General features: G+C 43.0%; 47 protein-coding genes and 7 pseudogenes (1 of these 54 cut by a window edge). 42 read left to right on the top strand and 12 right to left on the bottom strand.

Features of this window, described 5'->3' with window-relative positions; genetic code table 11:
• From NSQ19_RS13235 to NSQ19_RS15795, 4 genes and pseudogenes are all read right to left on the bottom strand, one after another.
• On the bottom strand, positions 1 to 40 hold the 5' portion of the coding sequence (locus NSQ19_RS13235) for a hypothetical protein (protein ID WP_237348592.1). It extends 173 nt beyond the left edge of the window; 40 of the gene's 213 nt are visible here — the first part of the coding sequence; it begins with the start codon at positions 38 to 40; its stop codon lies off the left edge, out of view.
• A gap of 74 nt (positions 41 to 114) precedes the next feature.
• Positions 115 to 729, bottom strand: a complete 615-nt coding sequence (locus tag NSQ19_RS13230; RefSeq protein WP_340702999.1) for an AEC family transporter — start codon at positions 727 to 729, stop codon at positions 115 to 117.
• Between the two features lie 401 nt (positions 730 to 1,130).
• Positions 1,131 to 1,412, bottom strand: coding sequence for a hypothetical protein (locus NSQ19_RS13225; RefSeq protein ID WP_340702997.1), 282 nt, complete (start codon positions 1,410 to 1,412; stop codon positions 1,131 to 1,133).
• A 233-nt stretch (positions 1,413 to 1,645) separates the two neighbouring features.
• Positions 1,646 to 1,797 (bottom strand): annotated as a pseudogene (locus NSQ19_RS15795) (IS1380 family transposase); the annotation flags it as partial.
• 188 nt (positions 1,798 to 1,985) lie between these two features.
• On the opposite strand from NSQ19_RS15795, the gene NSQ19_RS13220 reads away from it, so the two are divergent.
• The 18 genes from NSQ19_RS13220 to NSQ19_RS13140 all read left to right on the top strand — a co-directional run bounded on the left by NSQ19_RS13220 (position 1,986) and on the right by NSQ19_RS13140 (position 23,091).
• Positions 1,986 to 2,366 (top strand): YidH family protein, encoded by a 381-nt coding sequence (locus NSQ19_RS13220; RefSeq protein ID WP_017553073.1) that lies wholly within the window; start codon positions 1,986 to 1,988, stop codon positions 2,364 to 2,366.
• A 279-nt stretch (positions 2,367 to 2,645) separates the two neighbouring features.
• Positions 2,646 to 3,308, top strand: a complete 663-nt coding sequence (locus NSQ19_RS13215) for a TerC family protein (protein WP_340702996.1) — start codon at positions 2,646 to 2,648, stop codon at positions 3,306 to 3,308.
• Between the two features lie 872 nt (positions 3,309 to 4,180).
• Complete coding sequence (locus NSQ19_RS13210; protein ID WP_340702995.1) at positions 4,181 to 5,575, top strand: C40 family peptidase; 1,395 nt, start codon at positions 4,181 to 4,183, stop codon at positions 5,573 to 5,575.
• A gap of 312 nt (positions 5,576 to 5,887) precedes the next feature.
• Positions 5,888 to 6,031, top strand: coding sequence for a transposase (locus NSQ19_RS15790; protein WP_327076880.1), 144 nt, complete (start codon positions 5,888 to 5,890; stop codon positions 6,029 to 6,031).
• A 157-nt stretch (positions 6,032 to 6,188) separates the two neighbouring features.
• Positions 6,189 to 6,647 (top strand): MarR family winged helix-turn-helix transcriptional regulator, encoded by a 459-nt coding sequence (locus NSQ19_RS13205; protein WP_013860517.1) that lies wholly within the window; start codon positions 6,189 to 6,191, stop codon positions 6,645 to 6,647.
• Positions 6,648 to 6,689: 42 nt separating this feature from the next.
• Positions 6,690 to 8,444, top strand: coding sequence for an ABC transporter ATP-binding protein (locus tag NSQ19_RS13200; protein ID WP_061566255.1), 1,755 nt, complete (start codon positions 6,690 to 6,692; stop codon positions 8,442 to 8,444).
• Complete coding sequence (locus NSQ19_RS13195; protein WP_340702994.1) at positions 8,419 to 10,281, top strand: ABC transporter ATP-binding protein; 1,863 nt, start codon at positions 8,419 to 8,421, stop codon at positions 10,279 to 10,281. The genes NSQ19_RS13200 and NSQ19_RS13195 overlap by 26 nt, the downstream gene beginning before the upstream one ends.
• Before the next feature lie 562 nt (positions 10,282 to 10,843).
• A complete protein-coding gene (gene ltrA / locus NSQ19_RS13190) occupies positions 10,844 to 12,253 on the top strand; it encodes a group II intron reverse transcriptase/maturase (RefSeq protein ID WP_340702993.1) in 1,410 nt (469 codons plus the stop codon).
• A 422-nt stretch (positions 12,254 to 12,675) separates the two neighbouring features.
• Complete coding sequence (locus NSQ19_RS13185; RefSeq protein WP_328013876.1) at positions 12,676 to 13,578, top strand: Rpn family recombination-promoting nuclease/putative transposase; 903 nt, start codon at positions 12,676 to 12,678, stop codon at positions 13,576 to 13,578.
• A complete protein-coding gene (locus NSQ19_RS13180; protein WP_340702992.1) occupies positions 13,575 to 13,796 on the top strand; it encodes a hypothetical protein in 222 nt (73 codons plus the stop codon). Before NSQ19_RS13185 ends, NSQ19_RS13180 begins: the two co-directional genes overlap by 4 nt.
• A 310-nt stretch (positions 13,797 to 14,106) precedes the next feature.
• Positions 14,107 to 15,084: a LacI family DNA-binding transcriptional regulator gene (locus NSQ19_RS13175; protein ID WP_340702991.1), complete on the top strand. Its 978-nt coding sequence runs from the start codon at positions 14,107 to 14,109 to the stop codon at positions 15,082 to 15,084.
• 1 nt (position 15,085) lies between these two features.
• Positions 15,086 to 15,967 (top strand): ribokinase, encoded by an 882-nt coding sequence (gene rbsK / locus NSQ19_RS13170; RefSeq protein ID WP_340702990.1) that lies wholly within the window; start codon positions 15,086 to 15,088, stop codon positions 15,965 to 15,967.
• The gene (rbsD, locus tag NSQ19_RS13165) at positions 15,967 to 16,359 is read left to right on the top strand and encodes a D-ribose pyranase (protein WP_041819467.1); all 393 of its coding nucleotides are present in this window, start codon (positions 15,967 to 15,969) and stop codon (positions 16,357 to 16,359) included. Before rbsK ends, rbsD begins: the two co-directional genes overlap by 1 nt.
• A 57-nt stretch (positions 16,360 to 16,416) precedes the next feature.
• On the top strand, positions 16,417 to 17,916 hold the full coding sequence (locus tag NSQ19_RS13160; protein ID WP_340702989.1) for a sugar ABC transporter ATP-binding protein: 1,500 nt from the start codon (positions 16,417 to 16,419) through the stop codon (positions 17,914 to 17,916).
• A complete protein-coding gene (locus NSQ19_RS13155; protein ID WP_013860508.1) occupies positions 17,900 to 18,844 on the top strand; it encodes an ABC transporter permease subunit in 945 nt (314 codons plus the stop codon). Before NSQ19_RS13160 ends, NSQ19_RS13155 begins: the two co-directional genes overlap by 17 nt.
• Before the next feature lie 15 nt (positions 18,845 to 18,859).
• The gene (gene rbsB, locus NSQ19_RS13150; protein WP_013860507.1) at positions 18,860 to 19,780 is read left to right on the top strand and encodes a ribose ABC transporter substrate-binding protein RbsB; all 921 of its coding nucleotides are present in this window, start codon (positions 18,860 to 18,862) and stop codon (positions 19,778 to 19,780) included.
• Positions 19,781 to 20,637: 857 nt separating this feature from the next.
• Complete coding sequence (locus tag NSQ19_RS13145; protein ID WP_265114750.1) at positions 20,638 to 21,933, top strand: GntP family permease; 1,296 nt, start codon at positions 20,638 to 20,640, stop codon at positions 21,931 to 21,933.
• A gap of 12 nt (positions 21,934 to 21,945) precedes the next feature.
• On the top strand, positions 21,946 to 23,091 hold the full coding sequence (locus NSQ19_RS13140) for a glycerate kinase family protein (protein WP_258922244.1): 1,146 nt from the start codon (positions 21,946 to 21,948) through the stop codon (positions 23,089 to 23,091).
• A 245-nt stretch (positions 23,092 to 23,336) separates the two neighbouring features.
• Here NSQ19_RS13140 and NSQ19_RS13135 read toward each other — a convergent pair whose 3' ends face one another.
• Positions 23,337 to 24,314, bottom strand: a complete 978-nt coding sequence (locus tag NSQ19_RS13135; protein WP_340702988.1) for a CdaR family transcriptional regulator — start codon at positions 24,312 to 24,314, stop codon at positions 23,337 to 23,339.
• Positions 24,315 to 24,820: 506 nt separating this feature from the next.
• Here NSQ19_RS13135 and NSQ19_RS13130 point away from each other — a divergent pair.
• From NSQ19_RS13130 to NSQ19_RS13110, 5 genes and pseudogenes are all read left to right on the top strand, one after another.
• A complete protein-coding gene (locus NSQ19_RS13130; RefSeq protein ID WP_340702987.1) occupies positions 24,821 to 25,870 on the top strand; it encodes a 2,3-butanediol dehydrogenase in 1,050 nt (349 codons plus the stop codon).
• Between the two features lie 137 nt (positions 25,871 to 26,007).
• Positions 26,008 to 27,087, top strand: coding sequence for a PRK06851 family protein (locus tag NSQ19_RS13125; protein WP_340702986.1), 1,080 nt, complete (start codon positions 26,008 to 26,010; stop codon positions 27,085 to 27,087).
• Between the two features lie 723 nt (positions 27,088 to 27,810).
• Complete coding sequence (locus NSQ19_RS13120) at positions 27,811 to 29,682, top strand: anaerobic ribonucleoside triphosphate reductase (protein ID WP_237348560.1); 1,872 nt, start codon at positions 27,811 to 27,813, stop codon at positions 29,680 to 29,682.
• On the top strand, positions 29,679 to 30,155 hold the full coding sequence (nrdG, locus tag NSQ19_RS13115; protein ID WP_328004743.1) for an anaerobic ribonucleoside-triphosphate reductase activating protein: 477 nt from the start codon (positions 29,679 to 29,681) through the stop codon (positions 30,153 to 30,155). The genes NSQ19_RS13120 and nrdG overlap by 4 nt, the downstream gene beginning before the upstream one ends.
• Positions 30,156 to 30,238: 83 nt before the next feature.
• Positions 30,239 to 30,399, top strand: a pseudogene (locus NSQ19_RS13110) (SDR family oxidoreductase); the annotation flags it as partial.
• Positions 30,400 to 30,794: 395 nt separating this feature from the next.
• Here the strand turns inward: NSQ19_RS13110 and NSQ19_RS13105 are convergent.
• On the bottom strand, positions 30,795 to 31,700 hold the full coding sequence (locus NSQ19_RS13105; RefSeq protein WP_340702985.1) for a LysR substrate-binding domain-containing protein: 906 nt from the start codon (positions 31,698 to 31,700) through the stop codon (positions 30,795 to 30,797).
• Between the two features lie 46 nt (positions 31,701 to 31,746).
• Here NSQ19_RS13105 and NSQ19_RS13100 point away from each other — a divergent pair, with 46 nt between their 5' ends.
• The 5 genes from NSQ19_RS13100 to NSQ19_RS13080 all read left to right on the top strand — a co-directional run bounded on the left by NSQ19_RS13100 (position 31,747) and on the right by NSQ19_RS13080 (position 37,893).
• A complete protein-coding gene (locus NSQ19_RS13100) occupies positions 31,747 to 33,162 on the top strand; it encodes an ISLre2 family transposase (protein WP_340702407.1) in 1,416 nt (471 codons plus the stop codon).
• Between the two features lie 583 nt (positions 33,163 to 33,745).
• Positions 33,746 to 34,114, top strand: coding sequence for an ArsR/SmtB family transcription factor (locus NSQ19_RS13095; RefSeq protein ID WP_013860499.1), 369 nt, complete (start codon positions 33,746 to 33,748; stop codon positions 34,112 to 34,114).
• Entirely contained in the window at positions 34,107 to 36,242 is a 2,136-nt protein-coding gene (locus tag NSQ19_RS13090) for a heavy metal translocating P-type ATPase (RefSeq protein WP_340702984.1), read from the top strand. Before NSQ19_RS13095 ends, NSQ19_RS13090 begins: the two co-directional genes overlap by 8 nt.
• 188 nt (positions 36,243 to 36,430) lie before the next feature.
• Positions 36,431 to 37,006 carry a tyrosine-type recombinase/integrase gene (locus NSQ19_RS13085; RefSeq protein ID WP_013860497.1) on the top strand — a complete coding sequence of 192 codons (576 nt, stop codon included), beginning with the start codon at positions 36,431 to 36,433 and terminating at the stop codon, positions 37,004 to 37,006.
• A gap of 275 nt (positions 37,007 to 37,281) precedes the next feature.
• Positions 37,282 to 37,893: a YqcI/YcgG family protein gene (locus NSQ19_RS13080; RefSeq protein ID WP_340702983.1), complete on the top strand. Its 612-nt coding sequence runs from the start codon at positions 37,282 to 37,284 to the stop codon at positions 37,891 to 37,893.
• Here the strand turns inward: NSQ19_RS13080 and NSQ19_RS13075 are convergent.
• Positions 37,868 to 38,911: pseudogene (locus tag NSQ19_RS13075) on the bottom strand (IS1380-like element ISBco2 family transposase); the annotation flags it as partial. The gene NSQ19_RS13080 and the pseudogene NSQ19_RS13075 sit on opposite strands and share 26 nt — an antisense overlap.
• A 109-nt stretch (positions 38,912 to 39,020) precedes the next feature.
• Here NSQ19_RS13075 and NSQ19_RS13070 point away from each other — a divergent pair.
• Both NSQ19_RS13070 and NSQ19_RS13065 read left to right on the top strand, forming a co-directional pair.
• A pseudogene (locus NSQ19_RS13070) lies at positions 39,021 to 39,851 on the top strand (family 4 glycosyl hydrolase); the annotation flags it as partial.
• Positions 39,852 to 40,402: 551 nt separating this feature from the next.
• Positions 40,403 to 40,891, top strand: a complete 489-nt coding sequence (locus NSQ19_RS13065; protein WP_340702982.1) for a PTS sugar transporter subunit IIA — start codon at positions 40,403 to 40,405, stop codon at positions 40,889 to 40,891.
• 169 nt (positions 40,892 to 41,060) lie between these two features.
• Here the strand turns inward: NSQ19_RS13065 and NSQ19_RS13060 are convergent, their stop codons facing one another.
• The gene (locus NSQ19_RS13060) at positions 41,061 to 41,534 is read right to left on the bottom strand and encodes a glutathione peroxidase (RefSeq protein ID WP_029142626.1); all 474 of its coding nucleotides are present in this window, start codon (positions 41,532 to 41,534) and stop codon (positions 41,061 to 41,063) included.
• Positions 41,535 to 41,907: 373 nt separating this feature from the next.
• Here NSQ19_RS13060 and NSQ19_RS13055 point away from each other — a divergent pair, with 373 nt between their 5' ends.
• The 12 genes and pseudogenes from NSQ19_RS13055 (at position 41,908) to NSQ19_RS13000 (ending at position 55,257) form a co-directional block, all read left to right on the top strand.
• Entirely contained in the window at positions 41,908 to 42,552 is a 645-nt protein-coding gene (locus NSQ19_RS13055) for a LysE family transporter (protein WP_014097083.1), read from the top strand.
• Positions 42,553 to 42,704: 152 nt separating this feature from the next.
• Positions 42,705 to 42,902 carry a hypothetical protein gene (locus NSQ19_RS13050; protein ID WP_013860490.1) on the top strand — a complete coding sequence of 66 codons (198 nt, stop codon included), beginning with the start codon at positions 42,705 to 42,707 and terminating at the stop codon, positions 42,900 to 42,902.
• A 315-nt stretch (positions 42,903 to 43,217) separates the two neighbouring features.
• Positions 43,218 to 43,808, top strand: coding sequence for an N-6 DNA methylase (locus NSQ19_RS13045; protein ID WP_340702981.1), 591 nt, complete (start codon positions 43,218 to 43,220; stop codon positions 43,806 to 43,808).
• Positions 43,808 to 44,292 (top strand): annotated as a pseudogene (locus NSQ19_RS13040) (hypothetical protein). Before NSQ19_RS13045 ends, NSQ19_RS13040 begins: the two are co-directional and overlap by 1 nt.
• A 308-nt stretch (positions 44,293 to 44,600) precedes the next feature.
• Entirely contained in the window at positions 44,601 to 45,905 is a 1,305-nt protein-coding gene (locus NSQ19_RS13035) for an IS1380 family transposase (protein WP_340702980.1), read from the top strand.
• 181 nt (positions 45,906 to 46,086) lie between these two features.
• Positions 46,087 to 47,121, top strand: a pseudogene (locus tag NSQ19_RS13030) (transposase).
• A 222-nt stretch (positions 47,122 to 47,343) separates the two neighbouring features.
• Positions 47,344 to 48,333, top strand: a complete 990-nt coding sequence (locus tag NSQ19_RS13025; protein WP_340702979.1) for a S66 family peptidase — start codon at positions 47,344 to 47,346, stop codon at positions 48,331 to 48,333.
• A 243-nt stretch (positions 48,334 to 48,576) separates the two neighbouring features.
• A pseudogene (locus tag NSQ19_RS13020) lies at positions 48,577 to 50,078 on the top strand (IS5 family transposase).
• A 91-nt stretch (positions 50,079 to 50,169) separates the two neighbouring features.
• On the top strand, positions 50,170 to 51,879 hold the full coding sequence (locus tag NSQ19_RS13015; RefSeq protein WP_340702978.1) for an MrcB family domain-containing protein: 1,710 nt from the start codon (positions 50,170 to 50,172) through the stop codon (positions 51,877 to 51,879).
• The gene (locus NSQ19_RS13010) at positions 51,851 to 54,298 is read left to right on the top strand and encodes a restriction endonuclease-like protein (protein ID WP_340702977.1); all 2,448 of its coding nucleotides are present in this window, start codon (positions 51,851 to 51,853) and stop codon (positions 54,296 to 54,298) included. Before NSQ19_RS13015 ends, NSQ19_RS13010 begins: the two co-directional genes overlap by 29 nt.
• A gap of 303 nt (positions 54,299 to 54,601) precedes the next feature.
• Positions 54,602 to 54,862 carry an AbrB family transcriptional regulator gene (locus NSQ19_RS13005; RefSeq protein WP_340702976.1) on the top strand — a complete coding sequence of 87 codons (261 nt, stop codon included), beginning with the start codon at positions 54,602 to 54,604 and terminating at the stop codon, positions 54,860 to 54,862.
• Positions 54,862 to 55,257 carry a type II toxin-antitoxin system death-on-curing family toxin gene (locus tag NSQ19_RS13000; protein WP_340702975.1) on the top strand — a complete coding sequence of 132 codons (396 nt, stop codon included), beginning with the start codon at positions 54,862 to 54,864 and terminating at the stop codon, positions 55,255 to 55,257. Before NSQ19_RS13005 ends, NSQ19_RS13000 begins: the two co-directional genes overlap by 1 nt.
• On the opposite strand, the gene NSQ19_RS12995 is transcribed toward NSQ19_RS13000, so the two are convergent.
• The 4 genes from NSQ19_RS12995 to NSQ19_RS12980 form a co-directional block, all read right to left on the bottom strand.
• The gene (locus NSQ19_RS12995; RefSeq protein WP_340702974.1) at positions 55,216 to 55,518 is read right to left on the bottom strand and encodes an immunity protein YezG family protein; all 303 of its coding nucleotides are present in this window, start codon (positions 55,516 to 55,518) and stop codon (positions 55,216 to 55,218) included. The genes NSQ19_RS13000 and NSQ19_RS12995 overlap by 42 nt on opposite strands.
• Positions 55,519 to 55,973: 455 nt before the next feature.
• A complete protein-coding gene (locus NSQ19_RS12990) occupies positions 55,974 to 56,336 on the bottom strand; it encodes a hypothetical protein (protein WP_061575367.1) in 363 nt (120 codons plus the stop codon).
• Between the two features lie 16 nt (positions 56,337 to 56,352).
• Positions 56,353 to 57,177: a hypothetical protein gene (locus NSQ19_RS12985; protein ID WP_340702973.1), complete on the bottom strand. Its 825-nt coding sequence runs from the start codon at positions 57,175 to 57,177 to the stop codon at positions 56,353 to 56,355.
• Positions 57,152 to 57,547 (bottom strand): hypothetical protein, encoded by a 396-nt coding sequence (locus NSQ19_RS12980; protein WP_340702972.1) that lies wholly within the window; start codon positions 57,545 to 57,547, stop codon positions 57,152 to 57,154. The genes NSQ19_RS12985 and NSQ19_RS12980 overlap by 26 nt, the downstream gene beginning before the upstream one ends.
• Positions 57,548 to 57,671 lie beyond the last annotated feature (124 nt).

Here is a 57,671-nt window from a genome sequence, read left to right as displayed (position 1 = left end):
CAAGCGGCAGCGGCAGCAGGAAATAAAAGAAATGCTGCAAACAGGATGGCCATTCCGTAACGGATGATAACGGCTTTTAAGATGCCCGCAACCTGGCTTTTTTCAAGCCGGAGTTCAAAACCGATCCCGATCATCAGCATGGCCAGAAAGCCGTTTGCCTGTCCGATGATTCCGGTAAATGCGGTCACGCCTGCCGGCAATGTAATATGCAAAAGCGACAGCGCAAGCATGATCAGATAGGTATCCATCGGGATGGATGAAAACATTTTTTAGGTAAGATGCCGCATTTGTTCTTTCGTTGTTGGCAACGGCGGAAGCAATCGAATATGTGCCGCCCGTGCATAAAACCGAATTGCCGGCATCGAACAGGCAAGTTGCCACTACGCCAACGGGCCCCAGGAAATTTTGTACATAGGGGAGTGTAAAACAGCCAATATTATAACCGGAATAATTGATCATGTTAAAGGCTTTTTCCGTATGGGTACGGCGCCAGGAAACGATATAGCCGGTTGCAATCATCACCAGATTGCAAATGACGCCGATTGCGACAAGCATTAACAGCGAAGTTTCAAGGGAGAGTTTTTCAAAATTTGTAATCACGGCGCATGGCAATGTAATGTTTAAAACCATGCGGGAAACCAGCTGAAAATCATCCGGCTTAAAAAATCCAATCCGCTTCAAAATGTAACCGAGCACAATGATCAAAATAAACGAAGCGGCTTTCGTCAACACAACACCCACATTTTTCCCAGTTTTCTTTTTGATCTAATTTCATTAAAAAACAATGAGAAAGAAACGGCAAGGAAAATTTTTGGCAACAACTTTTTTTCAGGTAATGTGCCGGTTCTTTTTTCTTCCACTTAAAATAAGGATGGAAAAAGACTCTTGGATATAAGGCATGGGAGCGGGTGATTGAAAAGGATTTGTAAATTCAATTTGTGAACACTATATAAAGTGTTGATCTTGCATGGCTATTGTGATCCCGGCAACGCATATAAAAAGTCCTCTTTGGCGATGTGAAGGATCTCGAAACGGGGATCCGGACCAAACCAAGAGGACCATTTTTTGAGAATCTTTTTGTAAGAAGAGGGACTTGCGGCTATTCATGTGAGCAGAGAAAAACGGGAAATTTACTTTTTTAAGAATTCAACATCTGCCCTTGTGTCAAGCAAATCACGATTGAGGATATCCAGTTTTTTGTCAATTTTTCTGACCTGTTCTTTAATTTCTTTTTGGCCTTCTTCTAAAGACGCCGTTCTCGTTTCCAGCGCCTCCATTCTGCTTTCCAACGCCCCCATTCTGCTTTCCAGCGCACTCATCCGTTCGGACAGATTTTTTTCCACGGATTTGATTTGGTCCGATAGTTCACGGATGGCCTGCAAAATCGCATTCTGGTCAATTCCTTTATCCACTTTTTCACCTCCCTCATACGACAAATTATACGATATTTTTTGCCATGGGTCTATGGAAAACAAATGCCGGGAAAAATCGGCTTCAGGCTGTATGGCGCATTGTATGAATAGTACTCCGATATTGAAGACGCATGCGATACAAAAATAAATGAACTCCTCATGTCCAAATTTCCTGTATTTTTCAATTTTTAATGGCAGGCTGTTTCGGTGGGAGTGAGTTTCAACCAACGAAAATGAAGAAATTGAGCGATTGTTTTCGAAAAAATAATTTTCTCATCGAATTCTCTAAAGATGAATTCACCCATATCAGAAGAAAGAGAATTTTCACAATTTGATAAATTATTTTGACGATTGAAATTTAGCTTTTTTGTGGTAAAGTAGCCAATATAAGAATCCTCTGATGGTTATTTCGTGGATGTTTTAACCTTATCAGAAATGGATTCTTTTTGCATTTGTTTGAAACATGGCTCGTTTAACTGAATACCTTGATAGATAGGGGATTTCGTGTTATCGAAGAACCATTACAATTCAAAAATATACGCATTTTTACACAGATTGGAGTTGCAGCAGTCTATGGAAAACCAAAAAAAGACAGTGCAGGGCAGTGTGAAGTTTGCCCAGCAGCACCTGGCAAATGAGAGGACATTTCTTGCATGGATCCGCACAGCCATTTCCATTATCGGGGTTGGTTTTTTAACGACTTCCTTGCACTTCACCATAAGGATCGCCTCCAGTCCATATATTAATACACTCGCCATCCTTTTGGGCATTTTCGCATGTGTGATCGGATTTATCACTGGCATTACGGCGGCGTTGCAGTACGCAAGGAAAAGAAGAGAGATCGAGAAGGGCATTTTTGTCCCGGCAAATTTTTCTGTTCATTTTCTTACCATCATCTTCACTGTACTCATTTTTATGATTTTTGTGTACCTCATGTCTTTGCTGGTTATGTAATGTTGTTGTTCTGAGTATAATTCATGGTCCTCCTTGGATATCAATTGCTTCGAAGCTTTGGACACCTTGAACCATATCAGCGGGGTTTTTTGTGCAAACCTCAAATTTCTTTCATTACAGGAATGCTCTACTTGATTTCTTTGGTACCTTTTTCAATCAGAAAAATCTTAGCTTGTCTGTTTTTGCTTCTGTCCAAATATATTAATAGGGGGACCGGTATGCGATGCTGTTTTTTTCGTTCCCGAAATGGATTGGCAAAGGCAGGGGTGACGTGTTTTTGTGATTTTAAAAATTTATTTGCTCAACCTGATTAGTGATCTGGATAATCTTCTTATTATTACAACGGTGGTTCGAAAGTATGGTTACGAGCCAAAACAGCTGTTTTTTTATATCGTTGTATGTCTAACGGTCAGTCGTACGATTTACGTAGTGATGATTCAGTATTTAACAGGGATCCCGGGATTTCGTGTGCTCGCAGGCATGATTCTTCTCTACATCGCTTTCCGTTTTGTGAGCTCCATCCAGCCTGATTCCGAGGCACGGCCCGTTCCAAGCATCACGGTCGTCAAAATGCTATTGATTGTGCTTGCGGCTGATTTTCTCGTCTGTATGGACAACGTTTTGATCACGTCCGGCATTTCCACCAATTTGCTGTACACGATGGCTGGCATAGCCTTAAGCTTAACGACCGTACTCGCTTTCTTCGAGTTCTTTTCTGAAATACTGGACAAAATTTCATGGGTACAGATTGTTGCCGGCGGTTTGATTGCACATGTTGCAATCACCGACATCTTTAAAGATCCGATGATGAAATACCCAGTGAGCTTACTGGAAAAAGTTTGGGGATTTCAATTACACGAATGGATCAACTTCATTGCACTGGATACCGCCATCTTTCTGATATTAATCGGATTCATGATTAAGGCAAGAAATAGGGCCTGATTAGTTTTCCGAAAGCGGTGCCGGGATGCGCGAACGTCCGGACCAGCAGCACAGGTTAAAAACAGTCCGCTTCCGGTAGCAAACAGCCCGGTGCGTTTGCAGCTATATACTGGATTGGAGTCCCGTAAGCCGGGCAAATCTTAGAGTGTCATATAACAATAAAAAGCCCCCCTGGTTCGTGGGAAAGATCCCGCTCACGAACCAGGGGGGGTGTTTTGTTGCGGGGATTTTTACAAATAAGCCTTCTTGTGGTGTTTTCCTTACAGAGATGGGAAATCTGTTCAAAATAATAACAATTTTACAAAACGTAAAGGATTCTGCTGAATGATTTGACATTTTGGCTAATGCGCTCCGGATCAAAACAAGTTAATATGAATTTATATAAATCATAAAATTCATTAAAAGGGGAAATCAGACTGGTTGAAAACTTGCTTTCCACTGAAATGATGGTGGATGAATTGAAGGAATGGGACAAAAAATATCAACCTGGAAGATGATCATGTGTGAGAGGGGGGGCGGTTCCGGTAACAGGCAGTGTGGTGGCAATCTGCTGGCCTCTTCCACCAGCCGCGTTTTCCCAATGAATGCAGGGAACATTCGCCTATACAACCGAATGACTCCTCGCTGCCAAAGCGGGGGATTTTTTGTGGATTGAATAGAAGTGTGACCTTTTTCCTATATAAATTGGTTTTATCACAACTATATTCCTAAAATGGTAAATTTTCTATGAGATTACAGTTGAATTACGTTTTCATAGAATGATTGAAAGTGGGGGTGAATTTTTTTAAAATAGGGTTTGTGAGTGAAACAAACCATGACCCTTTATATATAGCCAATGAAAATTTTTTTAAACATCCAGGAGGTTTTCGATCTTGACTCGAAAAAAAGTATTGTCTGTTACCGCCGGCATGACATTAGCGTCTTTAATTGTAGGTTCTGCATCAACGGAAGCAGCTACATACACGGTCAAAAAAGGAGATTCATTGTGGAAGATTTCCCAACAATACCATACAACGGTTTCCCAAATTAAAAGTGATAACCATTTGACAGGCGATATTATTTATCCGAATCAGAAATTTAAGGTGCCGTCTAATACACCAAAAAAATATAAAATTGTATCAGGGGACACGCTTTCCGCCATTGCAAAAAAATACGGCGTTAAAGTATCCCAATTGAAAGAGTGGAACCATTTAAACTCTGATTTAATTTATGCCGGAGATATCCTGAAAATTAACAGTTCTTCCGCTACAACCAGCAGTACTGCCAATAGTACGGGAAACAGTACTGCCAACAGTATTGCCAATAGTACTGCGAATCGTAACGCCAACAACAGCACTGCCAACAGCAGCGCTGCAAATAACACCGCCAAAAGTGCTGCAACGCAAAAAAGCACTGCGCCAAACGGCACCTATCATATTGTGAAAGGCGACACGCTTTCCGGCGTTGCGCAAAAATTCGGCGTGACCGTTTCTCAATTGAAAGAATGGAACCATTTAAGCTCTGATTGGATTGTTGCCGGAAGTGCTTTAAAAGTGGACGGCCCATCCAGTGCTGCAAGCAGCTCGAATGGAAGCAGCACGCAATCCAATCAATCGTCTGGCGCCGCAAGCAGCTCTTCTAACGCAGGAAGCGCAAGTTCACAGACAAGCGGCTCGTCCAGCACGGCAAGCAGTTCGTCCAACAATTCGGGCAGCACAACCAACAGCTCGCAAGCAAGTCAATCGTCCGGTGCTGCAAGCAGTTCACAAGCAAGCGGCTCAACCAGCAGCTCACAATCCAGTCAGTCGTCCAGTGCTCAAAGCAGTTCGTCTAACGCCGGAAGCAGCTCATCCAGCTCTGCAAGCACAAGCAGCTCAAGAGCCGTTTCCAAAAACACGGTATCATCAAGTTCAAATTCGGGCTCTTACAGCGGCTCCGCAGTGGCACAAATTGCACAAAAATACATCGGCGCACCATACCGTTTCGGTGGCACAACGCCAGCCGGATTTGACTGCAGCGGTTTTGTTTACTATGTACTTAACGAGGCCGGCAAATCCATTGGCCGTCTGGATGCAGCAGGATTCTACAGCAACTCCTACAGAGTAAGCAACCCGCAGCCCGGGGATCTCATTTTCTTTGAAAATACCTACAAATCCGGAATCTCGGACGTCGGTATCTATCTCGGAAACAACCAGTTTATCTCTGATTCGGACAAGAGCGTCTCAATCAAAAGCTTAAGCAACCCTTACTGGAACTCCCATTTCAACAGCATCAGGAGACTCTATTAAGATAAAAAAAGCCGGCAGCATGCCGGCTTTTTGTTTTAATGTTTTCTGTTACAGTTTACAAAGCGGAAAATCTCTAAAAAGAATTCCTATTTTATTACTGCAACAGTCCTGATCGCTGTAACAACTCCTTTAATTTTTCTAATTTCTCTTTGCTAAGTTGGGGCTTGCTGAATAAGCAAAAATTCCAGATTTGGCAAGGATTTTGGCTACTTTTGTCGAATATAAAGTGTAAGGATTTCAAAGGAAACACGTAAAAAACTATAGTGGACCCATAAAACTAGACACGAAATGAGGAGATGTTAAAGTAGGTTTATGAGAAAACAATATACGCCAGAATTTAAAACTCAAGTCGTGCTAGAGGTCTTAAAAGAAGAAAAAACGATGAACGAAATTGCTGCTGCTCATGGAATTCATGTAAACCAAATCCGCCAGTGGCGAAACGCTTTTCTTTCTTGAACAGATGCCCAAAGTCTTTGAAAAAAGCAACAAAAAAGTTGATAAAATGAAAGCGGGAAACAACAGGAATGCTTATCTTTTCTTGATGCAGCGCTTTACAGTCCCCAATTACTTTAGTAAACTAAATAAAGTAATTGATTCCAGGAGGCGTTCCGTTATGGAAGATAGCAAAATGGACCAGTTCCTTACGCATTGGCGGTATATTAACCGGCATCTGCGGGAAGGGCGGCTGGCAAATGAAGATAAAAAGATTACACGTTTACAGTGGATATTGTTGCGGCATGTCGGCAGGTCCGGGCAGTGCACGATGGGGAGCCTTGCCGACCATTTCAATGTCAGCATGAGCACGGTGTCGCAAATGATCGACCGGCTTGAAAAATGGGGATACGCCCGGCGCGTGGCGTCAGCCCGCGATGGCCGCGTAAAAATGGTGTCCCTGACAGAAAAAGGAGAAGAAATCATCAAGGAAGCAAAAACCGCTTATCTCCAGCAGCTGAGCAATGGATTAAGCCAATTCTCAGAAGCGGAGCAGGAACTGTTTATTGGATTTCTGCAGCGGCTTGCTGAGAATTTAAAAGTGTCAAAAGGCGATCACCAGACGGATAAAAAGGCGTAAGCAAAAATTGATTTCCGCAACGTTAAAAGGTGGAATGATCCGATGCATTTTTTAAGCAAGTATGCCAAAAAGTACTGGAAACTTTTTAGTACGGCTGTTTTCTTTTTAATGTGTGAAGCGCTCTGCGATTTGATGCAGCCGGCGATCCTGTCAAAAATCATTGATGTCGGTGTGGCGTCTGGAAATATGCCATATGTGTTAAAGATGGGCGGCGTGATGTTATTCATCACAGCGTGCGGCGCGGTTGCCGCCTCATTAAGGAGCACGCTCGCAAGCATCGTGTCGCAAAACTTTGGGGCGGAATTGCGGTCGGATTTGTTCCGGAAAATCCAGGCGCTTTCTTTCCAAAGCATCAATCAATTTGACCGGGCCTCACTCATCACGCGGCTTACCAATGACGTCACCCAGGTACAGAACTTTATCAATGGTTTAATGCGCATGTTTGTCAAAGCGCCGCTATTGGCAATCGGCGCCTTGATCATGGCAGTCCGGCTTGACCCGCAGCTTTCTGTGGTGCTGGCAGTTGTTGTGCCGATTGTCATTATTTTCATTATAACGAACATGAGATTGGGCTTTCCATTGTTTATGAAGGTGCAAAAAGCGCTCGACCGCGTGAACGGCATCATGAGGGAATATTTATCCGGTGTCCGTGTTGTGAAGGCTTTTAACCGGTTTCAATTTGAAGTGGAAAAATTCAGCGTGGCAAACCGCCGCCTGCAAGAACGCTCGGCTTCTTCGATCCGGATTATGTCCATCTTCAGCCCGGCGATCTTGCTTACGGTCAATATCGGCATTGTCGCAATTTTATGGATGGGCGGCTTCGGGGTGGACAATGGCACAATGAAAGTCGGCCATATTATTGCTTTTATCAATTATATGACGCAAATTTCAACATCGCTGATGATGATCTCCATGGTGTTTAACATGTTTGTCCGGGCAAGGGCCTCCACTTTTCGGATCGGTGAAGTATTTGCCATAGAAGAAAAAACCTCCCCGAACAGATTGAAACATGAAGTAACGGGTGAAAAAGGGAGAATTGATTTTGAAAATGTCACTTTTTCCTATACCGGACAAGTGCAGGATGCGGTTTTGAAAAATATCACGTTTACCATTTATCCGGGTGAAACTGTTGGCATTATCGGCTCAACCGGATCGGGAAAAAGCACAATGGTGAATCTCATTCCGCGCTTTTACGATGTTACGGGCGGGTCCCTTAAAGTAGATGGTATGGATGTCCGGCATTTTCATCCGCATGATCTGCGTGAAAAAATTGCGATCGTTCCGCAGAAAAACATCCTTTTTACCGGCAGCATCCGTGAAAATATCCAATGGGGAAATGGCCGGGCGGGAATGGATGAGGTCGAACATGCTGCAAGACTGGCTGAGGCACATGACTTCATTGCGGCTGCACCTGAAGGCTATGATACGTTAATTGGCCAGAGCGGCGTCAATTTTTCCGGCGGGCAGAAGCAGCGCATTTCGATTGCCCGCGCATTGGTGAGGCATCCGGAAATCCTTATTCTGGACGATAGTACAAGTGCGGTGGATGTTGCGACTGAAATGCGGATCAAGGCAGCGTTAAAAAAATATGCGAAAGGGCTGACTTGCCTTTTGATTGCCCAGCGCATTACTTCTGTGATGGACACGGACAAAATTATCGTGTTGGATAAGGGGGAAGTTGCGGGCTTGGGCACGCATGAGGAGCTTCTCAGAACCTCTCAGGTTTATCAGGAAATTTACCAATCGCAAATGGGTAAGGAAGTGTTGCAGGATGGCCGGACAAACGAACGGATATAAGGGAAATCAGGCACCGGGGCTTTTTTTGCGGATGGGCCGTCCGGGCGGGGGAGGTGCGGCACGGTTCAGGGGCCCGGCCGAGAAACCAAAGCATTTTAAAGGGACGTTAAAACGGCTTTGGGCCTATTTTGGCAGGGAAAGAAACTGGCTGTCTGTCATTCTTGCATTGATTGTGGCCGACTCCGTCCTTACGCTGTGCATTCCCTATTTTATCGGCAGGGCCGTTGATGCCATGCCGCCGGGCAGAAAGGTCAATTTTAACCTGCTTGAAATCATGGTTTTTGTTCTTACAGCGGCTTATATTGCAGATGCTGCCTTAACCTTTTTGCAAGGCTGGCTGATGGCCGGTGTTTCGCAACGGATTGTGCAGCGTTTGCGCAGCCATCTGTTTCAAAAGCTGCAAAAACTCCCGGTTGCTTTTTTTGACGCGAGGCCCCACGGTGAACTGATGAGCCGCCTGTCGAATGACATAGACAACGTGAGCAATACCATTTCCCAATCGGCGACGCAGCTCATGTCGGGGGTCATTACCCTTCTCGGTACTCTCATCATGATGATCATTTTAAGCCCGGTTTTAACGGTTGCAAGCCTGTGTACGGTTCCGCTCGTGTTTTTGCTGACGCGGACAATTGCCAAGAGGACTTCAGTGCTGTTTAAAAATAACCAGGCGGAACTCGGCCGGCTAAACGGGCATATTGAAGAAACAATCTCGGGGATTGAGGTGGTCAAAGCTTTTAACCATGAAGAAAAAGCAATCAAGGCGTTTGAAGAGGTGAACCAGTCCTTGCTTAAGGTCGGGCTGAGGGCGCAAATCTGGACCGGGTTTCTTATGCCGCTTATGAACGTGATTAACAACTTCGGCTTTGCCATGGTTGCCGTTGTCGGCGGGGTTCTGGCTTTGAAGAGCATGATTACTGTCGGCGTAATCGCAAGTTTTCTGACGTATTCCCGGCAGTTTGTGCGGCCGCTCAATAACTTGGCGAATATTTTTAACGTCCTCCAGTCAGGAGTTGCCGGGGCTGAACGGGTTTTTGACATACTCGATGAAAAAGAAGAGCCGGAAGATGCAAGAGAGGCGATCGTGCTCCGGGAGCCAAAAGGCCATGTTGTGTTTGAAAATGTGAGCTTCGGGTATCGCGAGGATGTTCCGATTATAAAAAATATCAGCTTTGAGGCAAAGCCGGGCACGCGTACGGCGCTGGTCGGGCCTACCGGAGCCGGAAAAACGACGATTGTGAACCTTTTGACCCGGTTTTACGATGTCACGGAAGGCCGGATTTTCATTGACGGCACGGATATCCGGACATATACGCGGGATAGTCTGAGAAGAAGTTTCGGTTTTGTCCTTCAGGATACGTATTTATTTTCAGGCACTATCAAGGAAAATATCAAATACGGGAATCCTGAAGCGACGGATGAAGAAGTCGAAGAAGCGGCACGGCTTGCCCATGCCGATTTTTTTATCAACCGGATGCCGGATAAATATGAAACCGTTTTGTCGGAAAACGGCGGCAACTTGAGCCAGGGGCAGCGCCAGCTTTTGGCCATCGCAAGGGTTTTTCTGGCAAAGCCCGCTTTGCTTATATTGGATGAGGCAACAAGCAGCATCGATACACGGACAGAACGGCATATCCAGGATGCGCTCCTTTCGATTATGGAGGGCCGCACGAGTTTCATCATCGCCCACCGCTTGAATACGATTCGCGATGCCGATCATATTATGGTGATTGACCACGGGCAAATCATTGAACAAGGCAGCCATGACGAACTAATGGCACGCCGCGGACGGTATTATCACATGTTTTACAACCAATTTAAGAATGTGGAAGAAGGGTAGAAACACAGCCTGTTTCTTTACGTAATTTGTTCAATAGAAGAGACAGGCGTGGCCATTTGCTGGCGAAAATGATCGTGGAAAAAAAACAGATGCTCCCCCCATTTCCTGAAGCGGGTTCAAAACGCCCCCAATCCGGCTCAGGCTGGGGGCGTTTTTTCAGTGCGCCGTGCATGGCGATTCGCTAGGCGGTGTAAGTCCGCTATGGGGGTAGGTAGCGACCAACCATTAGCCAAGAGCAAGGGTGTCCATCGTGAGATGGAATCTGAAGGAAGCTGGAGGCAAAATTCTGACCCGAGGAACACGAACATCATTAGGCGTACTCTTACAGGGTAAGGCTGCTGAACAAGTCAAAGCCCAAAAGCTATCCGGATGTGGAAACGTAAATGGTGCGGGTACATGGAATGAAAGTGAATCACCTTACCACGGGAGGTCTCACGGACAGGTGGAAACAGAGTATGAAACCTGGTTGAAACAAGATTTGCCGTGAGAAGTCAGCAGAAGCCATAGTACGGAGATGCCTGGGGCATCGAAGGAAGGGCTGAACTAAAGGAAGTGGAAGTCAATGAAAGTTACCGAAGAAACGAACACATGCAGAAAACAGGAAGAAACCTGCTGTCAAAAAGATACTGCGGAACAGGAAGGATATGACAGAGGGCATAGTTTCAAGAGGATAACCGAAAACAACACCACTAACACCAACAGACAGAACGAATGGATGCTTGAACGAATCCTTTCAAGTAATAACCTGCACCGTGCCTATAAAAAGGTAAAGAAAAACAAAGGTGCGGGCGGTATCGATGGAATGAAAACAGGTGAACTTTTGGCATACCTAACTGAACACCAGAGGGAACTCGTCCTCTCCATTCGAAATGGGACATACAAGCCCCAACCCGTTAGAAGGGTAGAAATACCAAAAGACAACGGGAAAACAAGGAAACTTGGAATACCAACGGTAGTGGACCGAGTCATCCAACAAGCCATTTCGCAGGTCCTAGTCCCTATATATGAAAGAAAGTTTTCAGACAATAGCTATGGTTTCCGACCACATAGAAGTACACATCAGGCACTTCTCAAGTGCCAAAGGAATGTAAATGAAGGATACCAGTATGTAGTAGATCTGGACTTAGAACAGTACTTTGACACGGTAAACCATAGTAAGCTTATCCAGATATTGAGTGAAACAATTCACGACGGACGTGTAATCTCCTTAATCCATAAATTCCTAAATGCAGGTGTTATGATCAAAGGGGTAAGGACAACAAATGATTTCGGTGTTCCACAAGGAGGACCACTAAGTCCGCTTCTTGCCAATGTAATGTTAAACGAATTGGATAAAGAAATGGAAGCAAGAAATCACCGATTTGTCCGTTACGCTGATGATGTGATCATATTCTGCAAAAGCCGAAGAAGCTGTGAAAGAACATACCATAACATTCTCCCATTCATTGAGAAGAAATTGCGACTCAAAGTGAACCGAGAGAAGACGATGATCACACATATCAGAAACATCAAATTCTTAAGTTATGGATTCTACCTTTATGAAGGAAAATGCAAATTCCGGGTACACCCGAAGGGTGTTCAAAAATTAAAGGAGAAAATTCGCACAATCACAGGAAGGAGCAACGGATTAAGCGTAGAGGAAAGAAAGAAAAGGCTAAATGACACTGTCCGAGGATGGGTAAATTACTACAAGCTAGCGGATATGAAAAGTCTGGTAACCAGACTGGACCAATGGACACGAAGAAGAATGCGAATGGTAACTTGGAAAAGATGGAAGAGAGTACGCACAAGATTTTATTGGCTCAAGAAATTAGGGATCAATAAAAGAAAGGCGTGGGAATGGGCTAACACAAGAAAAGGCTACTGGAGAATCTCCGGCAGCCATATCTTAGCCAGAACCCTTACAAACGAACTCTTTCGAAGAGCAAGGTATATAAGTTTTCTGGATTATTATCTGTCTGTACGGTCGTAAACTTTAGAACCGCCGTGTACGGAACCGTACGCACGGTGGTGTGAGAGGTCGGCTAATCAAATAATGATTAGCCTCCTACTCGATCGGATTGTAAATGGCAGAATGCCGTAAAGCAAGAATTTCCCGCTATATATCACATATTTAAGTCCCGTTTCCGGTAAAACAATAAGTGCAGGCGGAAAAGGCGGCAATCAGCAGCAGTACAAGGAGAGCGTTAAGGGGGTTATGGTCGTCTCCGTTTACAATATCCTGATAAGAAAAGTATTTAAAAGGGCAAAGCACGTTGAGCGCGTACAGGTTGTCCGCCAAATTTGTCAATTCGTTGATGGCAAATGTTCCGAATTAGACGTAGGTATTGAAAAACGGACGTTTGTCCTATAAAATAAAACTGAAAAATAAGAAAAGGAGTGAGCGATTTGCCATTGGAACTGGTAATGGAAAAACAGGCCGGTTACAACGTGCATGACCGTTTGTTTAAGGAGCTGATCCAGAACTTTTTTAAGGAATTTATGGAAGCGTTCTTCCCGGATGTGTCAGCGGATCTTGACTACCGCCGGGTGAGGTTTTTGTCGCAGGAACAGTTTACGGACTTTCCGGGCGGCGAACAAAAACGGGTTGACATCCTTGCCGAGACGAAGGTAAAAGGCAAAGACACCGTGATTCTCATCCATGTAGAGCCCCAGTCGTATTACCAGAAACTTTTTCCTGAGCGACTATTTCGCTATTACATGATGATCAGCCTCAGGCACCGGAAACCAGTATTGCCGATTGCCATATTCAGTTATGAGGAGAAAACAGAGACCCCCGATACGTACACCTTTGCCTTCCACAACATCGAAATTCTTCGTTTTCACTATTTATCCATTCATCTGATTAAGAAAAACTGGAGAGATTATATCCGGAGCAACAATCCCGTTGCCGCAGCATTGCTGAGCAAAATGGGGTATACAAAAAAAGAGCGGGTGCAGGTCAAACTGGAGTTTCTGCGGATGCTGGCCCGGATGGAACTCGACCCTGCAAAAATGAGGCTGTTATATGGTTTCTTTGATTTTTATTTAAAACTGAATGAAAAAGAGGAGGCGGAAGTAATGGAAAACATTAAAATGCTGGATCCAGATGAAGCAGAGCAAGTATTGAAGCTGCCGAATTCTTACTTTGACCGCGGGTATAGGAAGGGAAAAGAAGAAGGTGAAGAAAAGTTAAAAAGATTTATTGCCAACTTGTTAAAAAATCAAGTGGATTTGAAGATCATTGCCCAAGCATCCGGCTTGAGTGAAGAGGAAATCCTGAAAATCAAAAGGCAGATAGAGGGGGAAAAGCATTGAGCCCGGTTTGTGACGAAGCAGAACAAGTACTAAAGCTGCCGAATTCTTACTTTGACCGCGGGTATAGGAAGGGAAAAGAAGAAGGAAGAGAAAAAGGAAGAAAAGAAGAAAGAAAAGAATTGTTACAAACGATTCCAACTGCCATCAAAATGTTGCAGGAGGGTATGGATCTTCAATTCATTGTGGAAAAAATAAAACAGCAATTGGAGCATTCGTAAGATGGGAGTCAGGCTTCCAGGTTTAGATGAAAAAGAAGTTGTCTTAGATTTGCCGAATTCCTATTTTGCCCGCGGGTATAAAAATCAGTTATCATGTAAAACGGGCTGTTTCTTGCGGGAGGCACCCGTTACTTTTCCATGTCCGGAGCTTAAGCCCCCGTGCATTTTTTCAAAAGTCGGGCCGGCGCTTATAGAAGCAGTTCTTGAAACAAAGAAAATTCCATTGTGGTTCGGTTCAATAAATGGGTTGAATTTTTTCGCGCGATCTATTATACTGTCTGTAACCGGTTACACAGGAAAGGTGAGGCATTTGGCAACGATCAGAGATGTGGCAAGTGAAGCGGGTGTGTCGGTGGCGACGGTATCCCGCGTGCTGAACGGAAAGGGATATGTCAATGAAAATACCCGGAAGGCAGTTGAGGCTGCCATCCGGAAATTAGCGTACAAACCAAACGAAGTGGCCCGTTCACTTTATCACCATCAATCGAAGCTGATCGGTCTTGTTATCCCGGATATTACAAACCCTTTTTTTCCCGAGATTGCCAGGGGCGTGGAGGATTTCTTCCAGGAAGAAGGGTACCATGTCATGATTGGCAATAGTGATGAAAGCCGTGAGAAGGAATTGAATTATATAGAAGCCTTTTCACAGCATAATGTGATGGGGATTATCAGTACATCAAGCGATGACATCTCACAGTGGGCCGGTTTGGACATTCCTGTTGTATTGCTAGACCGAATTCAGGATGACTTTCCTTCCGTTTGCGCGGATCAGGAAGCTGGGGGAAAATTGGCTGCGCAAATTTTGCTCGAACGGGGAAGCCGCAATATCACACTGATGAGAGGACCGCATCATTTGCGCACTGCCCAGGAAAGGTTTTTGGCAGCGTTAACTGAACTTGGCCGGTCCAATGCAAGGTTTCAAGTATTGGACACCGCGTTTTCGTATCATCATGCCCTTGAAACAGCAAAGCAGCTGTTTGACTTCTATCCGGATACAGATGGAATCATTGCAGCCAATGATATGGTGGCTGCAGCTGTCTTGCGGGAGGCATTGGCAAGAGGGAAAAAAATTCCCGATGGACTGCAAATCATCGGCTTTGACGATATTCCCATCAGCCAGCTTGTATACCCTGCGCTTTCTACCATTCATCAGCCGGCTTATGAGATGGGAATGGAAGCTGCCAAACTTTTGCTAGATTGTATGCATCAACAGACAAATTTGAAAAAGAAGATCAAACTCCCGATTACATTTAAAGACAGGGAAACAACAAGAAAGGCAGGCGGATAAAATGGTGCAAATTACAGTGGTCGGAAGCATCTCAATGGATCTTGTCGTGACGGCTGACAGAAGGCCACAGGCAGGAGAAACCATTTTGGGGCACTCATTTAAGACGGTGCCAGGAGGAAAGGGAGCAAATCAGGCCGTTGCTGCGGCAAGGCTTGGGGCAAAGGTAAACATGGTTGGCTGTGTTGGGGATGATGCGTATGGCACGGCCTTAATTGAAAATTTGCGTCAAAATCATGTTTCTGTACAATATGTGGAACCGGTTACACATTGCGGTTCCGGCACCGCGCATATTACGTTGGCGGAAGGGGACAACAGTATTATTTTTGTCAAAGGAGCAAACGATTTTGTCACACCGGATTATGTGAAAAAGGCAAAAGAAGCGTTTGAAGGCTCTTCTATTGTCTTAATCCAGCAGGAAATCCCGTACGAAACAGTTGAATATGTCGCGAAACTTTGCGAAAAAAACCAGATTCCGCTCTTGTTAAACCCTGCGCCGGCGCGAAAAATTTCCCCAGCGATTCTTGAAAAAACGGCATACTTGACGCCAAATGAGCATGAGTGCAATGTCCTTTTCAACGGGATAGGCAGGTCCGAAGCGCTAAAACGGCATCCAAACCGGTTAATCATTACAGAAGGGAAGAACGGGGCAAGATTTTATGACGGAAGAGAAGAGATTGTCGTGCCAAGTTTTCCGGTTAAAACAGTGGATACCACCGGCGCCGGTGATACTTTTAATGCCGCATTTGCAGTGGCCGTTGCAGAAGGGAAAGAAATAAAAGAAGCGCTTTTGTTTGCAAACCGTGCTGCCTCGTTGTCGGTGACAAAATTCGGGGCACAGGGCGGCATGCCCACCCGCGAAGAAGTAGACGGGAGGAAAGAATGATGAAAAAGCACGGAATGCTGAACAGCTCGATTACAAAAGTCTTGGCAGACCTGGGACATACAGATTGGCTTGTGATTGCCGATGCCGGGCTGCCGGTTCCTAAAGGCGTGCCAAAAATTGACCTTGCATTAACTCCGGGAACCCCTTCGTTTAAAAGTGTGGTCAAGGCTGTCTGTGATGACATGGTGATAGAAAAAGCCATTGCGGCAGAAGAAGTGAAAGACGGAAACCCGGGCCAGCTGGCGTTTTTAAATGAACAATTTCCGAATTTGATAGAATTCGTTCCACATGAGGATTTCAAAAAAATGACAGAAAAAGCAAAAGCGGTTATCCGTACCGGGGAAATGACGGCTTATTCAAATTGCATTTTACAGGCGGGTGTCTTTTTCTAAGAATGCAGCTGTTTTAGAACAAAGTAAAGGATGCCAGAAATAAAGGGAGGGAACCCGATGCAAATTGAAATGCATGACATCTATAAATCTTTTGGTGCCAATAAGGTGCTTGAAGGGGTAAATTTTTCGCTGTTGCCCGGCGAGGTCCATGCATTAATGGGGGAAAATGGTGCTGGAAAATCAACTTTAATGAATATTTTAACAGGCCTCCATCAAAAAGATAAAGGCAAAATTATTATGAATGGCAAAGAAACATTTTTTCAAAATCCAAAAGAGGCGGAACAGGCCGGCATTGCATTTATCCATCAGGAATTAAATATTTGGCCGGAAATGACTGTCCTTGAAAATTTATATATTGGAAGAGAAATAACACGTCCCTTTGGTGTTTTAAAAACGAAGGAAATGAAAGCGCTAGCAAAAGGCGTATTCGATCGTTTAAACATTTCTTTGCCATTTGACCGGCTGGCCGGTGCCTGTTCGGTAGGCGAACAACAAATGATTGAAATTGCGAAAGCCTTGCTTACAGATGCTGAAGTCATGATTATGGATGAACCAACGGCTGCTTTAACCGACCGTGAGATTCAATCTTTATTTTCTGTCATCGAATCACTGAAAAAGAATCATGTTTCGATTGTCTATATTTCTCACAGAATGGATGAAATTTTTCAAATCAGCGACAGGATTACAGTGATGCGGGATGGTAAAACAGTCGATACAAAACGGACGAAAGATACCGGTTATCAGGAAGTCGTTAGAAAAATGGTGGGCCGTGATTTAGAAGAGCAATTTCCACAAAGAACAGCCCGCCAAGGAAATACGATTTTAGAAGTCCGCCATTTTTCCAGCCGGCAAAAATTCAAGGACATCAATTTTTCGGTCCGGTCCGGGGAAATCCTTGGGGTTGCAGGGTTAATGGGGGCAGGAAGAACAGAGATTATGCGCGCATTATTTGGCATTGACCCCTGCGATGCCGGCGAAATTTTTATTGAAGGGAAAAAGGTCCGGATTAAAAATCCAAGTGATGCAGTACAAAAAGGAATTGCTTTTATCACAGAAAACCGGAAAGATGAGGGGCTGATTCTTGATTTTACAATTCGTGACAATATTGCACTGTCAAACCTGGAAAGCTTTGCTCCAAATGGCGTGATAAAAGCGTCTGACGAAAAATCATTTGTCGACATGATGATTCAGCGGCTGAAAATTAAAACCGCTTCCTCAGAAACAGTTGCCGGGGATCTATCCGGCGGTAACCAACAAAAGGTGGTTCTTGCAAAGTGGGTCGGAACAGCCCCAAAAGTATTGATTCTTGATGAACCGACAAGAGGAATTGATGTAGGCGCAAAACGTGAAATCTACTATTTGATGAATGAATTAACGGAAAGGGGTATGGCCATCATCATGATTTCCTCTGAATTGCCGGAAATCCTTGGGATGAGTGACCGGGTTCTTGTTATTCATGAAGGAGAAATTGCCGGCGAATTGGACAAAGCGGAAGCTACACAAGAGAATATCATGTTCTTAGCGACGGGAGGAAAAAAACATGGAACAAGCAACTAAAAAAAGCACAGTTGTTCTGCAAAAACTCGGCCCATTACTTGCTTTTATCTTGTTATTTATTGTTGTTGCCATTTTGAATCCTTCATTTATTGCTCCTTTGAATTTGCTTAATTTATTGCGGCAAGTATCGATTAACGCATTGATCGCATTTGGCATGACTTTTGTGATCTTAACCGGCGGAATCGATTTATCTGTTGGTTCAACACTGGCATTATCCAGTGCCCTCATGGCAGGAATGATTGTTGCAGGCCTGAATCCCATTCTGGCGATCGTTCTTTCAGCCCTCATCGGTGCGCTGTTGGGCGCTGTGAACGGTTTGTTTATTACAAAAGGAAAAGTCGCCCCGTTTATTGCAACATTGGCAACCATGACGATATACCGCGGTTTGACAATGGTATATACAAACGGAAATCCGATTACCGGACTTGGCGATAACTTAGCATTCCAGTTGTTTGGCCGCGGCTATTTCTTAGGCATTCCGGTTCCTGCCATTACGATGGTTATCACATTTTTCATTTTATGGTTTATTTTGCACAAAACTTCTTTTGGCAGAAAAACATATGCAGTGGGCGGAAATGAAAAAGCTGCTCTTGTTTCCGGAATTAAAGTAGACCGGGTGAAGTGGTTAATTTACAGTCTGGCGGGGTTATTGGCAGCACTTGCCGGATCCATCTTAACTTCGCGTCTCAATTCGGCCCAGCCGACAGCAGGCACTTCTTATGAAATGGATGCGATTGCAGCGGTTGTTTTGGGCGGGACAAGCCTGTCAGGCGGCAAAGGAAGAATTTTCGGCACACTGGTCGGTGCACTTATTATTGGTACATTAAACAATGGATTAAACATTCTGGGAGTCTCTTCTTTTTACCAACAGGTCGTAAAAGGGGTCGTCATTTTAATTGCCGTCTTAATTGACCGGAAAAAATCGTAAAGCGGGGTGCAGATAATGAAAAAAATGATGAAAATGATGACTGTATGTTTGCTTATATTATCTTTAGCTGCCTGTTCCATGGAACCGCCGTCATGGGCAAAACCGGGCCATCATAAAGAATTAAAGGATATGAAAATCGGCTTAAGTGTTTCTACTTTAGATAATCCTTTCTTTGTTTCATTGAAAAACGGCGTGCTCCAGGAAGCGAAGGAAAAGGGAATGAAAGTGATTACGGCAGATGCCCAAAATGATTCCGCTAAGCAAATTAATGATATAGAAGATCTTATCCAGCAGGGTGTGGATATTTTACTCATCAATCCAGTAGACTCTGCGGCTGTCTCATCCGCAGTTGAAAGCGCGAACCACATCGGCATTCCGGTGATTACGCTTGACCGGTCTGCAGATAAGGGGAAAGTGGAAACTTTAGTTGCTTCAGATAATGTGAAAGGCGGAAAGATGGCAGCAAACTATATCATAAGCAAGGTTGGGGAAAATGCAAAAGTTGCAGAGTTGCAGGGAACACCCGGTGCATCTGCTTCACGTGAACGGGGACAGGGATTTGACTCCATTGCAGATAAAGAATTAAATATTGTTACGAAACAAACAGCTAATTTTGACCGTACGCAGGGCATGAACGTAATGGAAAATATTTTGCAAGGGCACAAAGACATCCAGGCTGTTTTTGCCCAAAATGATGAAATGGCTTTAGGGGCCATCCAAGCGATTAAAAGTTCAGGAAAAAATATAATTGTGGTGGGATTTGACGGAACGGATGATGGATTAAAAGCTGTTAAACAAGGACAGTTGAGTGCGACAGTTGCCCAACAGCCCGTGCTAATCGGAAAAGAAGCCGTTCAGGCTGCGTCCAAAATATTAAAAGGGAAAAAAGTCAAAAGCCGTATTGCTGTGCCGTTAAAATTGGTAAAGGAAAAATAAGTTTGTCCTGCTGAACGGACTGGATCTCCTTGCGTATCTGGTTCGTTCAGCAGGATTATTTAATCTTTGTCAAATATTCTGCTGTAAAATTTTTGATCTACATCCTTTGGCACTTGATTCTATTTTCCATTTACATAATTTACAAAGCCGCAGAGTCAGAGACAAATGAATATTTAGGTGATAGAGTCTGGCCTTTATATCGCACCTGGAATGAGATGGGCGATAGCCAGACTAAAACAGCATCCTAATAAGAGGGTGCTGTTTTGATGTTTAGATAGTTTACCAATTGGGATGAAGGTTACTATTTTTTGAGTTTGGCCGGGAAATGTCTTTCATTAGGGTGATAAAAGACAAAATGTTTTGAATCCACGCGTGAAATGTCCTTCATCCGTGTAATGAAAGACAAAATGCTTTGGATCCAAGTGTGAAACGTCCTTCATCGGGTTCATGAAAGACGAATTGTTCTGAAACTCGGCCGGAAATGTCCTTCATTGGGTTCATGAAAGACAAATTGTTCTGAAGCTTAGCGTGAAATGTTCTTCATCGAGTTCATGAAGGACAAATTGGTCTGGATCCAGGTTTGAAATGTCTGTCATCCATGTTATGAAGGACAAATGCAAAGAAACGTAATGAAAAACGTCCTTCATCATTTTTATGAAAGACAAATGGTATTGAAATGCAGGTGGGAGAATCCTTCACCAGCTGTGCGTCCCATTGTGGCAGTTTATCACGCAGAAGGAATTCAATCACTTCTACCCTGGATTTGTGCATATGCACAAGAAAATTCTCTTCTTTTCCAATTTTATTTTGAAAAGGGTTTCGCTATTATAAAGACAAACAGCAAAGGAGGCTACATCATGGGCGGTGTTACAATCAGCTGGATCGGTGCATTGATCGGGCTGGCGATTTCCATTATTCTTATTTTAAAAAAATTGAATCCTGTATATGCGCTGTTTTTAGGCGCAATTTTGGGAGCGTTGATTGGAGGAGCGAATCTTGAAGATACCGTGAATATACTGGTTGCCGGTACACAAAGCGTGATGGGAACGGTGATCCGGGTTCTTGCCGCCGGTATATTGGCCGGGACAATGATGGAATCGGGCGCGGCTGAGACAATTGCACAAGCCATTGTCAATCAGTTTGGCGAAGGCAAAGCCATTTTATCCCTTGCTCTTGCAACAATGGTGATTACGGCAGTGGGCGTATTTATTCCCGTTGCCGTCTTAATTGTGGCTCCGATCGCATTATCGGTCGGAAAGAAAATGGGCATTTCAAAGCTTGCCCTTTTACTGGCGCTTTCCGGGGGCGGCAAAGCAGGAAATGTGGTATCACCAAATCCGAACACGATTGCGGCGGCACATGGGTTTCATGTGGAATTGAGCCGTTTAATGATTTACGATTTTATTCCGGCTGTTTTTGGCTTGGCCGTTACGGTCATTGTGGCGACTTTAATCAAACACAAAGGTGTAAAAATCACTGAATATGATAGGATTGAAACAAATCACAACAGCCGCGCTCTTCCTTCATTAAAGCGGGCAATCGTCGCCCCGGTTGTTGCGATTGTATTGTTGATGATCAATCCAATCGGTGAGATTTTTCATATCTCTGCACTGGCCTCATTTAAAGTTGATGCCATGTATATCTTACCGGTTGCCGGTGTTCTGGGAATGATCGCCATGGGCCGCCATAAACAAATTCTGGCTTATTCAGCGTCAGGCCTGCAAAATATGACGGCAACCGTGCTGATCTTAATCGGTGCCGGCGCCATTGCCGGGCTCATTTCTGCTTCCAATCTTTCGACTGAGGTGGTGGCACTAATTAAAGCTTCCGGCATCTCGGGCACATTCCTGGCGCCCATTTCCGGTATTTTAATGGCGGCAGCTACAGCTTCCACTTCAACAGGGGTCATCCTGGCAACCGGTTCATTCAGCAAAGCGATTCTGGACATGGGGACTGCTCCGATTGCAGCTGCGGCAATGGTTCATACCGGTGCTACAGTCATTGACCAGCTGCCGCAGGGAAATTACTTTCATGTCACAGGCAGCAGCATGAACATGTCCATAAAAGAAAGAATGAGCGTTGTTCCGTACGAGGCACTTGTCGGAGGAACGATGGCGATTGTAGCAACCGTTTTGTACGGATTTCTATTTTAATGGGGTGAAATGATGAAAAATCCAGTCTTTTTATTAGCGCCGGATTCGTTTAAAGAGAGCATGACGGCAAAAGAGGTATGTGCCGCAATGGAAGCAGGGATTAAAAAAGCGATCCCGGATGCTGTTTGCATTCAGGTTCCAATGGCGGACGGCGGGGAAGGAACGGTTCAATCGCTGGTGGATGCAACAGGCGGAACGATTTACCAGCAAACCGTCACAGGGCCGCTCGGACATCCGGTCACAGCCTGTTACGGGATTCTCGGAGACGGGGAAACGGCAGTAATTGAAATGGCATCTGCAAGCGGCATCCATTTGGTCACAAAAGAAACGAAAAATCCGTTGGTTACCACAACCTATGGTACCGGAGAACTGATTAAAGCCTGTCTGGACAAAAAAGTAAAACAGATTCTGATCGGCATTGGCGGCAGTGCCACAAACGACGGGGGCGCCGGGATGGCACAGGCGCTCGGTGTAAAATTTTTAGATGAAAGGGGCGGGATGCTTCCTTTTGGCGGCGGTGCACTCGGGGATTTGGCGGCAATTGATTTGGCCGGCCTTGATCCGCGCTTGAAAGAGGTGCAAATTTTTGTCGCATCGGATGTTACCAATCCTTTATGCGGGGAAAACGGCGCTTCTCATGTATTCGGGCCGCAAAAAGGCGCGACGAAAGAAATGGTTGCGCTCTTGGATACCAACCTTTCGCATTATGCCGCCATCATCAAAGAACAGCTTGGCAAAGATGTTGCTGAGGTCCCGGGGGCAGGGGCTGCAGGCGGCCTCGGTGCCGGTCTGATGGTGTTCACGGATGCCGTGTTAAAAAGCGGCATCGAGCTTGTCGTGGAATACACCGGATTGGAGCAAAAAGTAAAAGATGCTGATATCGTTTTGACCGGCGAAGGCAGCATCGATTTCCAGACGCAGTTCGGGAAGACCCCTTATGGCGTGGCCAGGGCAGCAAAAAAACATGGGAAACCCGTAATTGCCGTTGCCGGTTATGTCGGGGAACAAATTGATGTTTTATATGAAAAAGGCATTGATGCGATCTTTGGCATCCTGCCCCGCCCGATGGCGCTTGAAGACGCTTTGCAAACGGGTGCTGCCAATATTGAGAGAACATGCGAAAATATCGCGCGGCTTTTGGTGCTAGCGAAACAGTAGAGGGCGTATCATATTTTCACGAAACGGCAGCAAGCCGTTAACTGTGATTAGATGCCCATGCCGCAGTGAATACGGCACCACCAGAAAAACGAAAATCAGCCGGCGTATATTTTCAGGATAGACGCCCTGGTGATGCAAACCAATGGATGCCGTTAAAAATTCCGGTACAGGACGTTAGCCATTGTGCAAGCTAAACCGCCATACAAAGCCGCAAACGAGCGCAGACCGCAAAAAGGCTGCGCTTTTCATCTGCGCAGCAACCGGTATGCCAGTTCGAACAGATCAAACAGCTGAAACGGATTTTTTCCTGTCAATTCTTCAATCCTGCCGAGACGGTAATACAGTGTATTGCGGTGAATCATCAGCGCCCGGGCTGTTTCTGCAGGATTGCCATTATGGCTGATAAAAGCCGTTAAAGTTTCTAAATACAAATCGGGCAAACTCAAGGTTTCTTCAAAGGCTTTCTGAAAAATGCGGGTTTGGGACAATTCAGCAGGAAATTTCCAGTCAGCGTAATCCAAAAACCGGTTTTGTAAATGAAGCTTTTCGCAAACGGACAGACAAAGTTTTGCCTGGCGATAACCGGAAGCAATATTCAAACCGTGCAGGCCGGCGGCGACAATGGCAAACGGATCGATTGCCCATATGCTTTCAGCTATCTTTTGAATATCTTTTCGATTTTGCAAAATGAGGATATACAGATTTTCATTCGGTTTTTTGAAAAAAGGAAAGGGCTTATATATCGTTTCGAAACGGCTGCTTTTTTCCTTCGGCTTCACGAGGACCACGCTGTTTTCTTCATGCAGGTGAATACGATAACGTTCCGCTTCCTGTATCAGTTCTTGCGGGTAGTTTTTCTTTTCATTCAGGATGGTTTCAAGAAAAGCGGCTTTCCGATTCCGTTCGGCTTCCTGGTTCCCCATGAGCATATTTTGTTCAATCAACAAAGACACGGCTGTTTTGACAAGTTTGCAAAAGGGGCGGACGGCTTGCGGATCACCAGTGATTCCGATCACGCCAACCGGCTGACTGTTTACAACGAGCGGTTCGTTTGTGCCTTTTTTCTCGTATCGATGATCATCGTAAATTTCAACCATCTTCCCGGTTTTCAGCGCCTTTACCGCGCCCTGGTGCAAGGTGCCTACCCGCTGTGGATCGCCACTGCCGATAATAATGCCTTTTTCATTCATAATATTGATGCTGTAGGGAATATCCAGCATCATTTTTTTTCACAATTTTTTGGGCAAGTTCCTTCGTCAGCCACTGATCCACGCCATTTTCCTCCCGTTTTTATGAACCATTTTAGCACATGCGATAGCTTTTTTCTTGTGCGTATGACCGGTTAAAAATATGTAAAGTGTAATGAAAACCGGAGCGGGCAGATGCTTGTTTTCGTTTATTTCAAATTCCAAAAAGAGAGGTGAAAGTTTTAAAATTGCCAAATTCTTAAATTGGCCACGGGGATAAGAAGATGATCACCTTCTCTGAAAACAAGTGAATGTGAAAGTCGATGGGATCATAAATATTGAACCCGGATCCTTAAAGATATTTTATAAAAACTGTTTCCCTGATTGAATTATAAAAAAGCCCAATTTCACCTCGTTTTGGTCCGGAATCCAAAATATGTAAGCGTATTAATTGCTATTTATATATAACAATATTACTATAATAATAGAATATTTGTGGTAAACGATATTCAGCGGAAAATTTGGCAAAGGGAGTGGAAGAAATGAAAGCAGCAGTATGGCACGGAGAAAAAGATATTCGTGTGGAAGATGTTGAATTGCGCCCGTTAAAGGAGAATGAAGTGAAAGTAAAAGTAGCATGGGCCGGGATTTGCGGCAGTGACTTGCATGAATACCAGGAAGGACCGGTATTTATCCCTGTTGGCGAAGAAAATGAATTTACCGGTGAAAAAGCGCCACTCACGATGGGGCATGAATTTGCCGGTGTGATTGAAGAAGTCGGATCAAAGGTTACCAAGTATAAAGCAGGCGACAGGGTTGTCATTAACCCGACGATTACTCACGAAACCAACCCCGATGAACTCGATCGTTATGATGGCTACGCTTTTATTGGATTACATAGCAATGGCGGATTTGCGGCATACGCCAACATTCCGGAAAAAAATATTTACCGCGTGCCGGATTCCTTGTCTTTGGAAGAAGCTGCACTAGTTGAGCCTAGCGCAGTTGCTGTACAGGCTGTGAAAGATAGTGGTTTAAGATTTGGCGATACGGTTGCGATTTTTGGTGCAGGCCCGATCGGATTATTGACCATTGTTGCAGCACGTGCGGCAGGTGCAAGCCGGATTGTCGTGGCGGATTTGTCGCAACCTCGTCTGGACCTGGCGAAAAAAGCAGGCGCGACCGACATTATTAACTCCGGGGAAAAAGATGCCGTCCAAACCATCCGTGATCTTGTTCCGGGCGGCGTAGATGTATCCTTTGAAGTGGCCGGCGTTGCTCCGACTTTCAAACAAGCACTTGATGCAACGAAAGCACGCGGGATTGTCGATGTCATTTCTATCTTTGCACGCCCGATAGAATGGAACCCGATGCAGTTAACGAATACAGGTGTTAGCGTTACAGCATCGATTGTTTACACGAAGAAAACATTCCAACAAACGATTAACCTGATTGCATCCGGCCAATTGAAACCGCAAGACGTCGTTACCAGCCATATCCAATTGGAAGAAATCGTTGAAAAAGGCTTCGAAGCTTTGACAAAAGACAAATCCCAGGCGAAAATTTTGGTTAAATTGAGCGGGGAGAAATAAACCTTTTAAGAAGAGGCCGGCCCGGGCTGATTCCGGGCCGGCCTCTTTTCTTTGCAAGAGGAAATCACAACCTTTTTGCGGGGCGCATAGGCTAATGTGGAAAACCGTTAATTATCCAAACAGAGGAGTGGCGGGATATGGCTAGAAAAGTGTTGCATTATTTTGCAGGCGGCAATACCGGGAAAGGGTTTGCGCATTATTTGGATTCAAGTTTGCAGGGTTTGGATCGCGTGTTTATTTTAAATGGCAGGACAGGGAAATCATACATCATGGAAAAACTGGCGGAAGCGTGGAAGCAAAAAGGTTATGATCTTGAACTGATTCATTGCCCGTCTGCCCCTGATTCGCTGGATGGCCTGATGATTCCAGGATTAAAAACAGGAGTGGTGGATGGGAATGCGCCGTATGCGATTGAACCGAAAGCAAATGGATCGGTTATGATCCTGGAGGACGCATTGGACGCCAAATATGAAAAAGAGGTATTACAGCTGAATCGCCGTATACAGGAAGCCTATCAATCTGCGTACAAATCGTTTGCGGAAAGTTTGCGCCATCATGATGACTTGGAGGCCATTTACTTAAAAGAAATGGATTTTGAAAAGGCAGGCCAGGTGACACAGCAGCTGATTGAAAAGCTATTTGGCGAGAAAACCGGGGGCGGGAGCGCAACGGTATACCACCGTTTTCTCGGGGCAGCCACACCAAACGGAGCAGTTGACTTTATCCCAAATCTGACGGAGGGGCTATCGAAACGCTATTTTATAAAGGGGCGGTCCGGAACCGGCAAATCCACAATGCTGAAAAAAATTGCGGCCAAAGCGTCAGAAAAAGGATTCACGACTGAGATTTACCATTGCGGATTTGATCCAAACAGCCTTGATATGGTCATCGTCAGGGAACTCGGGTTTTGCATTTTTGACAGCACCGATCCGCACGAATATTTCCCTGAGCGAAATGGGGACGAAGTGATAGATATGTACGCGGCTGCGGTGACGCCGGGTACGGATGAAAAATACGCAAACGAAATTCAAGCTGCCCATAAGCGGTACAAAGACAAAATGAAAGAAGGGACCGCCTGGTTGCACGAGGCAAAAGTGCTGAACGATAAACTGGAAATGTACTATGATGAGGCACTGGACTTCGCAAAAGCGGACCAGATCTATCTCAAGATCAATCAAGGTATCCAGGAAGCTGAACGCCTGCAAACGCAATCGTGATAAAATGGGATGCCGCCGGGAAATGCGGCATTTTTTTTTGAGGAAATGTAAGGCATTGCGGGGTTTTTCGGGAAGGCCCGTGTTTTTCAAAGTAGATTCTCATGCCCAGTGAACGCGGCACCAGCAGAAGAATGAAAATCAGCCTGTGCAATTTTCCAGGATAGTAAGGAAAGGCATCACGCGATTCCCCAGGTACCGATTTGCCTCCATAAGGCAACACATGATTCCCCACGGGGCTATCGTCTTGTTGAAAAACATTACGGTTTCCCGGTTTCCAGCGTAAAAGGGAAAAAGAAAGACCCGAATCGTTTTCCGGAGACGCTCCCCCTTTCGTATTGAAATCCAAAACACACTATGGTAGGATACTATATGTAGTTAGTTGTCTAGGAAATCAATACTAAATATGGTGTTTTGGGGGAGGGTGGCAGATCTGTCTGAAAGGGAATCCAGTTTAAATCCGGGCTGCCTACAAAACTGTTCGGCTGTATTGCCCATCAGAAGGGCCAGAAGCACAAGCCAGGCCTGCCATAACTTGATGTTTCGGAGGGCGGAATTTTTGCCGTTTTGGCCGCCGTTTATTCCGCGATTGAACGGGTTGGTCGGGCAAGGATGTTGCGGAAATTTTAAGCCGCTACGCCGCAGCCTTTTTTCATTGAAAATGCATGATGTGCCACCTATTTTTTCATGCCCAAAACCGGTGCGTTAGAAAGGAGAACCAGTAAAATGATGACAAAAAATGAACAAGAAACCAGTGGCGTTTTTCCCCTGCATGCCTTAAATGAGATTGTGTTTTCCCGTAATCATGATTTAATGCAAGAAAATGCAAATATGGATGGCTCTTCACCAATGGGGCAAATGTCAAAAATCTCTTCTGAAGTCAGCAAAAGTTATGCAAAGCAAATGTTGCTTAGCAAAGAGGTCGTAAAGGCGATTGATGACAATTTTATTTACCCCCATGACCTTGATTTTATGGTAACGGGTACGACCACATGTTGCCAGATTCCGCTGGGCAGGGTATTAAAGGGCGGATTTAATACCGGACATGGGTATATGCGTGAACCGAAAGACATTGGCAGCGCGATGGCTTTAGCAGCGATTATTTTCCAAGCCAATCAAAATATGCAGCATGGCGGGCAAAGTTTTCCGATGTTTGATTATGATCTTGCTCCTTACATAGAGAAAACCTTCCATAAAAATAGAAAACGTTTGAAAACCTATGCCACCAGCTATACAGACGAAGAGCTTGAGGCATTAGCCTGGGAAGAAACCGACCGGGATGCGTACCAGGCATGTGAAGCTTTTATCCATAATTGCAATTCGATGCATTCCCGCGGGGGAGGGCAGGTCCCGTTTGTATCTATTAATTACGGTACCGATACGTCCAAAGCCGGGCGATTGCTCATAAAAAATATGTTGTTGGCAACGAAAGCCGGGCTCGGGAAAGGGGAGACACCGATTTTTCCCATTCAAATTTTTAAAATGAAAAAAGGGATCAATTTTGAACCCGGGGAACCAAATTATGACTTATACCAATTAGCACTTGAAACGACGGCAAAACGTTTATTTCCGAACTTTAGCTTTATAGATTCCACGTTTAATCGTCCCTATTATGACGGCACGCCGGAATCAGAAATTGCGTATATGGGCTGCCGCACCCGTGTGATGGCAAACCGCCATGGAAAAGAAAATAGTATCCGCCGCGGGAATTTGTCCTTTACTTCTATTAATCTTGTAAAAATAGCGCTGATTGCTAAAAATGAATGTGAATTTTTTAACATACTAGATCGTTATCTTCACCTTGCCATTCAACAATTGTTAGAACGGTTTCATTTCCAGGCAAAAAAGCAGGCGAAACATTTTCCTTTTTTGTACGGGGAAAATATTTGGCAGGATAGCGAAAATTTAAACCCGGATGATGAAGTAGGAGAAGTATTAAAACATGGCACATTAAGTGTTGGTTTTATTGGACTGGCTGAAGCACTGGTTGCACTGACAGGCAAACATCATGGGGAGTCTAATGATTCTTATCAATTAGGGTATCGTATCATTCAGCATATGCGGGAGAAAGTGGACAAAGCAAGTGAGACTTATGATTTAAACTTTTCCTTAATTGCAACGCCGGCAGAAGGGTTATCAGGGAAGTTTACGCGAAATGACCAAAAAGAGTTTGGAAAAATTCCCGGGGTGACGGACCGGTCCTATTATACGAACTCATTCCATATTCCGGTTTATTATCAAATCAAGGCGATTGATAAAATAAAAATTGAAGGTTCTTTTCATAAATTATGTAATGGCGGCCACATCACTTATATTGAGTGTGATGGGGATGTTTCAAAAAATGTCCGTGCTTTGGATCGATTGGTAAAAGCCATGGCGCAATATGATATTGGCTATGGTGCCATCAATCATCCCGTCGACCAGTGCGGCGTCTGCGGTTATTCGGGAATCATTGATAATGAGTGCCCGGTTTGCCATAATGCCGATGAAGGTAGGATTGGGCGCATTAGACGAATAACCGGTTACCTGGTTGGCGATATGAAAAGGTGGAATTCGGCCAAACGTGCAGAAGAGAGCGAAAGGGTGAAACATCAATGAGGGTCATGAATATCATCCACGATTCGGTTGTTGACGGTGAAGGTTTGCGAACCGTGATCTTTTTTGCAGGCTGTCCGCACTTTTGCAAGGGATGCCATAACCCAAGGAGTTGGAATATCCATAATGGGACAGAGATGCAGGTTGAAGATGTCGTTGCAGAAGTGGCCGGCAATCCATTAACAGATGTAACCTTTTCCGGCGGTGAACCCTTTTTTCAAGCGCAAGAAGTGTGCGAAGTGGCAAAACGATTAAAAGCACTGGGGAAAAATATTTGGGTTTACTCAGGCTATACATTTGAACAATTAATCGCTTCCGATGATCCCTGTAAACGGGAATTGCTGCGATATTGTGATGTGCTCGTTGATGGTCCGTTCCTATTGGCAGAGCGGGATTTAACCTTATCCTTTCGCGGGAGCAGAAATCAGCGGATTATTGATTTAACAACAAAGCGGGGAATGGAAAGATCATTTTAATCAAAGGCAAAAGTGGAGAGATGGTTGCCCATCTCTCCGCTTTTGCCGGTGTATAATCTAGCTTGTTCGGATGAATCATAGGAAATCCGGAAATGAAAGCGAACGCAACACGCGGAATTCCACAAAAAAGCTCGGTACGCCGGAAGAAGTGGCAGAACTGGTCACTTTCTTATTGACTTCTAAAGCGGAGTACATAAATGGGGAAGTCATCCGTATTGACGGTGGGTTTACCAATACAAAATAGAATGCAATCAGCGCCCAATTACATAGATTGGGCGCTGCATACGGTTATGGACGGATTGTTTCCGTGTTCCATAACTGGAAGTGTTCTGCATTAAATGTATCCGGACTTCCTTCACATTTAGGCGTTCTGCATTCAGATATCCAACAACATTCACGGTCTTTCTTCAGATTGAATATCTGCATCAAGATTCATCGTAAAATTTTCCCCTGCTTCCTTCACATAGACGCCCATGCCGGAACGGGCGCGGCACCGGCATCCAAAATAAAGTCCGGCGGCAAGGCTTGCGAGCCAACTTTTTTGGCAGAAAATGGGCAATCGGAAAAATGATGTTTTTCTCCAGGCTGTGTTTCTGGCATGGGCGGCAGCCGCATATGAAATCCGTATAAAAAGATTGATCAGGAACCGTTTATTCGCTGCTCCTGCTTCGTCAGCACGTCCACCAACTTTTGCTGTAAAGGCGTTAAAATGTGATTGGACCGGTAGGCAAGGGAAATGAGAAATTCCGGCTGGCCGGGGTCAGCGAGCGACAATGCTATGACAGGGGCGTATTCCGGGACGGCAATTTCTGTAAGAAAGCTGATGCCGACATTTTCAGCAACCATGCCTTTAATGATTTGAATATCATTTGTCCGGTAAATAACCGGCGGATGGGTCCGGGTCTTTTTTGAGAGCCCTTCAAAAGCCAATGGGTGAATAAAATGGTCGCTCAGCTGAATGAACGGTTCGTCTTTCAGTTCTTGAAAAGCCACGGATTTTCTCGTAGCAAGCGAATGTTGCGGGCTGACAATAATTTTAAATTTTTTGCGGGCAAGCAAATGGCTCGTTACGTGCTCGTCTTCTATCGGATGGATTGCGCCCAGCAAGGCCATATCCATTTTCCCCGTTAGCAGTTTGTGAAACAGCGATTGTGAACCATCCTCGTACACATTCATATTCTGCAGCAGATTCTCTTTGGCGAGCATGGAGGAAATGGCCGGGAAATAATAGTTCCCTATAATCGGCGGCAAGCCAATGGAGACCTTTTCCATTTTTAATGCCTGGATTTCCTTCCGGGCAATATCCAGTTCTTTCAGCATCTGGGTGGCATGCCTTTCAAATTGCCGGCCGCTTTCTGTAAAACGTATCTCGTGATGGGACTGGTCCCTTATGATCAGCTGCGTACCAAGCTCTTTTTCAAGCCGCTGGATAGCAGCGGTAATTGCCGGCTGGCTGACATGGAAAAAATTGGCCACTTTTGTGTATGTGTAAAATTTTACTCGAAGGGCAGATGAGTGGAAAAAAATGGGAAGACGCTCTATCATTTAAATGTACGCTTGTGGGCGAATACATTTAGAAAGAGGTCTTCCTATGGATATTATATCAATAATTGCTAGATTATTAAAGGATACAAAAAGTCTTATTGAATTTGAAGAACAAGTTAAAATTCTGATCCAGAATGCCTTTACGCAATGGGTTGGGGAAATATTTGAGACGTTAGATAAAACAATTAAGCAAAAAAAGCTGGAGGATGGCTGGGAGTACTGCCGGAGTGATAACAGAAGCATTCAGTTTTTATTTGGAAATGTGACCTTTAAACGTTCACTAATGCATGACCAGAAAGGGAATTCACATTATCCTCTGGATGAATGGTTAGGGCTTTTACCATACCAACGATACAGCCCGTTAGTGGAGTTAAAGGTGGCAGAGTTGGCAAGTGAGAACACCTATCGGGAGGTAGCTGATATTTTAAAAGAATGGACAGCAGTGAGCCTTAGTCACACAACTGTAGGGAACATGGTGAAACACGTAGGGAAAACGCAAGCTGAAGCCGACAAGGCACTTGTAGAAGAGCTAGAAATAGCTGATTCACTACCTGAGGGAAAGAAGGTAGATTACCTGTTTTCCGAAGCTGATGGTATATTCGTCCGGGGACTAGAAAAGAAACAGGGTTTGGAAGTCCACCACGCCATTCTCTATGAAGGATGGGAAACCAATGGCAAAAGAGTCTCTCTACACCATCCCGTTGTTATCATGACGACGAAATCCATCCAGACATTTTGGGATGAAGTCCAAGCTGTAGCAGCCAACACCTATTCCCTAGAAAAAGCTCGTGTCATTACAAATAGTGATGGAGGTGCGGGGTACACAGCTGAACGGTTTCAAACAGCATTCTCACAGTCGGAATTTCCGGTGCTCAACCAGCTGGATACCTACCACGTTGCACAAGCCATCGTAAGGACATTCGGGGGCGGAAAGAGCGAGATCAAAGAGCAAATTAGAAAAGCGATTAGAACGCATGACCTAGACCAATTCACATTGTATTTGGATACGCATGAAAGCACATTGACGGATGAAAAGAGCCTTAAGAAAGTCAAGGAGTTTCGTTCGTACATCCTAAAAAACTGGGACCGCATTTTTGACTGGAGGGACAAGGTAGAGAACGTACCGGAAGGTGCGAGAGGCCTGGGGGCAATGGAATCAAATCAAAGGCATATCTCATTCAGAATGAAGAAAAGGGGGATGCATTGGAGTAAAGCTGGCGCCGAAGCCATGGTAAAGGTGAAACAGGGCATGCTTAACGGGACATTGCAGGAAACCTATCTGAAACACCGTTCAAGAAGCGCGAGAAAGCAACGGAGCTTGCAACAATCCATCAGGATGTCTCAACTATTCAAGCAGCCTGTACGCCCGTCAGTGGGCGTAAAGCACGGATCAGTTGCCCTGCATTCAAGCCGTTCATCGGCAATGGGACATTTAAGCAAAATATTAGAGCTTTCGTTTTAAGCTTGGCTCAGTGGGGACTGATCGTTGAGGCGCGCGAAATTTACGAGACTCCTGCGGGAAAAGCGAGCCAGGAGAGACCCCGCAGCGAGGTACGAGCGAGGAGGCTCGCCGGCCGCCCGCGGAAAGCGAGTGAATTTCGCGCGCCTCAACATCCCCGTTATCCATCTTTATACGGAAATATTACATCTTTTCCGAAAATTACACCGAGCAAGTAAAGCACGGTAGCCGAAAGTGTACAAAAAGAGTGTCTTGGAATACCCGATATTTAAACCTTGTCGAGAAAAACTTGACACATACCACTTTTGTATATCGCTTTTCCTGATACAGCTTTTTATAGTATTGTAAATCCTTGATGTTCATAAAAAATCTCACGTCCATTAAAAAAATTCACATTGTGTTCAAAAAAGGGTATCCCCGCGTTCCCCGTTCTGTGCAAACGGCCCCGGTGTTTGTTAAGCGCTTCACATCACTAAAGGGTGTCCATGAAACTATACTAGCATCAATTCAAATAAATGTTTGACTATCAAAAGGAAAGGGGTACAATATATTCAAATGAACATTTGAATATAAAGAGGTGACATTAATGAGCACCAAAGACACTTGCGAAATTTATTGTTATGACGAAGAAAAAGTGAATCGAATACAAGGCGAATTAGCTAAACACGATATAAGTAGTGTTGCCCTATTATTTAAAGCCATTGCAGATGAAAACAGAACAAAAATCGTTTTTTCACTTTGTCAGGATGACGAATTGTGTGTGTGTGATGTTGCCAACATTATTGGTTCTTCTGTCGCAACAGCTTCTCATCATTTACGGACTCTTCATAAACAAGGAATAGTGAAATATCGAAAAGAAGGAAAAATGGCATTTTATTCACTGGAAGATGAACATATTAAACAATTAATCACGATTGCTTTAGCCCATAAGAAAGAAGTGAAAGTGAATGTCTAATCAACAAACCTTACCATCTGAACAAGAAATGAAAACCTATCGCGTTCAAGGATTATCTTGTACAAATTGTGCAGCCAAATTTGAAAATAACGTGAAAAATTTAGAAGGTGTAAAGGACGCAAAAGTAAATTTTGGAGCATCCAAAATTACAGTTTATGGTGAAACAACGATTGAAGAATTAGAAAAAGCAGGGGCCTTTGAGAATTTAAAGATTCAGGATGAAAAAGAACAAAGGATAGAGTATAAGCCTTTTTGGAAGGAAAAAGAAAATATTAAGGTTTATATTTCGGCTGCATTGCTCATTATTAGTTGGTTTCTAGGAAGGCAATTTGGTGAAAATAATATTATCCCTACGGTTGGATATGCTGCATCGATTTTAATAGGTGGATATTCCTTATTTATTGAAGGCCTTAGAAATTTAAGTAAATTTAAATTCGATATGGATACGCTCATGACGATCGCCATAATAGGAGCCGCGTTGATTGGACAATGGGGTGAAGGAGCAACCGTTGTGATCCTTTTCGCCATTAGCGAAGCCTTAGAGCGTTATTCAATGGATAAAGCTCGTCAATCGATTGGAATGTTGATGGATATCGCTCCAAAAGAAGCGTTAATTCGCCGTGAAAATGAAGAAATAATGGTTCACGTGGAGGATATTCAAATCGGTGATATTATGATCGTCAAGCCTGGGCAAAAATTAGCGATGGACGGAATAGTTATAAAGGGTACATCCACATTAAATGAGGCTGCTATCACTGGAGAAAGTGTTCCAGTAACCAAAACCATTGATGATGAGGTCTATGCTGGCACATTAAATGAAGAAGGATTATTAGAAGTAAAAGTAACCAAACGGGTTGAAGATAACACATTATCGAAAATTATTCATTTAGTAGAAGAAGCTCAAGCAGAGAAAGCACCTTCTCAAGCATTTGTTGATAAATTTGCAAAATATTACACACCAGCTATCATCATTTTGGCTACATTAATTGCGATTATTCCACCGTTATTATTCGGAGGAGATTGGAGTTACTGGATATATGAAGGATTAGCTGTATTAGTGGTTGGTTGCCCTTGTGCCTTAGTTGTTTCAACTCCAGTTGCAGTAGTTACTGCCATAGGAAATGCGGCAAGAAACGGTGTTTTAATTAAAGGTGGGATTCATTTAGAAGAAGCAGGTCACTTAAAGGTTATTGCTTTTGATAAAACAGGTACACTTACAAAAGGTATTCCAGCGGTTACAGATATTGTGACATTTGGTGGAAATGAAAATGAGTTGATGACGATTACAGCTGCCATCGAAAAGGGTTCCCAGCATCCACTTGGTACAGCCATTATAAGAAAAGCAGAAGAAAATGGATTGAATATTAATGGAGTTTCGGTTGAAGAGTTTCAATCCATTACAGGTAAAGGCGTAAAAGCGAAAGTAAATAATGAAATGTATTATGTAGGAAGTCCAACTCTTTTTGAAGAATTGCACGGTAGTATCGAAAACGATAAAAAACAAAAAATTGAAAAGATGCAAACACAAGGGAAAACGGTGATAGTGTTAGGAACGGAAAAAGAAATTCTTTCGTTTATTGCTGTTGCTGATGAAATAAGAGAATCATCGAAATCCGTGATCCGTAAACTTCATCAAATTGGAATTGAAAAAACTGTTATGCTTACAGGTGATAACAAAAGAACAGCAGAAGTCGTCGGAAAAGAAGTAGGTGTTTCTGATATTAAGGCCGATTTGCTACCAGAAGATAAATTAAATTTCATTAAAGAACTTCGAGGGAAAAATCAAGGTGTCGCAATGGTCGGTGATGGTGTGAACGATGCACCTGCTCTTGCAGCTTCAACTGTTGGTGTTGCGATGGGAGGAGCTGGAACCGATACAGCATTAGAAACAGCTGATATTGCGTTAATGTCTGATGATTTAAGTAAATTGCCATATACCATCAAATTAAGTCGTAAGGCTTTATCTATCATCAAACAAAACATTACATTCTCTTTAGCAATTAAATTAGTAGCATTGTTGTTAGTAATCCCCGGTTGGTTAACGCTTTGGATAGCGATATTTTCCGATATGGGAGCAACATTACTTGTAACGCTAAACAGTTTAAGGTTATTGAAGGTTAAAGAATGATGAATAACAAGGAAAAAGACCATCTTACCTAAGGTGGTCTTTTTATTTCGTTCAATGTATGAATTTGTATAAAAACATACATTCATTTTCGCTTATTCTCTTGTCTTTTCCCTTTTTCTTCGATAGGATTGAGACATCCTACAAAATCGTACATTCAAATCGTTGATTTTTAAAGGGAAGGAGAAAAGATGACGACACCAAAAAATGTGCAGCCAATCCGTAGTCAGCAGCAATTAGACGATATGAAATGGGCGTTAAAACGCCACTGTTTGCCCCGAGATTACATTTTATTTGTGTTAGGGTGTGAAACAGGCCTACGGGTTGGAGACCTGCTTAAAATCAAAACTGAAGCGATTCTGAGGCTGAAAAACAAAAAAGAGAAGGTTTTACGAGTAAAAGAAGGAAAAACCCAAAAAATCCGCGATATTTATATTGGCCATTGTTTTGAGGAAGTGTATGAATACGCAGCTGGATTAGACAGTGAGTGGCTCTTTCCATCCAGGAAAGGAAACCGGCCGATTACACCGACACAGGCTTATCGCCAGCTGAAAAAGGCGGCTGATTTTGCCGGAGTAGAGCATGTTGGTAATCATACGCTCAGAAAAACATTTGGCTATTGGTTTTATAAAGCCACGAAGGATATTGCCATGTTGCAAGAGATTTTGAACCATTCTCATCCTTCTGTTACTCTCCGTTATATCGGGATCACAGAAGAAGAAACTCAAAATGTCTTGAAACATTTTAGCGTGTTTCAGGATAAATAAAAATTCGGACTGTACAAAATGACAGTCCAAAAATTTTACTCCGAATAGCTTGTAGCTATTCTTTTTTATTTCTACGAATCTGATCGCAAATCTTATTTCAGTTTGCTAGTCTCGAAGGCATACATCTCCTGCGCGCACCCACCATTATTAGGCTGCAATGTTGAAAAAATTGTCAAAAACACAAAAATATTGTAAATAATATAAATTTTTAAATAATTGGCATTATCTCATTATTATCACCATACACACGGTTGGTAAAAAAGGGGGGAAGCTTAATGATTAAAATTAGTTCACTTTTGGATCAAGAAAAAATCAAAGAGGGAATGGAAAAAGGTATTCTAAAGGAATGGATGATTACCACCTATTCTGATTTTCGAAACTCGTTACTTGATGATTCTGCTCCATATCCTTGTTATTTTGCAGTAGAAGCAGAAAAAAATGGGCTTATTCGTTATATATTTGCTGAATCGGCTTACGATACGCATGAATTATTAAATATTAGAGACGGAGTTTATGAATACATAAAAAGCTACAAATCTATAGGTAAAAGAACGACACTAGTTATCTTTTTTAAACCTTCAGAAAATGAATTGCGAGCAGAAGACTATAAAGAACAATTTTGGAATGTTGTTAAATTTTTGAATGAAAATGATCCGGAACCTTGGCCTTCCGAAATTCCAAAAGATCCAAATCATCCTGAATGGGAGTTTTGTTTTGGAGGAGACCCCATCTTTTTAGTTTGCCGGGCGCCGTTTTATTCGGATAGGAAAAGTAGATTTACTGCTAATGGTCTTGAAATTACGATGCAACCTCGTGGTACACTTGACGATATTACGGCTGATACGAAATTGGGTCAACAGTCTTGTCCATCGAAAAACCATATTTAGACTCTTTGATATAGTTTTCCAGACAGGCTCTCTGATTGTAAAATCTCCAAATATCCATAGGTTCCCAGTCCATCGTTGTCACAATGGCTTCATAATCCCAGAGAAAATCAAACAATTGAAGCTGGTCTTCCTCATACTTGTCAGCTTTTCGGATGACCGCAACTCTTCTTGGCTTTTCCCAGGAAGTTGCTTGGTAGTAGACTGTTTTTCCCTCTATAACAATCAGCTCATCATCAACATACCGGATCCACGGAGAATTGTCGTTTTCAACATACTTTTTCAATCTTGATGTCCATTTCAGTTTGCCGGCGTAGTTAATCTTCTGCTGCTCCCAATAACTGTAAAACTTTTCTCCGCCAAATCCCTTGTCAAAACGGGCGTACCGGATAAGGTACTGAGCGGAAAGCAATCGATAGGTTTCCTCGGCAAATTCAATTCCGTTGTCAGTTGAATGGACGTTTCCCGGTCTTAGCACACCGTTTAAGCAAAGATGGGATTTTCCTTCAAAAACGAGAAGGGGGTGGTAGCTTTTTCTGCTCGGCTTATGGGGGTTCACCCCGATTTTCGCTCCCTCCTGGTTTCCATAAACCGTTTCGACACTTGAATCATAGTCAAGAATGAGATCGGAATCCAGCCATGGTTCGATGATGTCCATCACCCGTTCTTTGAATTCTATGGCAGCATCCTCGATTTTCTCCAACCTTAATAGATCCTTGCTTAAAAGCGTATAATGCGGGCATTTTCCTCCTAAGAAAGCACGAATCAAAGGGTCATTCTGGAGTGATTGAAAATGAAACATACGGGAGCAATCTGCCATCCAGCCCGCAATCAGATATACAAATATTTTACTTAGAGGAAATTTGGCATTGTCTTTCTTTAAGCAATCAAACCCCCGGAAAGTCTGCTGGATTTTCATCCGTTCCAGAAATTGCAGAAATGGGAGGATGCCACTAAATTTTGTACTATTCTTTAAATTGAATTCATATTTAATTCTTGAGACAGGAATGATATAATTCACCTTAAAGGTGCCCCCTTTCTTGGTTATTGTTTTTTTCTCAAAATCAATTATACCAAAGGATGGGGCACTTTTTTATTTTAAATTACTATTTTACTTTCGTAATCTGGGATTAAATATTTGCGATATGTCGGTCGGGACTTTGCGGAGAATGTCGCAAATCATTGGCAAACAGCCGAAAGATTTGGATGTGCGCTATTTCGGGCTGAACCATTTCGGCTGGTGGACGAGTATTAAAGATAAAGAAGGCCATGAATATTTGCCGGAGATCCGCGATTATGTCGCGAAACATGGTTATTTGACCCAGGTTGAAGTGGATACCCAGCATATGGACCAAAGCTGGCAGGAAACGCACAAAAAAGCGAAAGATCTTTTGGCGGTCGATCCGAGATTTTTGCCGAATACGTACTTGAAATATTACTTTTACCCGGATTATGTGGTGGAACATTCCGATATCCATTACACGAGGGCAAACGAAGTCATCGACGGACGGGAAAAAGAAGTGTTCTCCGCTGCTCGAAAAATCATTGAAAAAGGGACCGCTGAAAATGAATCTTTTTCTGCTGGCAGCCATGCGACATTTATCGTCGATCTTGCCCGTGCGATTGCCTACAATACGCATGAAAGAATGGTCATGATTGTGGAAAATAACGGCGCGATCGCAAACTTTGATGATGATGCGATGGTGGAAGTTCCGTGCATTGTCGGCACGGACGGCCCGGAACCGCTGAGCCAGGGCAGAATCCCGGAATTTGAACGGGCGCTGATGTACCAGCAGGTCACCGTGGAAAAACTGGTCGTGCAGGCTTATGTCGAAGGCAGCTATCAAAAGTTGTGGCAGGCGCTGACCCTTTCAAAAACCGTGCCAAGCGCAAAAGTCGCAAAAGCATTGCTGGATGATTTAATCGAAGCCAACAAAGAATACTGGCCGGAGTTGCACTAACAGCCGCGCAGGTTTATGCGGCAGGCAGCTGCCAAACATCGTAGCATCGCTGGCCCTTTTAAAAACGAACCAGATTCGGAATACCAGCCGGGGATGGAATAATGAGTTGTATAAGCTTATATGGCAGGCGCTGCAAACAATTGTGGGACAGCGAAAGCCTCTCCTTTTAAACGAACCGGGTACTTGAGGCAACCAAAATACTGCCGGGAATGAATAAAGGGCCGTGAAACATATACATTTAAGGCGGCTGTCAAGCGGGACGGCAGGCGTTGGTTTTCTCAAAAACGGTCCGGAGTGCGAAGGTTGAATGAGGTATACCGGCCGGGATTGAAATAATGGAAGGGGCGAAAAGGAATGCGAGCTTTTCGCCTTTTTCATGAAGCGTGGAAGCTCGAGGATTGGTGCTAACTGGTTAAAAAACCCCCGGAACAAGGCAAATGATTTCAAACAGCAGCTCATTTTCATACGGGTATTTCGGGTGATGCAGGATCACCATTTTTTTCCTTGTTATGTTAAAGTAAGGGTATTCAAAAAATACGGGAGGGAAGCATATGTTTAAACTTTTTTCAAAAAAAGCTGCAGTGGAGGAACTTGTTGCGCCAATGAGCGGGAAGGTTGTTCAAATAGAAGATGTGCCGGATGAGGTGTTCAGCCGGAAGATGATCGGGGATGGCATTGCGATAGAACCGGATGAAGGCGTTGTGGTCTCACCGGTGGACGGGGAAGTCGTCCAGTTTTTCCCGACGAAGCATGCAGTCGGGCTGAAGACAAAGAGCGGATTGGAAATATTGATTCATATCGGCATGGAGACTGTTGCTTTGAACGGGGAAGGGTTCGAAGGCTTTGTCCAACAGGGGGATCGTGTAAAAGCAGGTGATAAACTGGTCACCTTTAACCTCGAACAAATCAGGGAACGTGCGGAAAGCATCATTTCCCCTATCGTCATCACCAATTTCGATGCCGTGGATACGCTAACCAAAACCGCTGAAACATCGGCAAAACGCGGTGAATCGGTGTTATTGACGGTGAAAATGAAATAGCTTTCCTGCAGATGGAAAATGGGAAGACACACGCCCATCCAAATGCACGGATACATTTGGAACGATGTCTTCCCATTAAAAAGGATATATTCTTTACGCTATTTCAATGCATGAACAAAATCAGCGTAACATTACGGGCGGGATGCCGAAACTTCCCGCTTTTTTATTGTTATGCCTGCAGCAGTTCCTCAATCTTTGCCTCCAGCTCTTCCGGTTTTGTCCGTGAGCCGTAATAGCCGATGACATGGCCGTGCCGATCGACGAGAAATTTATTAAAATTCCATGTAATTTTTTTCTCCCCTGCCTGCTCGAGCAATTCGGCAAACAGCGGGTTCATTTCTTTCCCCTTCATTTTACTTTTTTTAAACAACGGGAATGTTACGCCATAGTTGGCTTGGCAAAATGCTGCAATTTTTTCGCTTTCGTCAAACTCCTGTTTCATGAAGCTGTCGCTCGGAAAGCCAAGCACGGCAAACCCCTTGTCTTTGTACTTTTCGTAAAGGTGCTCCAGCCCCTCATACTGGGGTGTAAATCCGCATTTGCTTGCCGTATTGACAATAAGCAGCACCTGGTTTTTATATTTGGCCAAAGACTCTTTCTCTTCTCCAGTAAGCCGTTCAAAAGAATAGTCGTAAATGGACATCATCAGTCTCCTTTTCACCGGAAATTTTATTTCTTGTCATTATCGTAAAGAGAATATGGATACATGTCAAATGATGGGCTGGTGATATCACGGCCGGTTTTGTCGCTCTGTTGTTTGGGCGGACACCAACTGTTCAAGGTGTGAAAGTAAATGAGTGGAGTAGGAAAAAATTGCAAAAAATGATTTATTTCAGACTGGATAAATATTAAAATAGGTGTATGAAGATACACACTCATATTTTTTAAGGGGGGGGATGATGGTGCCCGTTTTTTGATCAACAGTAAATGAAGATGCCATTTTAACAAACAGCGGGTTGGCAGTATTAGCTGTCAGAGACAGATGGAGTTTTAATTGCAGGGAGAAAAGTGAGCACATGAATATTTTTAGCTACATTGTTTTAGGGCTTTCCCTCTCAGTGCCAGTTGGCCCCATTACGATTGAAATGGTTAAGAGGGGGATCAAGAAAGGCTTTTTGCATTCCTGGTTTGTCGGCTTGGGCGGGATGTCCGCCGATGTTGTTTTAATGTTTTTGATTTATTTCGGTGTATCTACATATTTAACTACACCAGTTGCGAAGCTGATGATGTGGATTTTCGGGTGTATCATTCTTGTATACTTAGGCTATGAGAGCATTAGAGATGCTTTTAGAGAAATCACCATACCAGAGGAGAAAAAGAAAGGAAATTTGCTGCAATCTTTTCTGTCAGGCTTTTTGATTGCGATCTCTAATCCACTGAATATTATATTTTGGATTGGCATTTATGGGTCGGTTTTAACCACAATTTTAAATACGGTAAATTCGGGAAAAGCTTTACTTTACAGCAGCGCGATTTTTATTGGGATAGCTGCCTGGGATATAACGGTAGCTTCTTCCGTTCACTTTGGAAGAAAATTTGTTCATCAGCGTTTTTTAAAATGGCTGTCTGTCATTGCCGGGATTGCCTTAATTGGATTTGGCATACATTTCGGGTATCAAGCCGTGAAAAGTTTGTATTTAGTAGGCATCGGCCACGAATAACCAGGTGGTTTAGGATGCTACATGAAGTCATCGCGCTTACGGCCATACAAAAGGCTTTTTTCTTTTTTAGAAAAAAGTAGCCGCTTCCGCAATGCCTGCTTTCGCATATTTGCTTTTTCAATTCCCATACTAGAGGTGAAGGAGGGATGAATATGCCAAAACGGAAGCACGATGCCGAACAAAAGAACAAAGAAGGCTTTGACTCAGCCAAAACCGATTCCGAGTATTCAAGGGAATTGCAGCAGCTGGGCGATGGGGCAGGCAGCGCGGCAGCCAACCGCATGCACAAAGAAAAAGCAAAAAAGATGAAATCCTCCAAAAACCAGGGAGAATGGAAAGGCATGCATTGAAAACGGGTCTTCACTCTTTAAGAGTGAGGGCTTTTTTGCGGTGGCGGGTCTTGCGTTACCTTGGTACATTTGTACATTGAAAGCAGTGACAAATTGGCAACGGGAATGCCTGAATCCAGTTTATGGAGCCAAATGACGCATAATGGATATGGATTAAAAAACGGCTACAAGAAAGTTTAAAGACGATCGAAGAAAAAATTCCTTTTTTGCAAAATGTATTCCAAGAGGTTCGAATTTCGGAGCAATTAGATGACGCTGCTTTGTACCAGTTTGCGACAGTTGTGAATTAGTATCCAAAACCAAATTCAGATGATTATGCCGAAATATTTGATGAATTGCTTGACCGTCCACAGGTCAGGAAAGACAGGAGCAGAGATTATAACTCCTCGAGTTATCGCTAAACTGCTTCCATTACTGCTGAACATTCAGGAAGGCACAGTCTATGACGGAAGCTTTGGAACCGGTCGCCTCTTGGCATATGCTTACCGCTATGCAAAAGAAAATGGTTGCAAAATAAAACTGGTTGGACAGGAAATAAACGCGAGGGCCAAATGGGTATTTCCGGTACAAATAAAAGACTTCATCGGTAATGGAATTAGGTGGCACGTCCGTCCAATTGTGCGTGGCAAGGCAAAAGCGAACTTGGATGAAATAGATATTAGACAAGATATATCTATAATAGAAAAACAAGTTTTTGAATTACAACAAAGGTTAAGACTACTTCAAGAAAAGGGATTACCACTATACATGCAGGATAATTACCTTGAAAATGAACTTAAAAGGATTAAGGAAATTGGAATGGAACAATACAAAAAAGAAAGAATGGACAAAGAGGTTACGACCCCTGTATGGAAAAGAGGAGAAGGGGCAACAGTTAACCTTTGGGAAAGGTGGTATAATAAGTAATGAACTATGGTGTATTTAATAATTTAGTCGAAGAGGTAATTCGGTTCTCGAAAAATTTTCAGAGCGAACTTACTAATAATATTTCCAATAAAATTGTTATTATTAATGATATAAAAAAAGCAGAGCATTTAGCTTATGATGAGATTTTTGGTGAGGATGAGTATAGTTGGAAAGATATCAGGGAATTGGAAATGAGTGAAGTTTGGGGTATTTATTACGCAATGTCAGAAAATGAAAAGCCTAAAGGATTGGAAAAATTATTAGAAGTTATTGCTGATAATGTGAGGAAAAGCTCGTTTAAGTATAGTATATTTTATAACGATGTTGTAGCTGACCTTACTAATTGTGCCATTAGTAGAGCGATAAACGGAAAGAGTAACTCTTTTTTGAAGAATTGTTTGAAATATATCAACTCGGTGCTTTTCCATGCGGTTGGAATGGTGATTATCCAGAAGGAAAAATTATTGCTTTTAAATTGGATTAATGAGTATATTGCCTGAGAGACTAGATGAAGTTCTAGGAGAAGAATATATAATCCCAGATTACGAAAGTAAAATAGTAACTTAAAATAAAAAAAGGGCCCCATCCTTTGGTATAATTGATTTTGAGGAAAAAACAATAACCAAGAAAGGGGCACCTTTAAGGTGAATTATATCATTCCTGTCTCAAGAATTAAATATGAACCTGAATTACGAGAGTAAAGCAGAAGCTTAAAATAAAAAGGTGCCCCGAATCTCTGGTATAATTGGGTTTGTATAGAACTACCAAACCAGAAAGGAGGGCACCTTTAAGGTGAATTATATCACTTCTGTCTCGAAAATCAAATATGCGTTTCGTTTAAAGAAGAGTACGAATTTTAGCGGGCTGCTCCCGATTTTGCAGTTTCTGGAAAGAATGAAGATTGAACAGACCTTCCGGGATTTTGACTGCTTGAAAAAATACAATGCCAAATATCCTTTAAGCAAAATCTTTATATACCTGGTGATTGGCTGGCTGTCCAATTGTTCCCGGCTATCTCATTTCCGGACTTTGCAGGATGATCCTTTAATCTTGGCATTTATGGGCGAGAAATGCCCGCACTATACCCTTTTAAATAAAGACCTGCTAAGGCTGGAAAAGTTGGAGGGCGCTGATCTTGAATTCAAAGAACGCATGATGGATTTGATTGAACCCTGGCTTGACAAGGAGCTCATTCTGGATTTTGATTCAACCGTGGAAACCGTCTATGGGGGCCAGGAAAAAGCAGGGGTCGGAGTAAATCCCTACAAGCCGGGAAGAAAAAGTTATCACCCTCTTCTTGTATTTGAAGGGAAATCCCGTCTTTGTTTAAACGCCAGGCTGAGGGAGGGAAATTCCCATTCTTCTCAAGGGGTACTCGGTTTTGCAGAAGAGACCTATCAGCTGCTTTCTCCCCATTACCCTATTCGTTATGCCCGTTTTGACAAAGGATTTGGTGGAGAAGATTTCTACAGTTACTGGGAAAACGGTGGGATTGGCTATACCGGCAAACTGAGGTGGACTTCGAGACTTAAAAAAAGGGTTGAAAACGATGATTCACCGTGGATCCGCTATGTTGACGACGAATTGACCGTGATAGAGGGAAAAGCCGTTGATTACCAGGCAAGTTCCTGGAAGAAGCCAAGAAGAGTTGCGGTAATTCGTAAAGCTGACAAATATGAGGACAGTCAGCTTCAAGCTTGTGATTTTTTATGGAAGTATGAAGCGATTGTGACGAACATGGACTGGGAACCCATTGATATTTGGAGATTCTATAATCAAAGGGCTTGCATGGAAAACTACATCAAAGAGTCAAAATATGGATTCTCGATGGGCAAGATTTCAACGCATTCATTTGACGCCAACCAAATGGATCTGCTGATTAAACTGCTGGCATACAATTTATTCGAGATCTTTAAAAAAGAACACTGTCCGCCAGCGTATCGCTCTTATACGATCAGGCGATTCCGGAGGGAATTCATCTACGCGGCTGGCGTGCTGGTCTATCACAGCCGAAGTGTCATTTTAAATATTTGTGAAACATACGCCCATAAAAAGGCATTCCGGCAAATGATTCAAAGTGTACGGCTGATTGACTGAGTGTGAAGGCTGAAACAGAATACTGGAAATTGAAACGCCCGCAAATGTGGGGAGGGGGCAACTGTGGCCTTAATAACCCAAAAATAGGCAGTTGTGATTCCATTTTTGATAATATTATCCATTTATTTTCCATATTATTCCAATTACCTGCATCAATCTAGTAAAGTTTTGCACTTTCTTAATTTGGGATGAATTCAGTTTAAAGAATAGTACAAAATTTAGTGGCATCCTCCCATTTCTGCAATTTCTGGAACGGATGAAAATCCAGCAGACTTTCCGGGGGGTTGATTGCTTAAAGAAAGACAATGCCAAATTTCCTCTAAGTAAAATATTTGTATATCTGATTGCGGGCTGGATGGCAGATTGCTCCCGTATGTTTCATTTTCAATCACTCCAGAATGACCCTTTGATTCGTGCTTTCTTAGGAGGAAAATCGGATTGTACGCCCCGGAGTTGCGCGACCATTATTACTTTGATTCGTGCTTTCTTAGGAGGAAAATGCCCGCATTATACGCTTTTAAGCAAGGATCTATTAAGGTTGGAGAAAATCGAGGATGCTGCCATAGAATTCAAAGAACGGGTGATGGACATCATCGAACCATGGCTGGATTCCGATCTTATTCTTGACTTTGATTCAAGTGTCGAAACGGTTTATGGAAACCAGGAGGGAGCGAAAATCGGGGTGAACCCCCATAAGCCGGGCAGAAAAAGCTACCACCCCCTTCTCGTTTTTGAAGGAAAATCCCATCTTTGCTTAAACGGTGTGCTAAGACCGGGAAACGTCCATTCAGCTGACAACGGAATTGAATTTGCCGAGGAAACCTATCGATTGCTTTCCGCTCAGTACCTTATCCGGTACGCCCGTTTTGACAAGGGATTTGGCGGAGAAAAGTTTTACAGTTATTGGGAGCAGCAGAAGATTAACTACGCCGGCAAACTGAAATGGACATCAAGATTGAAAAAGTATGTTGAAAACGACAATTCTCCGTGGATCCGGTATGTTGATGATGAGCTGATTGTTATAGAGAGAAAAACAGTCTACTACCAAGCAACTTCCTTCAAGTCCTAAACCATCAGGCGGTTTCGAAGAGAGTTTATTTATTCGGCCGGCGTGCTGACGTCTCACAGCCGGAGGGTCTCATTGAACATTTGTGAGACATATGCCCACAAATGGGCATTCCGGAAAATGATTCAAAGTGTGCGCATGATTGATTGAGAGACAGGAACTGAATACTGGAAATTAAAAAGCCCGCAAAGGTGGGGAGGGGGAAAGTATACCTTCAACCACCTGAAATTATAGATTTGGATTCCATATTTTACATTTACTTCCACGTGTGTGGATTTTAGCTATCAAATCGCTGCACTTTCGTAATTTGGGATTATATTTATACTAAATGAATTAGATGTGGCATTAGAGATATTGAAAGGAAAAAACGTTATGAGGAAACTGCAAAAAGGCGATAAGATTGGTATTTTTACACCATCTTCTCCAGCTTCCGTTACAGCAAAAGTTAGATATGAGCGTGGAAAAGCATTTCTTGAGTCAAAAGGCTTTCAAATAGTGGAGGGGAGTTTAACAAATCAGATTGAAGGTTATCGTTCAGGAACACCTAAAGCAAGAGCTGAAGAATTAAATGAATTGTTACGAGATCCCTCAATCAAAATGATTATGTCAATGATTGGCGGAACCAATTCAAATAGTCTACTTCCTTATATTGACTACGAAGCGTTCCGCACAAATCCCAAACTCGTTGTTGGTTATTCTGATGCTACAGCAATCTTACTGGCTTTGTATGCGAAGACAGGTATACCTACATATTATGGACCAGCGTTAGTACCTTCCTTTGGGGAATTTGAACCTTTAGTCAATATGACATACCAATTTTTTGAATCTTATTTTTGTGAAGAACAGGAATTACCATATAAAATCCCAATGGCTGAGTTTTGGTCGGATGAACCTGTTAACTGGTTAGAAAAAACACGAGAAAAAACCTTTTATTCAAATGAATGGCTTGGGTTTAATGACGGAATTGCAGAAGGACGGTTAGTGGGCGGCAATAATAACGCAATGTATGGCTTCATTGGGACTGGATACTTTCCAACAATTCATAAAGGCGATATTTTATTAATCGAGGATAGTATGAAAAATGCCTCGATCGTGGAAAAGAATTTTGCGATGTTGAAACTGCATGGTATTTTTGAAAAAATTGCGGCGATTATACTCGGAAAATATGAGCGTTTTGATGATTTAGGGACAGGGAGAAGACCAATTGACCTTTTACTGGAACAACTGGATGGAAAAAACATTCCAATATTGACTGAAGTTGATATGTGTCATACACATCCCATGCACCCTATTGCAATCGGCAAAAAAGTCCGGATAGATACTAAAATGAAAACGATTTGGTGTATAGAAGATTGGATATAGTTCTTTGCTCTGCTTCAGCAGAAGAACATGCCTATATCTGGATTACTGTCAGCCCAACTCAATAGCAAGATACACACAATCAAGCTGCATCCAACATGTATCCGGCTTTTTAAGTCTAAATAGGGCTTGCCGAATAAAAAAAAATTCCAGATTTGACAAGGATTTTGGCTATTTTTGTCGAATATAAAGTGTAAGGATTTCATAGGAAACATGTAAAAAACCTTGCACTTGGAGGCTGTTGCGATGTACAAAAAGACCGAACATCAATTAACTTTTGTAGATGATTTTTTTCTACCCTTCGGTGGAAAATTAAATAAAGAAAATCGCTGGGTCCGTCTTGCTGAAATAATTCCGTGGTGGAAGGCGGAAGAAAAGTATGCCAAGTCCTTCAAGAAAAAATTCAAAGGCGAAAAGGCTTATTCTGTCAGAATCGCTCTTGGGGCTCTTTATATCAAAGAACGGCTTGGGCTGTCTGACCGGGAAACAGTCGAACAGATCACAGAAAACCCGTATCTTCAGTATTTTATCGGCTTGCCTGAATTCCAGGAAAAAGCCCCATTCGACCATTCTCTGATGACTCGTTTTAGAAAACGTTTGGGCGCAAATATCATCAACGAACTGAATGGATGGATCGTCTTGGAAGAACAAAAACGTCAATTGGAAGAGGAAAAGAGCAACGATGATGATCATCACGACGACAATGATGATGACGTTGATGACGATCATGGTAGTGGTGATCATTAACCTTCTGGTCCTGCTTCGGAAGAGACTCAACTGAATCGGTTTCTCCTAAAACGCAGAACAAAGGAAAGCTCATTCTGAACGCAACCTGTGCACCGACTGATATTGCTTACCCTACAGACCTTGGGTTGTTGAACGAAGCCCGTGAGAAATTGGAGCATATCGTTGATGTCCTGCATGAACCACACAAAAGGAAATTACGTAAGCCACGGACCTACAGAAAAAGAGCCCGCAAGGACTATCTTTCTGTCGCTAAGAAACGTAAAGCTGCCGCCCGGAAAATCCGGAAAGCTGTGGGCAAACAGCTCGGGTATGTGAAACGGGATCTGGAGATCATTAAAAATCTTTTTTCCCAAAGCTCTCTGTCTCTTTTGAGCAAAGATGAATACAGGCAACTTCTCGTGATTCATGAACTTTACCGCCAACAGGCAGAAATGTACAAAAAGAAAACACACCGGATTGTAAGCACTTCCCAGCCGCACGTCCGTCCAATTGTGCGTGGCAAGGCAAAAGCGAACGTGGAGTTCGGTTCAAAAGTCGCCATCAGTGTCGTAGATGGTTATGCCTTGATTGAGCACCTCGACTGGGAAAATTACAATGAAGGGACCACTCTCAAGGAATTTGTTGAAAACTACTACAACCGGTTCGGATTTTATCCGGAAGCGATCTTGGCAGATAAAATTTACCGAAGCCTTAATAATCTGGCATACTGCAAATCTCTTGGCATTCGTCTGAATGGGCCTAGGTTAGGACGCCCATCCAAAACGGAAGACAAAACCTTGGAACGCGTTGCAAGGCAGGATGCCTCTGAACGTAATGCCGTTGAAGGCAAATTTGACGAAGACAAGCGAAAGTATGGGCTGGGACTTATTCGAGCACGCCTTCAGGAGACCAGCGAAATCCCTTCAATTTCTCATACTGAATCTGGAGCGGAAAGTTATTTTTTTATTTTTTTACACAACACTATTTTCCATTTTGATAATCGGAATTTGGCTTGTATCTGACTAAATCTGATTCGTTCAGCAAGCCCTAATTAAGCCATTTTTCTTTCCTTGAAGTCTATTTTTACGTGCTATTAGAAAGTTGGATTAAAATATGAGTGATAAAATTATAGATTGTCTTCAAAAAGTAATGAATGAATATATTGCGGCCAAGAGAGAAAATTTTGGTAGTCATGCTTTAGGGAATTATGTAAGAAAAGAGATTCCCAAAAATTTTAAGGGGCTTTCTTTTTTTGACGAATCAAACTACACTATTACAGGCTCTGTCGGCCAGGGAAATTGGGCTTTTGTACCCTGGATCGCGATTATGAATAACAAAGTAACTAGCTCAACACAACGAGGCTATTATATTTCTTATCTTTTTAGCGAAGATATGAAGAGTGTTTATTTAACCATTGCCCAGGGTGTGACTGAGTCATCAAAAGAAGAAATGATTAAAACTAAAGAGGACATTCACCGTTTAATTCATCCAACGAGCCGTATCCAAAAAGATGATCAAATTTACTTAGGGACAAGTAGCATGGCTAAGAAATACGCTTTTTCAACAGCTGCCTATATTCGTTATGGTAAAGAAAACATGCCGGATGAAGAGCAACTTGAAGCTGATTTGAAAGAGATAATTCATCTTTATGAAAAATATATTAATATTAAAAATAATAAACATATTGAATATGCACTCCAGCCACAAACAAAAATGGTAATAGAGGACAAAAAAATGTACATGACCGACTCTGACCTCGTGACCCACATCCATCATTACATCATAAGCAAAGGTTTTTACTATACCAGAGCTGAAGTAGTGAATTTTTACCTTTCGCTTCGGACAAAACCATTTGTCATTCTATCCGGAATCTCTGGAACAGGAAAGACGAAGATGTTACAGTGGTTTGCGGAGAGCCTTGGGGCCACGGAAGGGAATGGGCAGTTTGCATTGATCCCGGTGCGGCCGGATTGGAATGATGGGTCGGATTTGCTAGGATATACGGATATTAAAGGGGATTTCATCGAAGGGCCATTGACGAAGGTGATCCGGAAAGCATTAGACCATCCGGATTTTCCCTATTTTGTTCTGTTAGATGAAATGAACTTGGCACGAGTTGAGTATTATTTTAGTGATATTTTGAGTGTAATGGAGAGCCGTCGATGGGAAGGCGGGAAAATAATTACTTCTCAGCTTTTTCCAAGAAATGAATACATAAGGCTTACACTGCCGAATAATCTGTACATCATTGGAACTGTCAACATGGATGAAACAACGCATCCGTTCAGTAAGAAGGTGCTGGATCGAGCAAATACGATTGAGTTTAATCGCGTACAGCTAGACTACTTTGATTTTCTGGAAGCAGGGGATCCTGTCGAGTCACTTACCATCACACAAGACCGTTTGCAATCGAAATATTTGTATTTAAAAGAGGTTTTTCAGGAACATCGCGAAATGGTGGAAAAGGCAACAGAAGTTTTGGTTGAAATCAATAAAGCATTGCAGCTCACAAATGCACAAGTCGGTTATCGTGTGCGGGATGAGATTTGTTTTTACTTGGCTTATAACGAAGAAGGCCATTTGATGGAATTTGAAGAGGCCCTTGACCACTGCATTTTGCAAAAAATCTTGCCGCGTATTGCGGGGAGTGATTCTCGAGTGGATCGGATGCTGCGATCCTTGTATACCATTTTTACAAACCGGCAATATGATGAGCAGTCACCTGACATCGAGAATGCGAAGTACCCCCGAAGTGCAGAAAAAGTCGTTGAAATGCTGAGGAGGCTTGAAGAAGATGGCTTCACTTCTTTCTGGGTCTCATGATGATGTGGAACTTGTAAAAATTGAAACGGCTGATTTTTCATTTGTGATGAAAGGAAAGCCATTTCATGCACGATATGAAGGGCTTAAGCAATATCGGAAAATGGACTTTCACGAACCCATGAAGTTTTTTGTGCAGGGGAAAGATGTTCAGGATGTCCAACTGTTTGATTTGGATGCCGAAAAGGTTATGCCAAACCTGGAAGTGCGGCCTATTTTTTTCGAAAATGGCATTTATCAAGTTATTGTTGTACCGAGATCATCTATCGAACTATCTTTTTATCATGAACATCCGCTTTTGCGCCAAGCAGTAACACCCGTCACGCTTGGCAACCAAACGATTTTAATGGGGAATTTACAGTTTCAAAATGAAGTGGGATTTACGACATTTGAGATACGTTCGGGGGATGAAAAACTACTTGAAGTCACGCTCGAGATCTTCCCGACTAAGCTGGATTATAAAAATGACTACAAAAAGATGCTGGAAGAAGTGAGTGATGAAATATACAACTTGGCTTTCCATTTTATCCGGAAAACGTATCTCGGTACCCGGTTGAAGCTTGATGGGCATCCGTCCAGAACGGAATTTTTTCGCTTGATCAGTAAGCATTTTGTGCAGTTTATCCAAGCAATAGCACGTATCGAACGCCAGCCCCATCACGAGTTGCAAAAAACGTATGAAAGGGCAAGAGGCGATCAGCTGCGGAAAGTGGATGCAACGGTTCGAAACGATTTGCGCAAACATTCAAGAACGTTTATAGAAGTCACAAATGGCATTCCAATGGGCAACAGGGTGGTGATGCCAACGAAGGGATTGCGAATCAAAAGGACCCTCACTGTTGATACCATTGAAAATCGCTATGTGAAATGGATGATGGAACGGCTGACACATAAACTAGCAGATTTGAAATCTGCCGTTTTCGCGGAAGATCAGAAATGGAACCTAGTGCCAGATTTAGATTTAATTGAGAAAATCGACAGAATAGCGCGCCAGCTGTCAGGAAAACTTCGCGATCCTTTTTGGCAAGGGATCGGAAAATTGGATCGCTCGGTAATGAGTTTGGTTATGCAAATGGCACCAGGGTATCGAGATGCTTATCAGATTTATCTTACCGTCTCAAAAGGGCTGATGCTACAGGGAAAAATTTATCAAATGTCGGTCAAAGATGTAGCTACTTTATATGAATATTGGACGTTTTTAAAGCTGGCGCAAATTCTCGGTCGTAAATATCGATTGGTCAGCCAAAACGTCATCCAAGTGAACCGTGACGGGTTGTTTGTGAACCTTGACACCAATCGAGAAGCACAGCGGGTGTATGAGCATCCGGTAACAGGGGAGCAGATTATCCTTACATACCAGAAATACGAAGGCCATTTACCAACGGTCCCGCAAAAACCGGATACAATGCTGCAAATCCAGAAGAAGGGCAAAGACTATACGTTCAATTACATATTCGATGCCAAGTACCGAATTGATTACGCGCAAGAAGGAAGTTACTACGGTAAAACCCCCGGTCCGATGGAAGAAGATATCAACACGATGCACCGTTACCGCGATTCGATTGTAGCGGCGGACGGCGGGCCGTATGAGCGCACGGCTTTTGGTGCGTATGTGCTTTTTCCGTGGTGGAATGAAGAAATGTATCAGGATCATCGCTTTTATAAAAGCATAGAAAAAGTGAACATCGGCGGCCTGCCGTTTTTGCCAAATGCGACGGAACTTGTAGAACGGTTTGTTGAGCGGCTAATTGACTTAAGCCCGGAAGAAATCCAGCGGGACGGTATTTTGCCGAAAGGGGCTTTGGAAGAATGGCGGTCCGGTCTGGAAGAGAAAGTGCTCGTGGGATTGGTGACGAGTGCGGAAGATTATCGCATGTTTCTTCAGGAAAGTTGTTACCGGATTGCAGCAGATCGGCTGAAAAAGGGCTGGCAGGAAGCGAAGTATGTGGCGCTATATGCGAGAGCCGGCGTAGCAAAGGAAAATGGCGTACTTGTATATGGGGAAATTGATGAAGTGGAGTTTGAAGGATCTGTGGCCGTATTTAAAGTAGTGCATTGGATCTCTTGCAATCCTGTGATCAGACCGGTTCATTATGGGATTGCCAGTTACGCGATGACGACGTTCCAAGCTTTGAAAGAAGCATCCGAATTGCCGGAGCTGTTTATGAAGTCGAAAGAAGAACTGGTGCTATGGCGGATGCTGCGGCGCGTATCCGATGAGATCCAGATTGAGCTGGATGATCGCGATATTGGCCGGGCGTCACGGGTGAAGGAATACCGTTTGAAGGATATATCAGTGAAGCTGGATGTGGCGAAGCAGCAGGTGGTGTTTGAAAAGGCAGGAGAAGAAAGGATTTTGTTTTCAAATGAGATTTTGAAGAACCCGGCCGGCGTGTTTAAGAAATTGATAGAGATATTGTAATTTTTGATCATGCATGTGAGCCCTTTGAGTTGGATGCGGAATTTTTGGGAAAATAGAGGGGAATAGCCTTCCTTGTATGCCTTGGTATTATGAAAAATATAAGTAAGAGGTTGCTTTCATTGCTGCCATTTCTGCTGAGCTTTTGCATAAACCGGTAAGTAACAGAATTTACCGCCTTGGCTTTTCATGCATCGTTAAGCAATATATGTTATAATATTATAACTTTAAATGGGTAAAACGGTATAAAAAAAACAATTGTTGACAAAATTGGTCATTAAAATGTTTGAAAAAGGCGGTGTTTCAATGTCAAATGCAGCGTTCGATAGAAAAGTGATTAATATCGGAAACAGCGTGGGTGTTATTTTTCCGCCGGAAGTACTCAAACATCTCGGCGTGACATCCGGTGAAGAAGTTACGATTGCACTCGGCGAAAAAGGGGAAGTTTCAATGAAAAAGAAACAAAGTATGAAGATTCCTGAAGGCGTTGATCCTGAATTGCTGGAGTACATGAGTGAAGGCATTAAAAAATACGATGAGACTTTTAAAGGGTTGGCGAAACGATAATGGAAGCCAGGCATTTGAATGCAAGAGAGGTTGCTGCAATGAATGCAGCATTAATCATGAAATACACGCCAGCAGAACAAATCGGAGTGAAAGATCAACATTTGCTTGAAAGCGCAGTAAACCGGTCTAAGGCAAGTGCATTCGGAGAGGATGCATATCCAACCGTTTGGCTCAAAGCAGCTGCATTATTTGAAAGCCTTGCGAAAAATCATGCTTTCCATAATTCGAATAAGCGGACCGCATTTCTGGCTGTATATGTTTTCTTGCGCTATAACGGTTATGAGTTAAGTGCCCCTCCTAAAGTGGCGGAAGACTTCACAGTTGAGCTGGTTATCGCTAACCCCCCAATGCCGTTAACAAAGGTAGCAGATTGGCTTGAATCGAATTGTAAATGAAGACCGGCCGCCATCCGGAATTTTTCCGTGGCACGAGGATTGTTCCTGCTCTTGTACGGCGAATTCATTCCATAACTCTTCGCAATAGTCATACAATAGATTTTCTAACTCATTGTAAGCATGTTTATCTATCTTAAAATTTTCTTCTATTTTTAAGCTGTAAACTAGCCCGTAGGTGAAGAACTCCGTCCGGCTTTTGGCATCTAGTCGTTCTATATATTTTAAAATATCAATCGCAATTTGAGATAAGCGAAAACGCAAAAAAAAATGATTCGATTGAAGATAAAATTTCAAGTGATTGACGGTCGTTTTGTGTTATAATTTTCATAGCATGAACACTCCTTGATTAATTGTTAGTTAGCACTTCAATTATACCAAGTTTCCAGTGTTCATGCTTTTATTTTTGCTCTAAACCCTTGTAAGACAAGTAATGAGAATGAATTTTAGTGTTTCAAGTTTTAGTTATCTATATAAAATGAACTAAACTTTGCTACTTTGTTGCCGACTGCAAAAATAATAATCATGAACACGGACGATTTTGTTTCAGCAAAAAACTTGTATACCTTGGCCTCTTCTCCTTAACATATCAGAAACATTAAAACAGTAATATACGGCATTTGAGCAATTTAATGGTTGTGCAAAGCATCTGTTTTTGTTTTCTCCGTCAGTCACAATGATTTAGCTTCCAAAGCTCCATCAAGGTATTTAAAATTTTTCTAAAAGATGTCTAATCTTTGGCACAAAAAGGATATGAAATCGCCGTCATTTATATCTCCAGGTATTTTATTATCTAGTTCCAATAAAAATTTCCCAACAACCACTTTTTCTTTCTCTTTATTAACTAATTTTCCTGTAAATCTATAGGAAAAATATTCATCCAGCTTTTCAATTGTGTACTTTGGACTTTCCACCTTAATAATATCAGAAACATTAAAGCAGTAAATTGGGTTCTTTAATACACACCCTTCTGAGTAATTTAATGGTTGTGCAAAGCATCTGATCTCGGTTTCTCCATCTGTCACAATCACATCAGCTTCTAAAGCTTCTTTGGAAATCCACTCTATATTTTTAATTTCCAATTAAAACACATCCCTGCTATTTATTTATTTTAATACCTATGCTTGGTGCTTTCTTTGCTAATTCTTTGACTGATTTTATATGAAATGTGGTTATATTTCCTGTTATTCTGTCTATACCTACAAAAGCATATTTAGCGCTGCCTTTTCCACCAATGAGTTTAACATATCCATTCAGTTCTGGAACATATTGACCCGTTTTCATTACATGATTAGCGTCATTAAGATAATTTTTTAAATTGTATTGACTTTTGCCCATTGCATCCATTATCTCTTTGCTATGCTTTTCAAAGTGTTTTATATCCCTATCTCTCTTGAATTTAAAAAGTTTTCGACTACTATTCCCCCATCTTTCCTCTGTCGCCTTCTGAATCCTGACTCCCAGCTCATCCATCACATTATACGGAATTTTTACAGGCCCTGCCCCGGCCGCTTCAAGTGCAGGAGCAAACCCTGTATTGACTTTCAGCTTCCCGGCTTTTTCTGCCAGATTCCCAGTCTTGGCAACTTTCGCAGCTGTGCCCAGTTTGCTGAGGCCTTTGTCGCCAAGAAGAGAAATTCCAATAGAAGCAAGCCCGTAGGTGAAGAACTCAGTCCGGCTTTTGGCATCGCCGTGGATGACATCCCGTTCAAAAGCATTTTGGACGGTCTGCCCCATATACTTTGCCATATCGATCGTTTTATGTGCGGTGCTGTTCAACGTTGCAATTGGGGAGGATTTAAGCTTGTTTCCATAATCAATAGCTTTCTTTCCAATTGAAGAATAAGTATTGTAATCTAAAGCTGATTTGCCTAATGAAAGGAGACCATTGATCGTGTCATCGATAGCTTTTTCCGGCACCATCATAAAATCCCTTCCAAATGTCAAGCAGGAGTGGATCGTCCGGGTTTTCTGAACCTGGAATGGCTTGTTTTGGGATTTCATCCACCAGTTCATAATGGGGCTGCTTACTGCTGGGCTTACGGTATTCCATCACCAGGACCCCGTCTTCATAGCGATGGAACTTGACGGACAAGTGGCCTTCAAAGTCCTTGCCGTCAACGGTTTGAACCGGTTTCACGCCGGCTTTCTGAATGAGCCCGCCTTCCAAACTGCGATAGGCTTCGGTTATTGATTTGGCAGGCGAATTGGCTCTGGAAAAGTTGCATCCATGGTCAACGTCACTCCCTGTAACTTGCTTTGCCTTTAACAGGTTAACCCAATAATACACCAAGCTTCCACCTCATTGAAGGTGGGGGCTATTTGACGTTTACTTTTAAAGGTATTGTACGTACTATGTAATTCGTAAAAAACTAATATAGGATTAAAAAGGCTTACTCATATTGTCTGTCTAATAA

The organism is Weizmannia sp. FSL W8-1119 (assembly GCF_038008605.1).
GTDB classification, from domain to species: domain Bacteria; phylum Bacillota; class Bacilli; order Bacillales; family Bacillaceae_C; genus Weizmannia; species Weizmannia coagulans.
The sequence above is the reverse complement of the archived record's forward strand: the minus strand, read 5'-3'. Positions and strand labels throughout refer to the sequence as shown.

Bases quoted from the DNA above. Each gene is read 5' to 3' on its own strand.
- NSQ19_RS13220 (WP_017553073.1), top strand. From the start codon at position 1,986: ATGGAAAACCAAAAAAAGACAGTGCAGGGCAGTGTGAAGTTTGCCCAG.
- NSQ19_RS15790 (WP_327076880.1), top strand. From the start codon at position 5,888: ATGAGAAAACAATATACGCCAGAATTTAAAACTCAAGTCGTGCTAGAG.
- NSQ19_RS13205 (WP_013860517.1), top strand. From the start codon at position 6,189: ATGGAAGATAGCAAAATGGACCAGTTCCTTACGCATTGGCGGTATATT.
- NSQ19_RS13200 (WP_061566255.1), top strand. From the start codon at position 6,690: ATGCATTTTTTAAGCAAGTATGCCAAAAAGTACTGGAAACTTTTTAGT.
- NSQ19_RS13195 (WP_340702994.1), top strand. From the start codon at position 8,419: ATGGCCGGACAAACGAACGGATATAAGGGAAATCAGGCACCGGGGCTT.
- ltrA (WP_340702993.1), top strand. From the start codon at position 10,844: ATGAAAGTTACCGAAGAAACGAACACATGCAGAAAACAGGAAGAAACC.
- rbsK (WP_340702990.1), top strand. From the start codon at position 15,086: ATGGTGCAAATTACAGTGGTCGGAAGCATCTCAATGGATCTTGTCGTG.
- rbsD (WP_041819467.1), top strand. From the start codon at position 15,967: ATGAAAAAGCACGGAATGCTGAACAGCTCGATTACAAAAGTCTTGGCA.
- NSQ19_RS13160 (WP_340702989.1), top strand. From the start codon at position 16,417: ATGCAAATTGAAATGCATGACATCTATAAATCTTTTGGTGCCAATAAG.
- NSQ19_RS13155 (WP_013860508.1), top strand. From the start codon at position 17,900: ATGGAACAAGCAACTAAAAAAAGCACAGTTGTTCTGCAAAAACTCGGC.
- rbsB (WP_013860507.1), top strand. From the start codon at position 18,860: ATGAAAAAAATGATGAAAATGATGACTGTATGTTTGCTTATATTATCT.
- NSQ19_RS13145 (WP_265114750.1), top strand. From the start codon at position 20,638: ATGGGCGGTGTTACAATCAGCTGGATCGGTGCATTGATCGGGCTGGCG.
- NSQ19_RS13140 (WP_258922244.1), top strand. From the start codon at position 21,946: ATGAAAAATCCAGTCTTTTTATTAGCGCCGGATTCGTTTAAAGAGAGC.
- NSQ19_RS13135 (WP_340702988.1), bottom strand. From the start codon at position 24,314: ATGATGCTGGATATTCCCTACAGCATCAATATTATGAATGAAAAAGGC.
- NSQ19_RS13130 (WP_340702987.1), top strand. From the start codon at position 24,821: ATGAAAGCAGCAGTATGGCACGGAGAAAAAGATATTCGTGTGGAAGAT.
- NSQ19_RS13125 (WP_340702986.1), top strand. From the start codon at position 26,008: ATGGCTAGAAAAGTGTTGCATTATTTTGCAGGCGGCAATACCGGGAAA.
- NSQ19_RS13120 (WP_237348560.1), top strand. From the start codon at position 27,811: ATGATGACAAAAAATGAACAAGAAACCAGTGGCGTTTTTCCCCTGCAT.
- nrdG (WP_328004743.1), top strand. From the start codon at position 29,679: ATGAGGGTCATGAATATCATCCACGATTCGGTTGTTGACGGTGAAGGT.
- NSQ19_RS13105 (WP_340702985.1), bottom strand. From the start codon at position 31,700: ATGATAGAGCGTCTTCCCATTTTTTTCCACTCATCTGCCCTTCGAGTA.
- NSQ19_RS13100 (WP_340702407.1), top strand. From the start codon at position 31,747: ATGGATATTATATCAATAATTGCTAGATTATTAAAGGATACAAAAAGT.
- NSQ19_RS13095 (WP_013860499.1), top strand. From the start codon at position 33,746: ATGAGCACCAAAGACACTTGCGAAATTTATTGTTATGACGAAGAAAAA.
- NSQ19_RS13090 (WP_340702984.1), top strand. From the start codon at position 34,107: ATGTCTAATCAACAAACCTTACCATCTGAACAAGAAATGAAAACCTAT.
- NSQ19_RS13085 (WP_013860497.1), top strand. From the start codon at position 36,431: ATGACGACACCAAAAAATGTGCAGCCAATCCGTAGTCAGCAGCAATTA.
- NSQ19_RS13080 (WP_340702983.1), top strand. From the start codon at position 37,282: ATGATTAAAATTAGTTCACTTTTGGATCAAGAAAAAATCAAAGAGGGA.
- NSQ19_RS13065 (WP_340702982.1), top strand. From the start codon at position 40,403: ATGTTTAAACTTTTTTCAAAAAAAGCTGCAGTGGAGGAACTTGTTGCG.
- NSQ19_RS13060 (WP_029142626.1), bottom strand. From the start codon at position 41,534: ATGTCCATTTACGACTATTCTTTTGAACGGCTTACTGGAGAAGAGAAA.
- NSQ19_RS13055 (WP_014097083.1), top strand. From the start codon at position 41,908: ATGAATATTTTTAGCTACATTGTTTTAGGGCTTTCCCTCTCAGTGCCA.
- NSQ19_RS13050 (WP_013860490.1), top strand. From the start codon at position 42,705: ATGCCAAAACGGAAGCACGATGCCGAACAAAAGAACAAAGAAGGCTTT.
- NSQ19_RS13045 (WP_340702981.1), top strand. From the start codon at position 43,218: ATGCCGAAATATTTGATGAATTGCTTGACCGTCCACAGGTCAGGAAAG.
- NSQ19_RS13025 (WP_340702979.1), top strand. From the start codon at position 47,344: ATGAGGAAACTGCAAAAAGGCGATAAGATTGGTATTTTTACACCATCT.
- NSQ19_RS13015 (WP_340702978.1), top strand. From the start codon at position 50,170: ATGAGTGATAAAATTATAGATTGTCTTCAAAAAGTAATGAATGAATAT.
- NSQ19_RS13010 (WP_340702977.1), top strand. From the start codon at position 51,851: ATGGCTTCACTTCTTTCTGGGTCTCATGATGATGTGGAACTTGTAAAA.
- NSQ19_RS13005 (WP_340702976.1), top strand. From the start codon at position 54,602: ATGTCAAATGCAGCGTTCGATAGAAAAGTGATTAATATCGGAAACAGC.
- NSQ19_RS13000 (WP_340702975.1), top strand. From the start codon at position 54,862: ATGGAAGCCAGGCATTTGAATGCAAGAGAGGTTGCTGCAATGAATGCA.
- NSQ19_RS12985 (WP_340702973.1), bottom strand. From the start codon at position 57,177: ATGGTGCCGGAAAAAGCTATCGATGACACGATCAATGGTCTCCTTTCA.